The sequence below is a fragment of the Ruegeria sp. HKCCSP351 genome, assembly GCF_017872535.1.
GTDB lineage: Bacteria > Pseudomonadota > Alphaproteobacteria > Rhodobacterales > Rhodobacteraceae > Ruegeria.
The window spans coordinates 283,447-341,117 of sequence record NZ_JAEDOV010000003.1; the positions used below are offsets into that span (position 1 = coordinate 283,447).

51 protein-coding genes and 4 tRNA genes (1 of these 55 running past the window's edge) are annotated in these 57,671 nt (G+C 57.3%); 33 read left to right on the top strand and 22 right to left on the bottom strand.

Going from position 1 to position 57,671, the window contains the following annotated elements:
* Positions 1-106 precede the first annotated feature (106 nt).
* The 3 genes from I9182_RS08495 to I9182_RS08505 all read right to left on the bottom strand — a co-directional run bounded on the left by I9182_RS08495 (position 107) and on the right by I9182_RS08505 (position 3,104).
* Complete coding sequence (locus tag I9182_RS08495; RefSeq protein WP_209597927.1) at positions 107-1,927, bottom strand: ABC transporter transmembrane domain-containing protein; 1,821 nt, start codon at positions 1,925-1,927, stop codon at positions 107-109.
* Between the two features lie 127 nt (positions 1,928-2,054).
* A tRNA-Gly gene (locus tag I9182_RS08500) sits at positions 2,055-2,128 on the bottom strand.
* Positions 2,129-2,231: 103 nt separating this feature from the next.
* Positions 2,232-3,104 carry a MurR/RpiR family transcriptional regulator gene (locus I9182_RS08505; RefSeq protein WP_209597929.1) on the bottom strand — a complete coding sequence of 291 codons (873 nt, stop codon included), beginning with the start codon at positions 3,102-3,104 and terminating at the stop codon, positions 2,232-2,234.
* A 103-nt stretch (positions 3,105-3,207) separates the two neighbouring features.
* On the opposite strand from I9182_RS08505, the gene I9182_RS08510 reads away from it, so the two are divergent.
* The 7 genes from I9182_RS08510 (at position 3,208) to I9182_RS08540 (ending at position 11,060) form a co-directional block, all read left to right on the top strand.
* Positions 3,208-3,993, top strand: a complete 786-nt coding sequence (locus I9182_RS08510) for an N-formylglutamate amidohydrolase (RefSeq protein ID WP_245222551.1) — start codon at positions 3,208-3,210, stop codon at positions 3,991-3,993.
* A gap of 16 nt (positions 3,994-4,009) precedes the next feature.
* Positions 4,010-4,531: a TRAP transporter small permease subunit gene (locus I9182_RS08515; protein WP_209504650.1), complete on the top strand. Its 522-nt coding sequence runs from the start codon at positions 4,010-4,012 to the stop codon at positions 4,529-4,531.
* Positions 4,531-5,856, top strand: coding sequence for a TRAP transporter large permease subunit (locus tag I9182_RS08520; protein WP_209504651.1), 1,326 nt, complete (start codon positions 4,531-4,533; stop codon positions 5,854-5,856). Before I9182_RS08515 ends, I9182_RS08520 begins: the two co-directional genes overlap by 1 nt.
* Positions 5,857-5,913: 57 nt before the next feature.
* On the top strand, positions 5,914-6,951 hold the full coding sequence (locus tag I9182_RS08525) for a TRAP transporter substrate-binding protein (RefSeq protein WP_209504652.1): 1,038 nt from the start codon (positions 5,914-5,916) through the stop codon (positions 6,949-6,951).
* Between the two features lie 57 nt (positions 6,952-7,008).
* The gene (locus tag I9182_RS08530) at positions 7,009-8,370 is read left to right on the top strand and encodes a glutamine synthetase family protein (RefSeq protein ID WP_209597932.1); all 1,362 of its coding nucleotides are present in this window, start codon (positions 7,009-7,011) and stop codon (positions 8,368-8,370) included.
* Between the two features lie 94 nt (positions 8,371-8,464).
* Complete coding sequence (locus I9182_RS08535) at positions 8,465-9,847, top strand: aldehyde dehydrogenase family protein (RefSeq protein WP_209504654.1); 1,383 nt, start codon at positions 8,465-8,467, stop codon at positions 9,845-9,847.
* Between the two features lie 67 nt (positions 9,848-9,914).
* Positions 9,915-11,060: an iron-containing alcohol dehydrogenase gene (locus I9182_RS08540; protein ID WP_209597933.1), complete on the top strand. Its 1,146-nt coding sequence runs from the start codon at positions 9,915-9,917 to the stop codon at positions 11,058-11,060.
* A gap of 62 nt (positions 11,061-11,122) precedes the next feature.
* Here the strand turns inward: I9182_RS08540 and I9182_RS08545 are convergent, their stop codons facing one another.
* Both I9182_RS08545 and I9182_RS08550 read right to left on the bottom strand, forming a co-directional pair.
* On the bottom strand, positions 11,123-12,355 hold the full coding sequence (locus I9182_RS08545; RefSeq protein WP_209504656.1) for a biotin/lipoyl-binding protein: 1,233 nt from the start codon (positions 12,353-12,355) through the stop codon (positions 11,123-11,125).
* Complete coding sequence (locus I9182_RS08550; RefSeq protein WP_348540325.1) at positions 12,352-12,780, bottom strand: hypothetical protein; 429 nt, start codon at positions 12,778-12,780, stop codon at positions 12,352-12,354. The genes I9182_RS08545 and I9182_RS08550 overlap by 4 nt, the downstream gene beginning before the upstream one ends.
* 161 nt (positions 12,781-12,941) lie before the next feature.
* On the opposite strand from I9182_RS08550, the gene I9182_RS08555 reads away from it, so the two are divergent.
* The 3 genes from I9182_RS08555 to I9182_RS08565 all read left to right on the top strand — a co-directional run bounded on the left by I9182_RS08555 (position 12,942) and on the right by I9182_RS08565 (position 15,070).
* Entirely contained in the window at positions 12,942-14,015 is a 1,074-nt protein-coding gene (locus I9182_RS08555; RefSeq protein ID WP_209597935.1) for an FAD-dependent oxidoreductase, read from the top strand.
* Positions 14,012-14,665 (top strand): DUF938 domain-containing protein, encoded by a 654-nt coding sequence (locus tag I9182_RS08560; RefSeq protein WP_209597936.1) that lies wholly within the window; start codon positions 14,012-14,014, stop codon positions 14,663-14,665. The genes I9182_RS08555 and I9182_RS08560 overlap by 4 nt, the downstream gene beginning before the upstream one ends.
* A gap of 69 nt (positions 14,666-14,734) precedes the next feature.
* Entirely contained in the window at positions 14,735-15,070 is a 336-nt protein-coding gene (locus tag I9182_RS08565; RefSeq protein ID WP_209504659.1) for a carboxymuconolactone decarboxylase family protein, read from the top strand.
* Between the two features lie 41 nt (positions 15,071-15,111).
* On the opposite strand, the gene I9182_RS08570 is transcribed toward I9182_RS08565, so the two are convergent.
* The 6 genes from I9182_RS08570 to I9182_RS08595 all read right to left on the bottom strand — a co-directional run bounded on the left by I9182_RS08570 (position 15,112) and on the right by I9182_RS08595 (position 22,929).
* Entirely contained in the window at positions 15,112-17,619 is a 2,508-nt protein-coding gene (locus I9182_RS08570; protein WP_209597938.1) for an FAD-dependent oxidoreductase, read from the bottom strand.
* A 142-nt stretch (positions 17,620-17,761) separates the two neighbouring features.
* Complete coding sequence (locus I9182_RS08575) at positions 17,762-18,040, bottom strand: hypothetical protein (protein WP_209597940.1); 279 nt, start codon at positions 18,038-18,040, stop codon at positions 17,762-17,764.
* Positions 18,041-18,126: 86 nt separating this feature from the next.
* Positions 18,127-19,536, bottom strand: coding sequence for an FAD-linked oxidase C-terminal domain-containing protein (locus I9182_RS08580; RefSeq protein WP_209597941.1), 1,410 nt, complete (start codon positions 19,534-19,536; stop codon positions 18,127-18,129).
* 94 nt (positions 19,537-19,630) lie between these two features.
* Complete coding sequence (gene ggt, locus I9182_RS08585; protein WP_209597943.1) at positions 19,631-21,421, bottom strand: gamma-glutamyltransferase; 1,791 nt, start codon at positions 21,419-21,421, stop codon at positions 19,631-19,633.
* 111 nt (positions 21,422-21,532) lie between these two features.
* Positions 21,533-21,922 carry a GFA family protein gene (locus tag I9182_RS08590; RefSeq protein ID WP_209504664.1) on the bottom strand — a complete coding sequence of 130 codons (390 nt, stop codon included), beginning with the start codon at positions 21,920-21,922 and terminating at the stop codon, positions 21,533-21,535.
* Positions 21,923-21,942: 20 nt separating this feature from the next.
* Entirely contained in the window at positions 21,943-22,929 is a 987-nt protein-coding gene (locus I9182_RS08595) for a D-glycerate dehydrogenase (protein WP_209598093.1), read from the bottom strand.
* 198 nt (positions 22,930-23,127) lie between these two features.
* Here I9182_RS08595 and I9182_RS08600 point away from each other — a divergent pair, with 198 nt between their 5' ends.
* The 3 genes from I9182_RS08600 (at position 23,128) to I9182_RS08610 (ending at position 24,855) form a co-directional block, all read left to right on the top strand.
* Positions 23,128-23,589: an SH3 domain-containing protein gene (locus I9182_RS08600; protein ID WP_209504930.1), complete on the top strand. Its 462-nt coding sequence runs from the start codon at positions 23,128-23,130 to the stop codon at positions 23,587-23,589.
* 111 nt (positions 23,590-23,700) lie between these two features.
* Entirely contained in the window at positions 23,701-24,690 is a 990-nt protein-coding gene (locus tag I9182_RS08605) for an NADPH:quinone reductase (protein ID WP_209597945.1), read from the top strand.
* 90 nt (positions 24,691-24,780) lie between these two features.
* Positions 24,781-24,855 (top strand) — tRNA-Gln (locus I9182_RS08610).
* A gap of 326 nt (positions 24,856-25,181) precedes the next feature.
* On the opposite strand, the gene I9182_RS08615 is transcribed toward I9182_RS08610, so the two are convergent.
* The 4 genes from I9182_RS08615 to I9182_RS08630 all read right to left on the bottom strand — a co-directional run bounded on the left by I9182_RS08615 (position 25,182) and on the right by I9182_RS08630 (position 31,893).
* Entirely contained in the window at positions 25,182-26,603 is a 1,422-nt protein-coding gene (locus I9182_RS08615) for an FAD-binding oxidoreductase (RefSeq protein ID WP_209597946.1), read from the bottom strand.
* A 103-nt stretch (positions 26,604-26,706) separates the two neighbouring features.
* The gene (locus I9182_RS08620) at positions 26,707-26,964 is read right to left on the bottom strand and encodes a DUF4242 domain-containing protein (RefSeq protein ID WP_209504668.1); all 258 of its coding nucleotides are present in this window, start codon (positions 26,962-26,964) and stop codon (positions 26,707-26,709) included.
* 26 nt (positions 26,965-26,990) lie between these two features.
* Entirely contained in the window at positions 26,991-30,587 is a 3,597-nt protein-coding gene (locus I9182_RS08625) for an adenylate/guanylate cyclase domain-containing protein (protein ID WP_209597947.1), read from the bottom strand.
* A gap of 355 nt (positions 30,588-30,942) precedes the next feature.
* Positions 30,943-31,893 (bottom strand): GlxA family transcriptional regulator, encoded by a 951-nt coding sequence (locus I9182_RS08630; protein WP_209597949.1) that lies wholly within the window; start codon positions 31,891-31,893, stop codon positions 30,943-30,945.
* A gap of 166 nt (positions 31,894-32,059) precedes the next feature.
* Here I9182_RS08630 and I9182_RS08635 point away from each other — a divergent pair, with 166 nt between their 5' ends.
* The 4 genes from I9182_RS08635 to I9182_RS08650 are packed head-to-tail and all read left to right on the top strand — an operon-like array spanning position 32,060 to position 36,534.
* Complete coding sequence (locus tag I9182_RS08635) at positions 32,060-32,770, top strand: GntR family transcriptional regulator (RefSeq protein ID WP_209597951.1); 711 nt, start codon at positions 32,060-32,062, stop codon at positions 32,768-32,770.
* A gap of 7 nt (positions 32,771-32,777) precedes the next feature.
* The gene (locus tag I9182_RS08640; RefSeq protein ID WP_209597953.1) at positions 32,778-33,695 is read left to right on the top strand and encodes a dihydrodipicolinate synthase family protein; all 918 of its coding nucleotides are present in this window, start codon (positions 32,778-32,780) and stop codon (positions 33,693-33,695) included.
* 5 nt (positions 33,696-33,700) lie between these two features.
* Entirely contained in the window at positions 33,701-35,197 is a 1,497-nt protein-coding gene (locus I9182_RS08645) for an aldehyde dehydrogenase (RefSeq protein WP_209597955.1), read from the top strand.
* Positions 35,194-36,534 carry an FAD-binding oxidoreductase gene (locus I9182_RS08650; RefSeq protein ID WP_209597957.1) on the top strand — a complete coding sequence of 447 codons (1,341 nt, stop codon included), beginning with the start codon at positions 35,194-35,196 and terminating at the stop codon, positions 36,532-36,534. The genes I9182_RS08645 and I9182_RS08650 overlap by 4 nt, the downstream gene beginning before the upstream one ends.
* Positions 36,535-36,543: 9 nt before the next feature.
* Here I9182_RS08650 and I9182_RS08655 read toward each other — a convergent pair whose 3' ends face one another.
* Complete coding sequence (locus I9182_RS08655) at positions 36,544-38,091, bottom strand: trimethylamine methyltransferase family protein (RefSeq protein ID WP_209597959.1); 1,548 nt, start codon at positions 38,089-38,091, stop codon at positions 36,544-36,546.
* Between the two features lie 228 nt (positions 38,092-38,319).
* Between I9182_RS08655 and I9182_RS08660 the strand changes: the two genes are divergently transcribed.
* From I9182_RS08660 to I9182_RS08670, 3 genes are all read left to right on the top strand, one after another.
* Positions 38,320-39,786, top strand: a complete 1,467-nt coding sequence (locus I9182_RS08660) for an NAD(P)/FAD-dependent oxidoreductase (protein WP_209597961.1) — start codon at positions 38,320-38,322, stop codon at positions 39,784-39,786.
* Positions 39,787-40,788, top strand: a complete 1,002-nt coding sequence (locus tag I9182_RS08665) for an alpha/beta hydrolase (RefSeq protein WP_209597963.1) — start codon at positions 39,787-39,789, stop codon at positions 40,786-40,788.
* A gap of 55 nt (positions 40,789-40,843) precedes the next feature.
* Positions 40,844-40,920 (top strand) — tRNA-Met (locus tag I9182_RS08670).
* A 58-nt stretch (positions 40,921-40,978) separates the two neighbouring features.
* Here I9182_RS08670 and I9182_RS08675 read toward each other — a convergent pair.
* On the bottom strand, positions 40,979-41,536 hold the full coding sequence (locus I9182_RS08675; protein WP_209597965.1) for a DUF2796 domain-containing protein: 558 nt from the start codon (positions 41,534-41,536) through the stop codon (positions 40,979-40,981).
* Positions 41,537-41,784: 248 nt separating this feature from the next.
* Between I9182_RS08675 and I9182_RS08680 the strand changes: the two genes are divergently transcribed.
* From I9182_RS08680 to speB, 10 genes are all read left to right on the top strand, one after another.
* Positions 41,785-43,056 (top strand): imelysin family protein, encoded by a 1,272-nt coding sequence (locus I9182_RS08680; protein WP_209597967.1) that lies wholly within the window; start codon positions 41,785-41,787, stop codon positions 43,054-43,056.
* Positions 43,057-43,149: 93 nt separating this feature from the next.
* Entirely contained in the window at positions 43,150-43,443 is a 294-nt protein-coding gene (locus I9182_RS08685) for a (2Fe-2S)-binding protein (protein ID WP_209597968.1), read from the top strand.
* Positions 43,391-43,876 carry a bacterioferritin gene (gene bfr, locus I9182_RS08690; RefSeq protein ID WP_209597970.1) on the top strand — a complete coding sequence of 162 codons (486 nt, stop codon included), beginning with the start codon at positions 43,391-43,393 and terminating at the stop codon, positions 43,874-43,876. Before I9182_RS08685 ends, bfr begins: the two co-directional genes overlap by 53 nt.
* Positions 43,836-45,383, top strand: coding sequence for a di-heme oxidoredictase family protein (locus tag I9182_RS08695; protein WP_209597971.1), 1,548 nt, complete (start codon positions 43,836-43,838; stop codon positions 45,381-45,383). Before bfr ends, I9182_RS08695 begins: the two co-directional genes overlap by 41 nt.
* A 3-nt stretch (positions 45,384-45,386) precedes the next feature.
* Positions 45,387-46,397, top strand: a complete 1,011-nt coding sequence (locus I9182_RS08700; RefSeq protein WP_209597972.1) for an imelysin family protein — start codon at positions 45,387-45,389, stop codon at positions 46,395-46,397.
* A gap of 3 nt (positions 46,398-46,400) precedes the next feature.
* On the top strand, positions 46,401-47,486 hold the full coding sequence (locus I9182_RS08705) for a DUF1513 domain-containing protein (RefSeq protein WP_209597973.1): 1,086 nt from the start codon (positions 46,401-46,403) through the stop codon (positions 47,484-47,486).
* 100 nt (positions 47,487-47,586) lie between these two features.
* Entirely contained in the window at positions 47,587-49,476 is a 1,890-nt protein-coding gene (gene speA / locus I9182_RS08710; RefSeq protein ID WP_209597974.1) for a biosynthetic arginine decarboxylase, read from the top strand.
* A 22-nt stretch (positions 49,477-49,498) separates the two neighbouring features.
* Complete coding sequence (locus I9182_RS08715) at positions 49,499-50,722, top strand: saccharopine dehydrogenase family protein (RefSeq protein ID WP_209597975.1); 1,224 nt, start codon at positions 49,499-49,501, stop codon at positions 50,720-50,722.
* A gap of 85 nt (positions 50,723-50,807) precedes the next feature.
* Positions 50,808-51,977 carry a carboxynorspermidine decarboxylase gene (gene nspC / locus I9182_RS08720; protein WP_209597976.1) on the top strand — a complete coding sequence of 390 codons (1,170 nt, stop codon included), beginning with the start codon at positions 50,808-50,810 and terminating at the stop codon, positions 51,975-51,977.
* Complete coding sequence (speB, locus tag I9182_RS08725; protein WP_209597977.1) at positions 51,974-52,816, top strand: agmatinase; 843 nt, start codon at positions 51,974-51,976, stop codon at positions 52,814-52,816. Before nspC ends, speB begins: the two co-directional genes overlap by 4 nt.
* Here the strand turns inward: speB and I9182_RS08730 are convergent.
* On the bottom strand, positions 52,813-53,403 hold the full coding sequence (locus I9182_RS08730) for an HD domain-containing protein (RefSeq protein ID WP_209597978.1): 591 nt from the start codon (positions 53,401-53,403) through the stop codon (positions 52,813-52,815). The two genes, speB and I9182_RS08730, sit on opposite strands and share 4 nt — an antisense overlap.
* Positions 53,404-53,519: 116 nt before the next feature.
* Here I9182_RS08730 and I9182_RS08735 point away from each other — a divergent pair, with 116 nt between their 5' ends.
* The gene (locus I9182_RS08735) at positions 53,520-54,338 is read left to right on the top strand and encodes a LysR family transcriptional regulator (protein WP_209504689.1); all 819 of its coding nucleotides are present in this window, start codon (positions 53,520-53,522) and stop codon (positions 54,336-54,338) included.
* 2 nt (positions 54,339-54,340) lie between these two features.
* Here the strand turns inward: I9182_RS08735 and lptF are convergent, their stop codons facing one another.
* The gene (lptF, locus tag I9182_RS08740) at positions 54,341-55,480 is read right to left on the bottom strand and encodes an LPS export ABC transporter permease LptF (RefSeq protein ID WP_209504690.1); all 1,140 of its coding nucleotides are present in this window, start codon (positions 55,478-55,480) and stop codon (positions 54,341-54,343) included.
* Positions 55,481-55,917: 437 nt separating this feature from the next.
* Here lptF and I9182_RS08745 point away from each other — a divergent pair, with 437 nt between their 5' ends.
* Positions 55,918-56,136 carry a hypothetical protein gene (locus tag I9182_RS08745; RefSeq protein WP_209597979.1) on the top strand — a complete coding sequence of 73 codons (219 nt, stop codon included), beginning with the start codon at positions 55,918-55,920 and terminating at the stop codon, positions 56,134-56,136.
* 164 nt (positions 56,137-56,300) lie between these two features.
* Here the strand turns inward: I9182_RS08745 and I9182_RS08750 are convergent.
* Positions 56,301-56,376, bottom strand: a tRNA-Trp gene (locus I9182_RS08750).
* 141 nt (positions 56,377-56,517) lie between these two features.
* Here I9182_RS08750 and I9182_RS08755 point away from each other — a divergent pair.
* Complete coding sequence (locus I9182_RS08755) at positions 56,518-57,222, top strand: DUF374 domain-containing protein (protein WP_209597980.1); 705 nt, start codon at positions 56,518-56,520, stop codon at positions 57,220-57,222.
* On the opposite strand, the gene I9182_RS08760 is transcribed toward I9182_RS08755, so the two are convergent.
* Together I9182_RS08760 and I9182_RS08765 are read right to left on the bottom strand one after the other, a co-directional pair.
* A complete protein-coding gene (locus tag I9182_RS08760) occupies positions 57,219-57,464 on the bottom strand; it encodes a MoaD/ThiS family protein (protein ID WP_170346142.1) in 246 nt (81 codons plus the stop codon). The genes I9182_RS08755 and I9182_RS08760 overlap by 4 nt on opposite strands.
* On the bottom strand, positions 57,457-57,671 hold the 3' portion of the coding sequence (locus I9182_RS08765) for a xanthine dehydrogenase family protein molybdopterin-binding subunit (protein ID WP_209597981.1). It continues 2,041 nt past the right edge of the window; 215 of the gene's 2,256 nt are visible here — the last part of the coding sequence; the start codon falls outside the window, past its right edge — the gene reads right to left on this strand; the stop codon is at positions 57,457-57,459. The genes I9182_RS08760 and I9182_RS08765 overlap by 8 nt, the downstream gene beginning before the upstream one ends.

Sequence of the window (57,671 nt, forward strand, 5' to 3'; positions counted from 1 at the left end):
CAAGATGGAAGCAAAACAACCCTCGCGCAAGCGAGGCCTTAGCCTTCAAAGGGGGTAAAATGTAGAGTGACGCTACGGCGAATTCACTAATGCCCGAGCGTCACTCCTATTCTGCGGCTACGCCATCGGTGAACTGCAGTCGTGCGAGGCGCGCATATAGCCCATCTTGGGACACCAGATCATCATGGCTGCCCTGCGCCACGATACGGCCTTCTTCCAGCACAACAATGCGGTCGGCTTTCTTTACGGTGGCCAATCTGTGCGCAACAATCAGGGTCGTGCGACCGGCACGCATCTGATCCACAGCGCCCTGTACTGCGCGTTCACTTTCCGCATCAAGGGCCGAGGTTGCCTCGTCAAGCAGCAGCACGGGTGCGTCGCGCAATATGGCGCGGGCGATTGCGATACGCTGCTTCTGCCCACCCGACAGCATGACCCCCCGCTCGCCGACAAAACTGTCATACCCGTCGGGCAAGGACGCGATAAAGTCATGCGCAATAGCGGCACGGGCTGCGGCTTCTACTTCGGCATCTGTTGCGTCCAGGCGACCGAAGCGAATGTTTTCGCGGGCTGAGGCGGCAAAGATCACCGGATCCTGCGGCACCAAAGACATGTACTTCCGGAAATCTGTGCGATCCAGTTCCTGCAGATCATGGCCATCCAACATAACCCGGCCCGAATTTGGGTCATAGAACCGTTGAATCAATTGAATGATCGTCGTCTTGCCCGCCCCTGACGGCCCGACAAAGGCAACGGTCTCGCCCGGGTTTACCTGAAGCGACAAGTGATCCAGCGCGATTGCATCGGGGCGCGAGGGATAGCGAAAACTGACATCTTCGAACCGGATTTCGCCCCGGACGTCCTTTGGCAAAGGAGCCGAGTTAACGGGGTCCGAAACCGTATCTTCGGCATTCAGCAACTCGACAAGACGCTCGGTGGCTCCGGCGGCGCGCTGAAGCTCGCTCCATATTTCGGACAGGGCCGCGACAGAACCCGCCATGATGATCGAGTAGATCACGAATTGAATTAGAACGCCTTCGGTCATCACACCGTTGCGTACGTCATTTGCACCCATCCACAGAACGCCAACGATGCCTGAAAAAACCAGAAAGATCACAATCACCGTCAGCACCGCGCGCGTCTGAATCCGGCGCAGCGAAACGGTATAGGACATCTCGGTCATCTCATCGAATTGCTGGCGGCTGGCCTGTTCGTGGGTAAAGGCCTGCACCGTCTGTACCGCCCCCAATGCCTCGCCCGCGTTTCCGGAAGACGCCGCAATCCAATCCTGGTTTTCGCGGCTGATCACGCGCAAACGCCGCCCCAGAATCAATATCGGCACCACCACCACGGGGATAAGCAGCAAGACAAGCCCGGTCAGCTTAGCCGAGGTCAACAGCATCAGAACCAGCCCGCCGACAAACATCAGCATGTTGCGCAGCGCGATGGAAACCGATGAGCCAAGAACCGATTGGATGAGTGTGGTGTCAGTGGTGATCCTGCTCAGCACTTCACCGGTCATGATGCGTTCGTAGAATTCGGGGCTCATGCCGATCACACGATCAAATACAGCCTTGCGGATATCCGCAACCACACGTTCCCCCAACCGTGTGACCAACGCATATCGGACACCGGTTCCCGCAGCCAGAACAGCGGCAATGCCCAACGCTGCCAAAAAGTACCAGTCCAACAATTCACCGTCCTGAATGCGGAAATTGTCAACGACCCGCCGCACGGCCAATGGCAGGGTCAACGTCATACTGGCCGTCAGGATCAGCGCCAGTGTCGCCCCGATCATCAATAGCCTGTAGGGTTTCATGAAAGGCCAGAGCGACCCCAGCACCCCGATTTTCCTTGAGCGGGCCCGCTCTTCGCTAGCGCCAGGAGCCGCTGATTGTGCTGGTTTATTGGCGGTCTGTCTTGCCATGTCCGGCCCTTGTGAATTGAACGCTACAAAGTGAACGCTTTCTTGGCGCCAGTCGCCGTTCCGGTCAAGCATTCCTGCCAGAAACAGCCAACCATAAGGGCCATTTGACGCAGAAATCAGTGGGGATTGGAGCGGGTAGACGGAATCGAACCGACATAGCCTGCTTGGAAGGCAGGGGCTTTACCATTAAGCTATACCCGCACATGGTTTGCGCTGGTTAAGTCATGCGCCCGGGCGCGTCAAGCGGGAAGTGTGAAAATTAGCGCGGCCAAAAACGTGATATTTCCCGGTGGATGTACGGCCTTCAATCGTGACTGCGAAATATCCGCGTCGAGGAGAAAAACCGCTCGAGTTCCTCGATGCGTTCCTTGCTTTCTTCCCACCGGGCCTCTTGCACTTCAGCGATCAGGGTTTCCGAAATCAGCTGTAGCGCTATTGTTGAGTCCCAGCTGGAGGGCGCCTCGACCAGTGCATGAAACGTGTAATTGGCGGTCTTGCCAATCGGTGATCCCCACTGGTCGGTGAACAGGATAACCGTCACGCCGCGGCTAGATGCGACCTGCGCCAGTTTCTCGAGATAGGCCTCGTATCGGCGTATATCAAATATCACCAGAACCGAGGTTTCATCCATATCAAGCAGGTACTGCGGCCAAACGTTTGCCGAATTGCCCAGCATCGTCACATTGGGTCGAATAATCTGCATGTGATTGAACAGATAGTCCGCATTTGAACGCGTGATACGCCCGCCCACGACGTAAAGATGGCGATCCGTGTTGGCCAGAAGCTGGGCAACGGTGTCGAACATCTCTTTGTCCAGACGTTCCAGCGTGTGGCGCATATTTGTCCAAACGGCCTGTGCAAACCGCGTTGTGGGATGTTCCGCCTCGTCATCCACAACCCAGGCATCCCGTTTCGAGATCGGCTTTTTGATTTGTGCAGCCACCTCCTCTCGCAGGGCGTCCTGCAGAGCGGGAAAACCGTCAAAACCCAGCTTGCGTGCCATACGTATGACCGTCGGGGTCGAGACCTGCGCCGCAGCGGCCAGCTTGGTGATCGATTGCAAGCCGGTCATCGGATAATCTTGCAAGAGTACCGAGGCCAGCTGCCGTTCTGACCGTGTCAGATCGTCAAGCTCTTCCTGGATCCGCTGTTTGACAAGTTTCGCAACGGTGGCCATCGGCACCTTCGTATCTCAAATTTTTTACAGAATATGTTCGTTTGTAATTTTGTCTACAGTAATTTTCTTGACAGGCGTGAGGTTGCTGTAACAAATGCTACTTATGCGCCACGATTCCGAGACACCAATGCTTCTACCAACCGAAGCTCCGGCAGCCCGCGTGCAGAATGCCAGCAGTCGGGCACAGTGCGTTTTGGTATGCGAACATGCTAGCCGATTCATCCCAGCGTCACTGAACGGATTGGGCCTGACTGAGGACGCTGCATTGTCTCATGCAGCATGGGATATTGGCGCATTGGCGCTTTCCGTCGAACTGATGAAGGCTTTGGACGCGCCGCTGGTTCATTCCTGCATCAGCCGACTTGTTTACGACTGCAACCGCTCGCCTGAACGTGCAGATGCAATGCCGCAGGTAAGCGAAGTGTTTTCCATCCCCGGCAACGAAAACCTGACGGACGCTCAACGCGCACAAAGGGTCCGCGAGGTTTATGAGCCGTTCAAACAATTGTTGTCGTCTACTCTGGACGCGCGGGATCGGCCGCCTGTCGTTGTCACGATGCACAGTTTCACTCCCGTCTACAACGGTAGGACCCGATCAGTCGAATTGGGCATTCTTCATGACGAAGACGACCGGGCAGCCCAACTTATGCTGCGCTGCGCCAAGGACTCGGGTCTGAAAGCCGCGTTGAACGAACCTTACTCTGCCACGGATGGCGTCACGCATACGTTGCAGGAACATGCGATCAGTCGAGGGCTTCCGAATGTCATGGTCGAAGTTCGAAACGATCTTATTGACACACCAACGGGAGTAGACCGTATTGCCGGGATTCTGACGCCGATCCTGCAAACGGTCATTGATGCGTATTCGCACACAGAGGCGAAACAATGAGAGTTGAGGTATCGAGATGAAGTTCTTGCGGGGCTACGTGGCGGTCATTGATCGAACGAACCGCTGGATCGGGCGCGTCGTCATGTACGGCATATTCGTCATGATGGGTATTCTGTTCTGGTCTTCGGTCTCGAAAACCTTTTTCGTGCCGTCGCTCTGGACGCTCGAAATGGCTCAGTTCGCCATGGTGGCCTACTACATGCTTGGTGGCCCTTATTCGATCCAGATGGGGTCAAACGTGCGAATGGACCTGCTTTATGGCGAATGGTCTCATCGCCGCAAGGCCTGGACGGATGCCTTCACAGTCGTATTCCTGATCATCTATCTGGTCATCTTGCTGTGGGGGGGATGGGACAGCCTGATGTATTCCTTCCAATATGGTGGTGAGCGCAGCGCGACGATCTGGCGACCCTACCTTTGGCCGGTCAAGCTGATCATGGTTATCGGTATCTTCTTGATGCTGCTGCAAGCCATATCAGAATTGTTCAAAGATATTCTGCGCCTGTGCGGCGACGATATCCCGCGCGAGGTAATCTGATGTCATACGAGATGATTGCCTTACTGATGTTCGCATCAATGATGCTTATGATGCTGACCGGCCAGCGCGTCTTTGGTGCAATCGGCTGTGTCGCTGTGGTTTCGGCCTTGTTCCTATGGGGAGATCGGGGCGGCTACGATCTGGGTTTTGCCGCTGCGATCAAGGTCATGAAGTGGTACCCGCTGCTGACACTGCCCATGTTCATTTTCATGGGATACATCCTTTCCGAAAGTCGGATCGCAGATGACCTTTACAAGATGTTCCATGTCTGGATGGGCGGCTTGTCCGGTGGTCTGGCTGTCGGAACCATCGGGCTGATGGTTCTTATCTCGGCAATGAACGGTTTGTCCGTTGCAGGTATGGCAATCGGCGCTACGATCGCCTTGCCGGAATTGCTGCGCCGGAACTATGACAAGCGCATGGTGACCGGCGTCATTCAGGCCGGATCATCCCTTGGGATTCTGGTGCCACCATCCGTTGTTCTGGTTCTTTATGCGATGATCGCGCGGCAACCCGTCGGCCAGTTATGGCTCGCTGGAGTGATACCCGGGCTGATGATGGCGGCCATGTTCATCATCTACATTGTCATCCGTTGCCGCATCAACCCATCGCTCGGCCCGGTCCTGCCCGCGGAAGACCGCGACATTCCGTTGCGAGAAAAGCTGCTGCTGTTGCAAGCCGGATTGTTACCTTTGGGCATTTTCATGGTGATGATGGTTCCTTTTGTTAACGGCTGGACTTCGTTGGTGGAATCCTCCGCCATCGGAGCCACAACGGCCATGCTGGCGGCCTTTCTGAAAGGACGGCTGACACGCACGGTGTTCGAGAATTCTATTCGGCACACCCTGGGCATCTCGTGCATGTTCATGTGGATCATTCTAGCGGCTCTGGCTTTTGGCGCTGTCTTCGACGGGTTGGGCGCGGTCAAGGCAATCGAAAGCCTGTTCACCGAAAAGCTGGGTCTTTCCCCGTGGATGATTCTGATTCTTATGCAGCTCAGCTTTATCCTGATGGGTACGTTTCTGGACGATACTGCCATGCTGGTTATCGTCGCGCCGCTTTACGTTCCGCTGGTGGGTGCGCTTGGATTTGATCTTATCTGGTACGGCGTGCTTTATACGATCACCACGCAGATCGCATATATGACGCCGCCATTCGGCTATAACCTGTTCCTGATGCGCGCGATGGCCCCCCCGGAAATTTCGCTGCGCGATATCTACAGTTCGATCGTTCCTTTTGTTCTGGTGATGGTCTGCGCCTTGGCCATAATCATCATCTTTCCTGAAATCGCGCTATGGCTGCCGAATTATGTCTATGGAAATTAAGTCACAAGACCCCGGAAAGGGGCGAAGTTCAGCAAGACTAAACAGAGGAGAAAGACAATGACTACAAGACGCAGATTTCTAAGCTCCGCCGGTCTGGCGGGGGCCGCCACACTGGCCTCTCCTGCGATCGTCAAAGCGCAATCCGCCATCAAGTGGCGGTTCCAGACCTATGCCGGTGGCGCATTGGGCGAGCATGTGACCAAGCCAGCCATCGATTACATCAACGCCAATGCCAATGGCGAACTTGAGATCGAACTGTTCTATGCGGACCAGATCGTTCCGACAGGTGAACTGTTCCAGGCCCTGCAACGCGGCACGATTGACGGTGTGCATTCGGACGACGATTCCATGGCTTCGCCTACTCCGCTGCGTCAATTCGGTGGTTATTTCCCCTTCGCGACCAAGCATATTCTAGACGTTCCAGTGCTGTTCAACCAATACGGTCTGGCTGATATCTGGCGCTCGGAATATGAGAAGGTTGGTGTGACGTGGCTATCGGCAGCGGGTCAGGACCCCTGCAACTTCAACACCAAAAAGGAAATCAAAAGCCTTGGCGACCTGGATGGGCTGAAGCTCTATACCTTCCCGACGGCCGGGCGTTTTCTGGCCAAGTTTGGTGTCGTACCAGTCAATATCCCATACGAAGACGCGGAAGTGGCCGTGCAAACCGGTGAGTTGGACGGAATGGCCTGGTCGGGCATCACTGAAGATTACACTGTTGGCTGGGCCAATGTGACCGACTATTTCCTGACCAACAACATCTCAGGCGCGTGGATCGGGTCTTGGTTTGCAAACCAGGAACGCTGGGCCGAGTTGCCTGACCACCTGAAATCGGTTGTGATGGCAGGTGTCGAAGCAGGCCACACCTATCGTAACCAGTGGTACTGGGGCGGCGAAGCGGCCTTGCGCGCGAATGGCGACAAACTGCAGTTGCGACAGGTTCCGGCGGCAGAATGGAAAGAAGTGGAAAATGCCGCTATCGAATTCTGGGACGAGGTCGCACAGGAAGGCGAAATTCACCAGAAGATCGTTGGCATCTTCCGTGAGTATAACTCGGTCATTAACCAGGCCGGCGCACCTTACACATTCGATTGATATCAAAACAGGGGCGCTGTCATGCGGCGCCCCTACTCAACGCATGAGGTTTGTTTCATGACCGCAACTCTGACTTTCGAAACCCTGAAATCGCTTGTCGCAGACGGCGCGATCGACACAGTATTGGTTTGCATGGTTGACATGCAGGGTCGGTTGATGGGCAAGCGTTTTCATGCAAGTCATTTTGTGGCTGGCGCGTGGGAAGAGACGCATTGCTGTAACTACCTGCTGGCCACGGATCTCGAGATGGCGACGCCGGATGGGTATGCTTCGACCAGTTGGGAGCGTGGTTATGGCGACTATGTGATGAAGCCAGACCTTAGCACATTGCGCCCGGTGCCCTGGCTGGAAGGTACCGCGATGGTCATGTGCGATGTGCTGGATCACCACACCCATGAGGAAGTGCCACATGCGCCGCGCTCGATCCTGAAAAAGCAGGTGAACCGCCTGAAGGCGATGGGGTATGAGGCGATGTGCGCCACCGAGCTGGAATTCTTCCTGTTCGCGAAAAGTTTTGATGCAATCCGCAAGGAAGGGTTCCGCGATCTGGAACCGATCTCGGGTTATAACGAAGATTATCACATTCTGCAGACCACCAAGGAAGAGCATGTGATGCGCCCGATCCGGAACCACCTGTGGGATGCGGGCATTCCGGTCGAGAACACCAAAGGTGAGGCCGAGGCCGGGCAGGAAGAACTGAACATCAAATATGCGCCTGCGATGGACACGGCAGAGTATCACTCGATCGCCAAGAACGCGGTGAAAGAGATCGCCTGGCAGCACGGTCATGCGGCGACCTTCCTGCCAAAATGGCATCATGAAAGGGTGGGCAGCTCGTCTCATGTGCATCAGTCGCTTTGGAAGGATGGGCAACCGGCGTTCTATGACGCGGCGGATGAGCTGGGCATGTCGGCGTTGATGAAAAGCTATATGGCCGGCCTGCTGAAATACGCCGCTGATTACACGTATTTCATGGCACCGTACATCAACAGCTACAAGCGGTTCATGAAGGGCACCTTTGCACCGACGCGGATCATCTGGTCGGTAGACAACCGCACGGCCGGGTACCGCCTGTGCGGGGATGGAACCAAGGCGATACGGGTCGAGTGCCGTATTCCGGGATCGGATATGAACCCCTATCTGGCGATTGCAGGGATGTTGGCGGCCGGGATCGCAGGGATCGAAGAAGGGCTGGAGTTGCAGCCGCCGACAAAGGGCGATGTCTATCAGGGCGAGACGGGAATGATCCCCGGCACGCTGCGTGCAGCACGAAACGCCCTGCAAGGTTCGGCCATGTTACGCGCGGCCATGGGCGATGACGTTGTCGATCACTATACCCGCGCGGCTGAGGTTGAAATCGAGGAGTTCGAACGCGTGGTAACCGATTGGGAAATTGCCCGCGGCTTTGAGCGGGCTTGAGATGGAAGAAGCGAGGGGCCAGCCCCTCGCGCACCCCGGGATATTTATGGCCAGATGAAGCAGGGATCCTGCTCTCTTTAGAGATGGAGTGGATATGGCGCAGATGTTGCAATGTGTCTCGCCGATTGATGGATCGGTTTATGCGGAACGCGAGGTGCTGTCGCGGGAGGCTGCGTTTGAGGGCGCGGCGCGGGCGCGGGCGGCACAGGCCGGATGGGCAGCGCGGCCGTTGCAGGAGCGGATTGATCTGGTGATGGCGGGTGTCGCGGCTGTTGGCGCGATGAATGATGAGATTGTTCCGGAACTGGCCCATATGATGGGCCGCCCAGTGCGCTATGGCGGCGAGTTTGGGGGATTCAACGAACGCGCCAGCCATATGGCAGAGATCGCCGAGACGTCATTGGCCGATATTGCCGTGGGCGAAGACGAGACTTTCAAACGCTATATCAAGCGCATTCCGCATGGGGTGGTCTTTGTGGTTGCACCCTGGAACTATCCTTACATGACGGCAATCAACACGGTGGCGCCCGCGCTGATCGCGGGCAACACGGTTGTTCTGAAACACGCGACCCAGACCCTGTTGGTCGGTGAACGCATGGCGCAGGCGTTCCATTCGGCAGGGGTGCCCGAAGACGTGTTCCAGAATGTGTTCCTCAGCCACGACGTGACCAATGACCTCATCGCGGGCAACGCGTTCGACTTTGTGAACTTCACCGGTTCGGTCGGCGGCGGTCAGGCGATGGAGCGTGCGGCGGCGGGTACCTTTACTGGCGTGGGCACCGAACTGGGCGGCAAGGATCCGGGTTACGTTATGGACGACGCCGATCTGGACGCGGCGGTTGATACGCTGATCGACGGCGCGATGTTCAATTCGGGCCAGTGTTGCTGCGGGATCGAGCGGATTTACGTTCACGAAAGCCTTTACGATGACTTTGTCGCCAAGGCGGTAGAGATCGTGAAGGGTTATAAGCTGGGCAATCCGCTGGATGCCGAAACAACCATAGGTCCTATGGCCAATGTGCGTTTCGCTGACGAGGTGCGCGCGCAGATTGCCGAAGCGGTTGAGGCCGGCGCGGTCGCGGATATCGACCCCTTCCCCGAGGACGACGGTGGCGCATATCTCACGCCACAGATCCTGACCAACGTCACCCATGACATGCGGGTGATGCGGGACGAAAGCTTTGGCCCGGTTGTGGGCATCATGAAAGTGTCCTCGGATGCCGAGGCCATCGCGCTGATGAATGACAGCGAGTTTGGTCTGACAGCCAGCCTTTGGACCCGCGATGTGGACCGCGCGGCGCGTGTGGGCGACCAGATCGAGACCGGCACCGTCTTCATGAACCGGGCCGACTATCTGGACCCTGGCCTGTGCTGGACCGGTTGCAAGAATACCGGGCGCGGCGGTGGTCTTTCGGTCATCGGCTATCACAATCTCACCCGTCCAAAATCCTACCACCTGAAGAAGGTCACGGGCTAAGGACGACGGCCTGCTCGGGGCTGACCCCCTCACCCGCGCAGGTCTCAAATCACAAAGGAAACCTGACATGTCACTTGTTGGAAACTGGTCCTATCCGACCGCAATCAAATTTGGTGCCGAGCGCATCAAGGAACTGCCCGCAGCCTGTGCCACAGCCGGGATGAAGAAACCCCTGCTGGTCACGGACAAGGGGTTGGCCGATCTGCCGATCACCGCGGCGACGCTGGATATCATGGAGGCGGCTGGTCTGGGTCGCGGTGTATTCAGTGACGTGGACCCAAACCCGAATGAGAAGAACCTCGACGCAGGCGTTGCGGCATACAAGGCCGGTGGACATGATGGTGTGATTGCCTTTGGCGGCGGCTCGGGGCTGGATCTGGGCAAGATGGTCGCCTTCATGTGCAGCCAGACGCGCCCGGTATGGGACTTTGAGGATATCGGCGACTGGTGGACCCGCGCCGATGCGGATGCAATCGCGCCGATCATTGCGGTTCCAACGACTGCGGGGACCGGATCCGAAGTTGGCCGCGCCAGCGTCATCACAAATTCCGAGACCCACGCCAAGAAGATCATCTTCCACCCCAAAGTCCTGCCGACGGTGGTGATCTGCGATCCTGAACTGACGGTTGGAATGCCCAAATTCATCACCGCAGGCACCGGTCTGGACGCCTTCGCGCATTGCGTCGAAGCCTATTCGAGCCCGCATTATCACCCGATGAGCCAGGGTATTGCACTGGAAGGTATGCGTTTGGTGAAAGAATATCTGCCGCGCGCCTACGCAGATGGCAGCGACATTGAGGCCCGCGCCCAGATGATGAGCGCGGCGGCCATGGGCGCAACCGCCTTCCAGAAAGGTCTGGGTGCGATCCATGCCATGAGTCACCCGGTCGGCGCGCACTTCAACACCCATCACGGCACCACCAATGCGGTCTGCATGCCTGCTGTGCTGGATTTCAATGCTCCCGCCATAGCAGATCGTTTCCAGCAGGCTGCCGCCTATCTGGGCATCAACGGTGGCTTTGACGGCTTCCGCGCTTTTGTACAGGAATTCAACGACAGCCTTGGCATCCCGCGAAAGCTGGCAGAATTCGGCGTAACCGAGACCTCAATCCCAACCCTCGTCGAAGGCGCAATCATCGACCCTTCATGCGGCGGGAACCCGATTGAGTTGACCAAAGAAAACCTCACTCAGCTGTTCAAAGCAGCGCTATAAAAATGCAAGCGCCCGGCGGGGAACCTGCCGGGCGCGTTAAGAACTGTTCTGAAGAAACCGGATCAATGCCCGGTCAGCACCAGAGTGTTAACGGGCATCAGGATCAGGCGCAAACGCAAACCTGCCGCATGGACCACGCCAATTGTGTCGACCACGTGCAGGAAAGCAGCTTTCCAAAAGCCCAAATCCTCGTGTTCCAGACGGTCATGGTTGTCAGTGTAGACGTTGGCCAGGCAGTTGCTGCCCGGAGGAAGGTCATCGGCCATACCTTCATACAACGGCTCCATATAGACCAGAATCGAGCCGGGATTGGTGTTATTCTGCACATCCCGCAATTCATCTGATGGACGGATCTGACCGGACGGTATGACATCCTGAACCTCGACCACCACAGTTGGAATTACGGTGAATGGCTTGGTCATGCAGCCCAACTCACCGATCATACCTGGTTTGATCACCTGAGCAGACAGCTGGTTGAAAGCAGCCTGAAAACGGTCATGTCCGGTATGCGATGGAACGAGGATGCCAGCAGGACGCAACAACGGGCTCACGTAATCGCCAACCTGCAGGCTAAACTGCTCGACCCGTCCGGTAACACCGGCGACAATCAGCGTTTTGTCCAACTCGGTCTGAGCGGCGTCCAGCTGAGCAATGGCGCTGGCTAGTTGCGCAGGGATCAGCTCTTCGATCTGCTGTTCGACTGCCGCACGTCTGGATTCGGCCGCAACCACCTGCGCCTCACGCTCGGCAACAAGGTTTTCCAGCCGCTCGATCTCGGTCAGCCGGACAGCGCTTGAACCTTGGTCGCGCAGGGTCGTATTTCGTTCAAGATCGTCCAGGGACTGCGCCAAAGCCGCCTTGGCACCGGCAATACCGGCATCAGCCTCGGCCAGATCGGTTTCAGCCACTATCAGCGAGGCCTGAACCTGTGCGATCTGTGCATTCGCCGCCTGAACCTGCGCTGTCTGGCTGAAATCTTCGATCCTGAAAATAGGCTGGCCAGCAGTTACCAGTTCATTGTTCTTAACGAAAATTTCCGAAACACGGCCACCTAGCTGCGGCAGGATCGTCACGGTTCGAAAATAGGACGCTGCGGTTTTACTGGCTGGGTGAAAATAGAACAGCGTGGTGATTACCGTCAGCGCCAGAATGGCACAGGTCGTAAGACCCCAGCGCAACTCGTACCACATGGTGAAAAGGGTGATCTCGTGACCGATACGTTTGCCCTGAACAAACCGGCGGAACAGATAATCGGGCAGCACCGTGATCAGGGCGCAAAGCAGGGTTTCAATCATGTGTTTTGCTCCTGCACGTCGGTGGAGTCTGAAACGCCAGGGGTTGGCACAGGTGCCTCGGGGCCCGGTTCCGAAGCAATTGCACGTCCAAGAGAACGAATGGCATCGGCGATGCTTTTAAGCGGGGTTGCAAAATCCGGAAACTGAAACCCTGCGACCAGTACGGCGGCAACCCAGAATAACCCGTTGTGAGTAAACAGGGCCAGCAGCGCCAGAATACCCACCAACTGAAATTGCGGATGGTTGTTCTCGTGCGCCATTTTCTCCGGAACCGAATGGAGCGTCAGATACCCAACACCGATCAGCACCACGAGAACGACAAAGAAGACGACCATAGCCGAAAAAAGGTAATCGCTTCCGTCAGCTGCGACGATATATCGGGGAATGTGTCCAGTGGCCATTGGATGAAGATCTGCTGCAGTCACCTTGCCCTCCTGTTCGTTTTGATACTTCTTTGACCGGGTTGAAGCCCAAATTCAAGGCTGCTTATAGTTTGGAGATTCTTCGAAAAGCCAAATGCTTGACCCAAAGAACAACATGAAACCAGAAAACTTGTGGCGAACCTGCTGCGGAAGGAACACAAATAATGATCGATTTCCTCGTCATCGGGGGCGGAGTTGCCGGGTTAAGTGCAGGCGCGCGCTTGTCACAATATGGAACCGTGATGGTTTTAGAGGCCGAAGACGCCTTGGGGTATCACGCGTCGGGTCGCTCGGCGGCCCTGTTTGAAGAAAGCTATGGCCCGCAATCCGTGGTGGCGCTGAACAGGGCTGGGGCCACGTTCCTGCACACACAAAACGGTGGGTACCTAACCCAGCGCGGACTGATGTTGATCGGTTCGTTTGACCAAAGCGAAGTTTTCGAAGCCGACCGCAAAGACCTGAACATGGAAAGAATTCCCATCGATCAGGCGGTTTCGAGCGTTCCGATCCTGAACCCGGCCAAGGTGGGTTTTGCGGCTATCAGCCAAGCTGCTTTTGACATCGATACTGATCGCCTGTTGCAGGATTACGCGCGGACCATTCGCCAGAACGGAGGAACCGTTGCAACAAAAAGCAAAGTAACCGGCATTCGAAAAGAGCGGCATTGGCTGGTCGAGGCCGGGCAGATCTTCGAAGCCCGCAATTTGGTGAATGCGGCCGGTGCATGGGTGGACGAGATCGCCAAGCTTGCAGGGGTACCGCCCATCGGCATCTCTCCTCGCCGCCGTTCAATGGCGCGGCTGCCCGCCCCCGGGGGCCATGATGTATCCGGATGGCCCATGATGTTGGGCACGGGTGAAACATGGTACGCCAAACCGGACGCGGGCAAATTGCTTGTTTCGCCTTGCGAAGCCGATCCCGCACCACCTCAGGACGCCTATGCCGACGACATGGTGTTGGCCGAAGGTCTGGCGCGCTATGAAGAATTAATGACCGAACCAGTAACACGGGTCGAAACGAACTGGGCAGGATTGCGCAGTTTCGCACCGGACGGAACCTTGGTGCTTGGGCCTGACCCGATCGATCCGTCGTTTATCTGGTCTGCGGGTCAAGGCGGGTATGGTTTCCAAACAGCACCGGCAGCTTCGCAGTTGCTGTGTGATTTGGTGGTCGGAAACACGCCGGTGCTGGATCCAGACAGTGTTAAGTCGCTGACCCCAAACAGGTTGAACAGATGATCAAACGCAATCTACCGCCCTCTGCGAATGTCGCCAACGCAAGTGAGGATGGGAAACTGGTGGCCCCGGCAGCGACGCGAAACTCCGATGCGCTTTGCGCGTTGCTACAAGACTGGGCACCGCGCCGTGGGCACGCGCTGGAGATTGCAAGCGGAACCGGTCAGCATGTCTGTGCGTTTGCTGATTTGCTGCCCGATCTGACGTGGCATCCCACCGAACCTGACCCTGAACGCCGCGTTAGCATCGACGCCTATACCAGCGCCTTACCCAACGTGGCAAATGCCGAACATCTGGACGCAACGAATTCGGGCTGGCATGCGCGCTTTCCTTCGCAGGACCTGATCGTCTTGATTAACCTGATACATTTGATCAGTTGGCAGGACACCAGAGCCATTTTCGCCGAAGTCGCGCAGTCCCTAACTGAAAACGGGAGGTTCGTTTTGTACGGCCCATTCAAACGCTCGGGCCAATTGACAAGTGGCGGGGACAAAAAGTTTCACGAGGCTCTGATCGGACAAGATCCCGACATTGGCTACAAGAACGACGAAGATGTCCTTGGCTTGTTCCAGGACGTAGGGTTGCGCGTGCTGAAAACCATCGACATGCCCGCAAACAACCTTGCATTTGTTTCCCAACGCCCGGCCAACTGATCGAGATCAAGGTCAACTTACCACTGCCCGCACATATTCCCGTTATCTTATATGAAAAAGGCACTCAAAATGGCTTGGCAAGAAAAGCTCTCGGCAACACGAACCAGCTTGCGCAACCTCAACGGGGCCATTCCCGACACGTCGCGCGCATTCGGCGCACTTGGGAAGGCTGTGAAGGAAGGCGGAACGCTCGACTATAAAACAAAGGAATTTATTGCGCTGGGTATGTCGGTATCGCTCCGCTGCGAGCCCTGCATTACTCTGCACACCGATGCGTTGGTCAAAGCGGGTGCAACACGCGAAGAGGTGTCCGACGTTTTGGGTATGGCCATTCAGATGGGTGGTGGGCCAGCCATGATGTATGCCGCCAAGGCGTTGGAATGTTTCGACGAACTATCCGCGTAACCAACAGAAAAGGCCCCGGAATTTCCGGGGCCTTTGATTGATCAACCGTCCTTGCGGATGGTTTCGTTTTTCGGATCGTATGGGCTGTCGCAGGTGACAACCGCATCCCACAACTTGTCCTGCATCTTGACCTTCAGCTTGGTGCCTTCGACCGCCAGTTCAGGCTTCACATAGCCCATACCGATCGACTTCTCGAACGCGACCGAATAGCCGCCCGAGGTCAGGCGACCTACACGCTCGCCTTCCGGCGTATACAGCGCCTCGCGGCCCCACGGGTCAGCATCGGCCGGACCGTCGATCAGCAAGGTGCAGCACTTGACGCGCACACTGGTCTCTTCCAGCTTGGCTTTGCCGTGGAAGTCCTTGGACAGGTCGACAAAGCGCGGCAGGTCGGCTTCCAGCGGGGTCGCGTCGCGGCCCAGTTCGGTGCCAAAGGCGCGATAGGATTTCTCCTGACGCAGCCAGTTCTGGGCACGGGCACCGACCAGCTTCATGCCGTGCTTTTCACCGGCTTTTTCCAACAGGTCGAACAGGTAGTTCTGCATCTCGATCGGATGGTGCAGTTCCCAACCTAGCTCACCGGTATAGGCCACGCGGATCGCGTTGACCGGGCACATGCCCAACTCAATCTGACGCGCCGACAGCCAAGGGAAGCGTTTGTTGGACAGTGCAGTTTCCGGGTCGGCGTCCTTGATAACTTCTTTCAGAACGTCACGCGACTTGGGTCCGGCGATGGCGAAGACGCCCCATTGCGTGGTCACGTCCTGGATCTCGATGTAACCGAACTCCTCCATCTTGTCCTCGGCCGCTTTACGCAGGTAATCGGCGTCGTACTCGGTCCATGCACCGGCAGAGACGATGTAGTAGTTGTTCTCGCCATTGCGGACGATGGTGTATTCGGTACGAGTGGTGCCGTGCGCAGTCAGCGCGTAGGTCAGGTTGATGCGACCGACCTTGGGCAGTTTGTTGCAGGTGAACCAATCCAGGAACTGGGTGGCACCGGGGCCTTTGACGACATGCTTGGTGAAGGCCGATGCGTCGATCAGGCCAACGCCTTCGCGGATCGCCTTGGCCTCTTCGACGGCATACTGCCACCAGCCGCCACGACGGAACGAGCGTGCTTCCTTGTCGAAATTCTCGGGCGCGTCCAGCGGACCGAAATAGTTCGGACGTTCCCAGCCATTGACCCAGCCGAACTGAGCGCCACGCGCTTTCTGGCGGTCGTACGCCGGAACGGTACGCAGCGGACGGCAGGCTTCACGCTCTTCATCCGGGTGGTGCAGGATATAGACATGCTCGTAGCATTCTTCATTCTTGCGCGCCGCGAACTCGGTGGTCATCCAGTTGCTGGAATAGCGTTTGGGGTCCAGCGAGGCCATGTCGATCTCGGCTTCGCCATCGACCATCATCTGTGCCAGATAATAACCGGTGCCGCCCGCAGCGGTGATGCCAAAGCTGAAACCCTCGGCCAGCCACATGTTACGCAAACCCGGGGCCGGACCAACCAGCGGGTTACCATCCGGCGTATAACAGATCGGGCCGTTGAAATCATCCTTCAGGCCGGAATCGGCACAGGACGGCACGCGCTCGGCCATTGCCATGTACTGCTCGGCGATCCGGTCCAGATCCAGAGGAAACAGGTCGGCGCGGAAGCTGTCCGGAACGCCGAATTCGAACTGCGCAGGGGCGCCGTGTTCATAGATGCCCAGAATCCATCCACCGCGTTCTTCACGCGCGTAAGATTCGTTGTCGGCGTCGCGGACAACGGGGTGCTCGGGGTTGCCTGCTTCGCGCCATTTGACCAACTCGGGGTCTTTATCCATGACGATAAAGGTATGTTCCACCGGGATGGCAGGCATTTTGATGCCCAGCATCTTGGCGGTGCGCTGCGCGTGGTTGCCCGACGCGGTCACAACATGTTCGGCGGTGATCACGACCTGTTCGTCGGAAGGCACCAGGTTGCCTCCCTTTTCGACCATCTTGGTGCAAGTCACTTCCCAGTGCGTGCCGTTCCAGTGGAACGCGTCAGCCTGCATCTTGCGCACGATTTCGACGCCACGTTGACGGGCCCCCTTGGCCATTGCCTGAGTCACATCGGCAGGGTTAATATAACCGTCCTCGGTGTGATAGATCGCGCCCTTCAGATCCGATGTTTCGATCAGCGGCCAGCGTTCCTTGATCTGGTCCGGGGTCAGCCACTCGTATTTCACATCACAGGTTTCGGCGGTCGAGGCATAGAGCATGTATTCGTCCATACGCTCTTGCGTCTGTGCCATGCGCAGGTTGCCCACAACCGCGAAGCCCGCATTCAGGCCGGTTTCTTCCTCAAGCGTCTTGTAGAAATCCACGGAATACTTGTGGATATGGGTCGTCGCATAAGACATGTTGAACAGCGGCAACAGGCCCGCGGCGTGCCAGGTGGACCCGGACGTAAGTTCGTCCCGTTCGATCAACATCACATCGTCCCAGCCTGCTTTGGCCAGGTGATAGGCAATCGAGGTCCCAACGGCGCCGCCGCCTACGACCAATGCTTTGACTTGGGTTTTCATAACCGGGCGTCTCCCCTTGAAATCAGTTGACACCATATGGCGTACTTAAGGGGGATAGCGCGACATTCATCCGACCAGTGATATGAAAAAAACGACCCGAATATCGAAAGCGGGTCGCAATTCATTCGTCCGGCCGCTGCCCTCAACCACTGGAACGGCAGCGTTTGCTTGTTCCGACCGAGACGCAGACCAATTTGCCGCTTTCGTCCGAGGGACTTTTCACCGCCGGTTCCTGTGATGGCGAAGGCTGCGCCTCTGCCGTGAACCAGCCGTCAGAAAGACCGACACGCGAGGATACCGAGGCAAGATATTCTTTCATGCCAAAGCCATTTTCCGATGCTTTGGCTTGCTGAACATAGTCCAGCCCTGCAACGGCCAACCCGCAGATGGCTACAAACCCCGCCAGATATTTTGCGCTCATGTCGACCACCTGTCCGTTTTCGGCCCTGTAAGAACAATACTTGTGGGCGTTTTGAGGGCACAAAAAGGACTAGAGGGTGAATACAGCTATGTGTCGTCCGACAAGATCTTGCCGGGATTCATGATGTTGCCTGGGTCCAGCGCGGCCTTGATCGCAGCCATGTATCGCGTGGCGGCGCCCAGTTCCCTGGTCAGATACGGTCTCTTTCCCTGCCCGATGCCATGTTCACCGGTACATGTGCCTTCCATGGATATCGCCATGTCGTTCAGCCAGCCGACAAACGCCTCGGCCTTGGTAACTTCTTCCACGTTTTCCATGTCGATCAGCAGCAGCGTATGAAAATTGCCGTCCCCCACATGGCCCACGATGGGGGCCAACAAGCCGAGGCCGGCAGCCTTCTTCTGCGTCTCGGTCACACACTCGGCCAGGCGCGAGATCGGTACGCAGACATCGGTCGAAATACCCCGCGCACCGGGGCGCAATTGCAGACACGCCCAATACATATCGTGCCGCGCCTGCCACAGTTTGTTTCGTTCTTCAGTAGTCGACGTAGCCGCAAAGTCTGTGCCACCAAATTCTTCGGCGATCTGACCAAAGGTTTCAGCCTGCTCTACGGCACCACTTTCCGAGCCGTGAAATTCCAGCAACAACAATGGTGTATCCGGCAGACTCAGCCCGGAATAGGCGTTGGCGGCCTGAACCGACAACTCGTCCAGCAACTCGATCCGGGCAACCGGAATGCCGTACTGAATGGTCATCATCACCGCACGGCACGCGGCATCGACTGTCGGAAAGGAACACCGCGCCGAACTGATGGCTTCGGGGATACCCTGCAACCGCAATGTCAGCTCGGTGATGATTCCCAACGTGCCTTCCGCCCCGATCAGAAGACGGGCCAGATCATAGCCGGCCGAAGATTTCTTGGCCCGGTGCCCGGTTCGGATGATCTGACCGTCTGGCATCACGGCTTCAAGGCTGAGAACGTTGTCCTTCATCGTCCCATAGCGCACCGCATTGGTGCCCGACGCGCGAGTGGCAGCCATCCCACCCAGCGACGCATTCGCCCCGGGATCAATCGGAAAGAACAGGCCCAGATCGCGCAGATGGGTATTCAACGCTTCGCGCGTGACACCGGGCTGCACGACGCAATCCAGATCCTCGGCATGAACTGCAAGCACACGATCCATCTGCGTCAGATCGACCGAGATGCCCCCTGCCGGGGCATTTACATGCCCTTCCAGCGATGTTCCTGTACCGAACGGGATCACTGGCACCCGGTGCGCCGCACAGGTTTTGACGATGTCCGAAACATCCTGCGTCGAATGCGGGAAAACCACGGCATCGGGGACTTGGTTTTCGATCCAGGTCGTGGTGTGCCCATGTTGTTCACGGACAGCGGCACCCGTTTGCAACCTGTCGCCAAAGCGCTGCTTGAGAATGCTAATTACGGTTTCAATACCAGCTTCATTCCTTGGCAATGCGGTTGCCTGCACCATTGTCATCCTCCCCTGCCCCAAAAACGTTTCGGGCCTTTCAGCCTATGACTAAAAGGCCCGTTGAAAGCAGGCAATCCCCACTAATACCGAGGGTCTATTCGCCCAGCGCAATTCCTTCGCGGCGCGGGTCGGCTCCACCGCTAAGCCCGTCACCGATTTCGATTGCGTGCAGCCCAGAAGTCAGGTCGCGCGCGTTGACTTCGAAACCCAGCTGAGCAAGCGCGTCCGTAAATCCTTCTGCCGAAGTCGCAGCCTCGACATCATATGTTCCGAACCGGTTGACCAAATGAGGCAGGGAAACCGCCTGCTGCACGTCCATTCCCCAATCGGCCCAGGCGATGATGGACTTGGCGACATAGCCGATAATCCGGCTGCCGCCCGGAGACCCGATAGCCAGAACCGACTCGCCATCCTTTAACACGATAGTCGGGCTCATGGATGAGCGCGGACGCTTGCCCGGCTCCAGCCGGTTGGCAATCGGCACGCCGTCGCTGTGTGTCTTGAACGAGAAATCAGTAAGCTCGTTGTTCAGCAGGAACCCGTTTGTCATCAGGCGTGACCCAAAACCATTCTCGATTGTCGTCGTCATCGACAACACATTGCCATAGCTGTCCACGATCGAGATATGCGAGGTTGACGGCAGCTCCAGCGACACGTCGTCCGCCCAAATCAAAGCATGGTCAAATTCCGGTTTACCCGGTGCGACCTCGGACAAGGCCACTTCGCTTTCCAGCAACGCCGCCCGCTGGGACAAGTAACCCGGATCAACCAGCCCCTTGGTGGGCATGGGTATGAAATCGCTATCTGCCATGTACCGCCCACGGTCCGCAAAGGCGAGGCGCGAAGCATCGCCGATCAGGCGCCATGCCTCGGCACTTTCGGCGCCCATTGCTGCAAGATCATAGCTGTTCAACATCCCCAGAATCTGCCCGACGGTCAGGGCACCCGACGACGGCGGACCCATGCCGCAAACCTCGTAGGCGCGGTAATCGGCACAAACCGGTTCTCGTTCGATCACCTGGTAGAGCGCCAGATCCACCCCCGCAAGAACGCCGGGATTTCCGGGGGCGTTTCGGACTGTTCGCACGATATCCGCAGCGATCTCACCTCCGTAAAAACCGGCAGCGCCATCGCTGGCTAGCATGCGCAATGTTTCGGCATAATCCGGGTTCATCAAACGCTGTCCCTGCCGCAACGGCTGACCATCAGGCAGGAAATATGCAGCTGTTTCGGGAAAGCGGGACAGGCGGTCCGCATCGTTTTCGACAAGGCTGGCCAGACGCGGGGAAACAAGAAACCCTTCATCCGCCAATCGGATACCGTCGGCAAACAGTCTAGGCCAAGACGCGCGCCCCCATCTTCGATGCGCCTCTTCCAGCAGTGCAGGCGTACCCGGTGTACCTACCGACAATCCGCCCACCACCGCATCAAAGAATTTCAGCGGCTCACCGTTTTCGTCCTGAAAGAGCGTCGGGGTTGCGGCGAGGGGCGCTGTTTCGCGACCGTCCAGCGTTGTCATTTGCCCGCTGGCCGCGTCGTACCAAACCAGAAACGCTCCCCCGCCCAGACCAGAGGATTGCGGCTCAACCAGCCCCAGCACAACCTGCACGGCCACCATCGCATCCGCAGCAGACCCGCCCGCGCGTAGCACTTTGGCTCCGGCTTCCACCGCCAGCGGATTGGCCGCAGCTATCATCCAGTTTTCGGATGTGACCGGAACTCCTTCAAGCTTGGCTTCGAGGGCCGCAATAACCTCGTCGGTCATCGCCTGAACCTGCCCCTCTGTCGCGCCCTCAGGGGCGACGACGTCGGCTGTTTCCTGCGCGAACCCCGGTGTCGAAATAGTAAGTGCGGTCGAAAGCAGCAGTGCTGAAACATGTCTCATCTGATCTAACCCTCCAATACAATCTTTATTTTCAATCCTGTAAGGATTTTGCCCCCTCTGCAACGATCAGGCATGGCAGCGTGTTATCACAGCGAAGTTTCGCCATTTCCCCTATGGTTCGGTTTCTTCGGCGCGACGATCCTGATCATAGCGGGTTGTCTCGGCAAATTCGGGTAGCCACGCCTCGCGCCGTTTGGTCCAGCATTCATATGTCGGTGTGAATTGGTCTGGCGCGTCAAGACAGCCCAGATGCACTTCAACTTCGGTGCCGCTTCGGGCAAATACCGGAGATCCGCATTCGGGGCAAAAGTACCGGTCGGAATAACCTTTCACATTGCCGGTGATTTTAACCGCATCCGCCGGAAAAATGGCCGCCGCATAAAACAACGCGCCATGGTGTTTGCGGCAGTCCAGACAATGGCAAATCCCGACGCGAAGAGGACGACCCGAAGCTGAGACACGCAGATTCCCACAGCGGCATCCCCCTTCAAACACGTCCATACATGATCCTTTCCGACGCGTCAGAGCATCGCAGGCACAACCTGATCCGGTGGGCGATGGCCATCTTCGAAGGTTTTGATGTTGATGATGACCTTTTCGCCCATCTCAACCCGGCCCTCCAACGTGGCCGACCCCATATGCGGCAGTAGAACCACATTGGGCAACTGCCGCAAGCGCGGGTTTACACCGGTTCCCTGTTCGTACACATCCAGCCCCGCGCCCGCAATTTCACCCGCGCGGATCATCCGGGTCAAAGCGTTCTCGTCGAGAACCTCACCCCGCGAAGTATTCACGATCACTGCCGTGGGTTTCATCAGCTTCAGGCGGCGCGCGTTCATCAGGTGGAAGGTCGACGGCGTCGATGGGCAGTTGATAGATATCACATCCATACGTGCCACCATCTGATCCAGGCTTTCCCAATAGGTCGCCTCCAGCTCTTGCTCAATCTCTGGGCGCAATCTGCGGCGGTTGTGATAGTGGATCTGCATACCAAACGCCTTGGCGCGGCGGGCCACGGCCTGTCCGATCCGGCCCATGCCCAGAATACCCAAACGCCGCCCGCCAATGCGACCACCCAGAAACGCGGTGGGGGCCCACCCGGTCCAGTCGCCTTGCTGCATGACGCTCAACCCTTCGGGAATGCGCCGTGTGACAGCGAGAATCAGGGCCATGGTCATATCTGCCGTGTCGTCGGTCAGCACACCGGGCGTGTTGGACACCAATATGCCGCGCTGCCGCGCCGTCGCCACATCGATATTGTCGACACCGGCCCCGTAATTGGCGATCAGCCGCAGCTTTTCACCTGCCTGACCCAATAGCCCGCCATCAATGGTATCGGTCACCGTAGGCACCAGCACATCGGCATCCTGTACCGCTGCTACAAGTTCCTCACGCGTCATTGGCGTGTCCTCGTCGCGCAGGCGCACGTCGAACAATTCGCTTAACCGGGTTTCTACTGCCTCAGGCAACCGTCGCGTAACGACAACACTTAAACGTTCTCTTGGCACCTCGGCTCTCCCACTGCTTTGCAAACGGACGCGCGCCATGGCATCGTGGCGCAGGATAAGGCGGGGCACAAGAACCCCAATGGCATTGTGTCGACCTTTTTTCAAAACCGGATCAACAGGCATAAGAGCGGGCAGTCAGTGAGTGGTATTCGACCGGTAAAACGCCGATCTCTGGCGGTAGTTTCCGTATTTCTGGTCATGTTCGGTGTCTGTGCCGCTCAGGCCGAGGTCAAACGCGGATCGGTCACCAACCTGCCCCTGCCCCGCTATGTGTCGATGAAGGCAGCCGAAGGCAACGTGCGACGCGGACCGTCCCTGACCCATCGAATCGACTGGGTGTTCAAACGGCGCGGCATGCCGCTGCAGGTCACTGCCGAATATGGCAACTGGCGCAAGGTCCAGGACCGCGACGGCGCGGGTGGCTGGGTTCACTATGCCTTGTTGTCTGGCGTCCGGACGGTGCTGATCGAATCCGAGATGCTGCCTGTTTATGCCCGCCCCGATCCAGCCTCGCCCGTGAATGCCCATTTCGAGACCGGGGTGGTGGCGCGCCTTGGAACCTGTTCGCTGGACTGGTGCCGGATTACCGCCGGCGGATACCGTGGCTGGACATTGAAATCAAACCTTTGGGGCGTCGACCCTTCCGAAATTCGGGAATAGGCGGAAGACAATTTCCGGTATCCGCGGTTGCGCATCGCCCCGAAAAAGCGCCACAAGGTGTTTGAGTTACCAGCGCAATCGCCGCTTAACTCGACCTAAACGGAGGACCCTATGCGCGCAGTCACCTATTCAGCCTTCGGAGACGCTGTCGATGTCTTGCGTATACAGGATATACCCCCGAGTTCGCCTGGACCGGGTGAAGTCACGGTCGAGCTGTCCTTTTCCGGCGTAAACCCCTCGGACATCAAGGCCCGCGCGGGGGCCCGACCGGGTGTCACAGAACCTCCGTTTCCGCTGATCGTTCCGCACAGTGACGGGGCTGGAGTCATCACAGCAGTGGGCGATGGCGTACCCGCGACGCGGATTGGCCAGCGCGTGTGGATCTGGAACGGGCAATGGCAGCGCGCATTCGGTACAGCTGCCAGCCACATCACCCTGCCCGAATCCCAGGCTGTGGAACTGCCCGAGACGGTGTCACTTGAAACCGGGGCAATTCTTGGAATTCCGGGCCTAACCGCATGCCATGCGGTGTTTTCGGGCGGCACGCCGCGCGGGCAAACCGTTTTGATCCATGGCGGGGCGGGAACTGTCGGTTACCTAGCTGTGCAACTTGCCAAATGGGCCGGAGCCAAAGTGATCGCAACGGCCAGCGCCCGCAGCTTTGACCGGGTCAAGGCAGCTGGTGCAGATGTCGTTCTCGACTACACCGGTGAACACCTTTCGGATCAGATCCTCGACGCAAATGATGGACGTGCAATTGGTCGAATCGTCGATGTCGAATTTGGACAGAACCTTGACACCAACATTGCCGTCATCGCCGAGAACGGCCGTATCAACGCATATGGATCTGCCCGGAATATGACGCCCGTCTTTCCCTTTGGACCTATGATGTTCAAGGCCGTGACACTCGAGGCGGTCCTGATCTACCTGCTGCCTGCGAACTTGCGCGCCGTCGCAATAAAGACACTACACAAGGCACTGGCTGATGGCGCCTTGACCTGCCCAGTTCATAAGGTCTTTACGTTGGAAGAATGCGCTGCGGCCCATGTGATGGTACAGGAAGGCAACCGTACCGGAGCGGTGTTGATCGATACCAAATGAGGGGCCTTCAAAAAAATTTTACGGCGCTCGCTTTTTTTGCAAAACGCTCTTGAACCCTGCCATCAACAATCGTAGATAGCCGCTCACCGTTGGGGTGTAGCCAAGTGGTAAGGCAGCGGTTTTTGGTACCGTGTATCGTAGGTTCGAATCCTACCACCCCAGCCATGATTTTCCCTAAAACTGCGCACTCAACAGGAAGCCGCCAGTTCTGTCGAGTTTTCAATGATTTGGCTTTCAGCGGTTTAAGCCGAGACCCGAGCGTGAGCGCAACAATGGTCGATTTCCAGCCGCGGTCTCAGTTCGTGATTCCGACGCTAGGACTTTGACATCATCAGGAACAGAAAGAAAAGTGCGGGTTGCTTGGTATCGACTGAGAGCTGCCATGGGCTAGGATTGCGGGATTGAAAATATCCGTACAGCGTCGTTCTCTAGGCAAGACCATGAGGTGTCAGCAACACTCCCGAACCAAAGCTTTGATGTTGCAGTCTTACTTACCCCCGTGAAGGCAAGATATTGTGATTGATCCGGAACAGATTGCCCGGATCATAAATACCTTTGATCTTGGACAGCTTTTCGCCGTTCACACCATAGGCGCCGGTCATGTGATCTGCCTGATCTTCAGGCATGAAGTTCACATAAGCACTGCCTGTTGAGTACGGCTTCATCTGTTCGTACAGCCGGCGTGCCCACCCGATGCAGGAGTCATCCTTGTCAGGGTCCTCCCATCGTGTGTGAACATTCATAATGAAATGCGCAGATCTTTGCGGGTAGGCGGTAGAAGCGGGTTCAACGCGGGCCATCGCGCCACCGACATGAGCAATGAAAACCTCGCAAGCGGGATCAGGAAGGGTGGAAATCGCGTCCAGCAGGTCCGTGATGGCGGCCGGGGGCAACGTGTTGAAGTCATGACTTTTCCAATAGTTGCGGACGCCCGGCGACAACAGGGGATCAAAAGCCGCCTGCCAGTCCACGAACCTGTGCGGTGAAATGACATCCACAATCGGCTCACCCAGCGCACGTAAGGCCGACATTGCTTTTTCACCCTCATCCATCGGGCCGCTATAGCACGCTGCGAAAATCAGCACCTCGCGCCCGTGCCACTCTTCCGGCAGGAACGGGAGCGGCGGCGCTTTTCGCATCACGCTCCAGACGGTGAGCTCATCGGGGGACGTGTCCGCAATGGCCACAAATTCGGAAAGTAGTTCTGGTGCCTTTTCGATCGGGTGCACGATCAGGCCGGACAGGACATCCGGCCCAAGATCATGCAACTGGAATTCGAATGAGGTGACGACACCAAAGTTTCCGCCACCACCACGAATGGCCCAGAAAAGTTCCGGGTGACTCGTGGATGATGCGGTGACAATCGCGCCATCCGCGGTGACGACTTCTGCTGACAGAAGGTTGTCGATCGTCATGCCGAATTTCCGCGTCGTCCAGCCGAAACCTCCGCCCAGGGTCAACCCGGCGATGCCGGTGGTCGAATTGATGCCTGTGGGGACGACAAGACCATGGGCCTGTGTTTCGCGATCAACGTCGCCAAGCAACGCACCCGGTGCAACCCGGGCAGTTTTGCGGGCAGGATTCACATGAACTGAACGCATCTGGGACAGGTCCAGCATGACGGCCTTGTCCGCGACGGCGTGCCCTGCGATCTGGTGTCCACCTGATCGAACGGTCATCATGAGGCCTGCTTGTCGGACGAAATTAATTGCCTTCTGGACATCGCTCGCCCCCATCGCACGGATCACGAAGGCGGGGTAACGCTCGAACATGCTGTTCCAGGTAATCCTGGCTTCTTCATATTCCGGGGTCCCCGGCAGGTAGACCCCGCCGCGCAGTGAGGCATCAAGCGCGTCCAAATCGCCTTGATCCACAGACGCGATACGTCCGTCGAGTGCTTTCAGGTCAAACATGCGTAGGCCTCCCTTGGTTCAGGAAAGGTTTCGCGCACGGCTGCCTCGTGAGTTTGTTATTGCCCTGGGAAGGGGATATTTGGTTGTGGGAGAAAGCTGGTCGTCAGGCAAATATTCCCGGATCGATCCGATCTACCGGCGTGATGACATCGGCTGGAATGTTCAGACGTTCGGCCGCTTTTCGCAGGCTTTCTTCATCCGGGGCTTCGTAAAGGCAGTATGTCTTGCGCTTATCTGCGCTGAGGAAGGAAAATATCCATTCAATGCCGACTTCGTCGTTGATTTCTTTGATGTGAATTTTGTCGTTGTCGCTGATATTCAGCTGTTCCGCAAAATTTCGTTCAATGATGTATCGTGGCATTATGCCCCCCAAGCATTTTCCGGGCCTTAACTGGCTACCCCTTCGAGCTTTGACTTAAGGGAAACCATACTCAATTTCTGTGATATTGCCAACGCTTCCCCTTCCAGTTGAAACGCCAGTTCAAAATCACTGGGGCGGCCCTGTTGTCTGAGTGCGGATGCATACGCTGCCTTGGAATGCGCAATCCAGGGCGGGCAACTCATCCGCGTGTCAATCTCGATGGCTTTTTGGAACATCTTCCCGGCAATTTCCCAGTCTTTCAGCACTGTTGCCAGGTTCCCCAGGCGTCGGGCTGCGGCACCTGTGCAGACTGTGGTTGCCCCTGCGGTGATCGTCAGGTCTTCGTAAGGTTGCAGCATGCCGTAAAGCGTCTGGGCATGATCCGGATGCCCGACTGCCACGCAGATGTCGGCAAGATAGGACAGAGTTGTTGAATACATGGCATCTGGCGGTAGGTCGAAGCCGTTTTCCGCCATTTCATTCAGTATTTTTTCGGCCGGTTCCGTGTACCCCAGCTCGGCCGCGATAAGGCCGAAACCCGGCTTCCACGAGATGTCTTCGGGGCTGTCGGTCATCAGTTTCTTGATCACAGGCGCGACCTCGTGCAGACGGTTCTGCTCGCGCCGGATGGTAAACATCTGAACGCCGAAAACACCCTCGACATGTTCCCCGTGCGTTTTTCGACCGATCTTGACTGCTTCGGTGGCGTGCTTTTCAGCCTGAACAAAGTCGCCTTCCATGATTGCAACCATGGCGCGTGCGTGTTTCTGAACCCAATAGAGTTGCAGATGATTGTCCTTTTCTGAAATCGCTGTCAGCAACTCGAGCGAGTTGTCCATCAGGTCACGGTCGGCCATTTCAGCGCCGACAAACAGGCTGAGCGTCCGGTCGCGGCCTTGGTCTATGGTGCCAAGCTTTTCTGCCACCCGATGCATGGCGTCCAGATTTTCACGCCAATGGCGCGCCTCTCGCCCGTTGCGCGCAACGAAGGGCGCCCCAAAATGCATCATCATTACCGAAAACTGGGATTTATGATCCCCAAGTTTCGCCGCCAGTTCCATGGATTGCTGACCAAAGCGGGTACCCTCGGAAAACTGGCCGACAAACATATACGCCCGTGCAAGTTGGCTCATCAACCGGCACCGCCTGACTTCGTCATTGTCTGACAGGTCTTTCAGTGCCTTGTCACAAAGGTCTATGGCCTCGTGATGTCGCGTGCTTGTCATCATGCACGAGTCAGCAAAATGATTGGCTGCATCGGCTGCCAGCTCCACGTCATGGAGTTTCCGGGCAGCTTTAGATGCACTTTTCAGAACTTCCATCGCCTCAGGCAACTGGCCCTGGCTGTCATGGCTGCGTCCGACAAGAATTTTGCCCCTGACCATCTCCGCACTGATTTCAGAGCCAAGTTTTTCCGCAGCCCTGAGTGTTTCCAGTGCATTGGCCATCGCTTCCTGGCTGGCTGACCGGGCCAACGCCATTTCCGCCGCAGCTTCCCATTTGTCGAATGCGGCGCGCCATTCTTCTGCTTCTGACAGATGGCGGGCCACCAGCTCGGGTCGGCGTTCGATTTCAGCTGATCGCATCGCGATCAGTGCTCGGGCAACGTCCGAATGTTGCTGCCTGCGGGTGGAACTTAACATGGATTGATACGCCGTATCGCGGATAAGGGCATGGCGAAACACGAAATGCCCGCGGTTGTTTCCGCTTTCAAAGATCAGTCCCGTTCGCGACAGTTCTTCAAGGCGAAGTTTGATATCCGCGCGTTCCAGCCCCATTGCGGCCTTTACCAAGTCTGGTTCAAATTCCCGCCCAATGACGGACCCCGTCAACGCAACCTGTTTGGCCTCGGGCGAAACTGCATCAAGCCGCGCCATCAAGGCGCCCTTCAGCGACGATGGTATGTGGACTTGTCCCTGCTCATCAGCATTTACGATTGCTTGGGTCAATTCTTCGACAAACAGGGGCACGCCGTCCGTTTTTTCGATGATCGTCGCGATCAAGGCATCGTCAGGGTCCTTGCCGGTGATATTGCGGACCAGATCCGAGACATCAGCAGAACCGAACCGGCGCAACAGGAGTGTTTGAACATGCGTGTCCCCGTCATCGCGGGCCAGGTCCCACCCAGGTCTGTGGGTCATCAGGATCATCAGGGGAAGATCGGTGCAAATCGCCTTGAACCGCTCCAGCAGGGCTTGCGTCGAGGGATCGATCCAATGTGCATCCTCAACACACAGAATAACCGGGCGCACGCCTGCCCGGACCTGCACCGTATGGATAAGGGTTTGGATCGTTATGTCGCGTTGCTCCTGCGGCGACATCTCGAGAACTTCACGAGCCGGCGCACTGCGCGGCGCAACCAGCGCTGCAAAGACAGGCAGAACCTGTTCCCAGTCCAGACCTTCCCGGCCTTCCAGCAGCTTCCTGACATGTTCCAGAATTTGATTGTCATCAAAATCCGGTTCAACGCCCGCATCCTGTGAAATTCGCTGGGTGACGGGATGAAAGGGGCTGCTGGTCAGATAAGGAGAGCAGTTCAGCCTTATCACGTCGGCCTGCCCGGTTGCCGTGACATCTGCAAGAAACCCCTCAGTCAGGCGCGATTTTCCTATTCCCGCCTCACCCGACAGCAGAACGACCTCACCATGACCGCTTTGGGCACGCTGCCACGATTGCAACAGGATCCCCTTTTCGTAATCCCGGCCGATCATGGTGCTGCTGGCGTCATCCTTATACGACGCGCGAAACCGGCTTTCCGCGCTGCGTTCCGATACGACCTTCAACAAGGTCCGAGGGTCTTTGAACCCTTTCAGCTGAGTTGGTCCAAGGGTCTCGAACTCGAATATCCGGTGCAAGGCGGCTTCGGTTTCTTCCGCAGACAAAACCACCGAGTTCGGCTGAGCGTGTTCCTGTATCCGCGCCGCAAGATTGACGGTCGGCCCGGTCATGGCACCTTCTTCATAAGAGTTTTCGCCGATAGTGTCGCCGACCACGACATCACCGCTGGCAATACCCAGCCTGGCCGACAAACGCTCGCCGTCAGGGGTGTTAAGCTCTTCAACGCGGCGGACGCACTCAAGCCCCGCCTTAATGGCGCGAATGGCGTGATCTTCATAGGCTGTTGGCCAACCGAAAAACACAAGAAGACCGTCGCCAAGGTATTTCGAGACATAGCCACCGTATCTGCTCACTGCCCCCGCGACGGTATCTTGATAGTTCTGTAGCAGATCCCGCATGTCTTCGGGATCAAAACGGTTGGTCAGCTCTGTCGAGCCGACCAGATCAGCGAACAACACTGTCAGATGACGCCGCTCAGCCGCAGGTGCGATGGGCTTTTTCGTTGGTGCAGCTTCACCATGCACATCATCAGCGGCGGATGGCTGAGTGTTCTCGCTGGTGGGCTCCCCTGCGGCAGGTGCTGATGAAGACAGGTGCCCAGAGCCAACCAAATCTTGAACCGCCGCAAGGATGATCTTCCGGTGACCAAAACTCACTCCTAGCTCTTTCAAGTCGTCACCCGTCAGCAGCGGCAGAACGCGCGCATCAATGTCGTTTTCCGCAAAAACATCTGCGTACTGACCCAGTCCGAGGTCGTTCAGCCACGTGTCCATTTCAACCGACATATCCGGATCATGCTGAGATACATCCGACTAATCAAGGAAGCGCTTTCAGCACGAACCGATTATCGTGACCGGATGTCGGCGTTTTGGCTGACGGAACATCCAGAGGCTTCAACCTGAGCTTTAAGTTAACAATAGATTAACGAAACAGGGCACAACAAACCTGTCGATGACAAGTTCTTGATATACTTATGCCAATATCGAGATTTATTGGTGGGTAATCCTGCCGATCTGTTGACTAGTCCAGTTTTAACGAGGGGGTATCTCGGCGGGATCAGGGGGTGCCAGGTCGGACCTGTTCAAGGTCAGCGGATCGCGGCACCCCCGTCGGCAGGTAGAAGCAGCAATCTATCCGATTTCAGTTGATCTTGTTGCGCTGCGCGTGCGGTGTGATGCCAAAACTGGACCGGTATACCCGAGAGAAATGTCCCGGATTTTCAAAACCACAGGCCACGGCGACCTCGGTGACCGACGCTTCGGTTTGCAAAAGCAGCTTCCGGGCCCGTTCCAGCCGCATTTCCATAAAGTACCGTTTGGGCGAAGTGTTGAGGTACTTGCCAAACAACCGTTCAAGTTGACGGGTGGAGATACCCAAATTGTCTGCAATGAAGGATGGTGAAACTGGAGTTTCCAGACTGTCCTGCATAATATCTATCGCCTTTGCCAGGTGAGCATTGCGCATTCCATTGCGCGATTGCAGCGAAACGCGCTGCTTGGCAGTCGCATTACGTACAGTGTTATAGACCATTTGATCCGCGACATCGGTGGCCAGCTCTTCGCCATGGTCTCGTTCGATCAGATGCAGCATCAGGTCTGCGGTCGCGGTTCCACCTGATGCCGTAATGTGTTTTTCGTCGGCGACAAAGACACTGCGCACAAGATTGACATCCGGAAACGCCTCCATGAACGCGTCGTGGTATTCCCAATGGATCGCTGCCTGCATACCATTGAGGAACCCGGCCTCGGCCAGCAGCCACGCCCCGGAACACAAGGCCCCGATCCGCGTTCCACGCGCGCGTTCGCGCCGCAGTGCGGCCAGAAGGGAACGGGTCACATGGTCACGCATGTGAATGCCCGACAAAACAAAGAGCTGATCGCACTTGGACAGTTCCTCAAGTCCGGAATGCACAAGGGTGACGGATCCATTGGAAGACACGGCCTGCTCGCCCTGTTCGGATACAAATGACCAACGATACAGCTCTTCGCCACTCACAAGGTTGGCGATTCTCAGCGGCTCGACCGCACAGGAAAAGGCGAGGTGCGAAAACTCCTCGACCAGGATGAAGGCGAAGTGCTGCGTCTGAGGCATGAGCAGAACCATTTCCAAACTGGGCCGACGCCCGAACGTGAGTCTATTTAGCAGACACTCATGCTGCACGAGATTTTTTTGTATACAAGTTGTATTTTTTCGAAATACAAAACTGTGACCTCCGCGATTCGAACGCGGCGGCCACAGGATATAGTGAGGCCAGAGGATGAAAGACGAAGCCAAGTCGCGCAAAACCGCGCTCAGAGAACACCTGAAGATGTCCATCCTGACTCTGCGCCTTCGTCCGGGCGACGATCTGGATGAGGCGCATCTGTCCGATGAATTCGGCTTGTCGCGCACGCCGCTGCGCGAGGTATTTCGACAGTTGGCTGGCGAAGGTTATCTGGATCTTCGGAAGAACCGCAGCGCTCGTGTTTCGGAAATGTCCTACACTACGCTGCGCGATTTCTTCCTTGCCGCACCGATGGTCTACGGGGCCATCCTGCGTCTGGCGGCAGTGAACGCGACTAACGTGCAAATCAGTGACCTGAAAGCGGCTCAGCACGCGTTCAAAGCTGCCCTTCATTCAGGGTCGGCCGAGGATCGCGCACTTGCCAACAACCGCTTTCATGACGTTACCGGAGAGATGTCCGGCAATGTCTACCTGCTTCCGTCATTCAACCGGCTGCTGATCGATCATGCACGGATTGGCATGACGTTTTATCGGCCGCAGACAGTTGAAATGTCCGAAAACCTGTCGCTGGCCAGCCAACAGCATGACGCGATCATCGCAGCCATCGAGGCACGCGATGAAGTTGAGGCGGCGAAACTGGCCGAGGATCACTGGAACCTGTCCCGGGATCAGATCGGGATGTTTGTGATGCCTGACGCACTGGATGTCCCAATGGGTATCCCGCCACTTTCGAAACCCGCATGAGGACGGAATGAACCCGATTTTCAAGTTCGAAGGGATATATACCCCTGTGATCACCCCCTATCACGACGATGGAAGCGTGAACTGGGACGCCCTGTCCGACGTGATCGAATACCTGATCGAAAATGGTGTGCACGGCCTGATTTCCGGCGGATCCACAGGTGAGAATTATGCCCAGACCGTGCCGGAGCGGCTGGAACTCGCCAAATTCACGCATAAACACCTGAAAGGGCGGTTGCCCTTGGTGGTTGGCACGGGCGCGATGCTGACTTCGGACTCGATAGCGCTGGCCGCGGGCGCGCGCGATATCGGCGCGGACGCCATCCTGTTGGCCAGCCCGCCCTACTCGGTACCGACGGATCGCGAAAACGCGCTGAATGCGCTGGCCATCGACAAAGCCGCCGACTTGCCGGTGATGCTCTACAACTATCCGCACCGTACCGGCACAATGATGGGGGAAGAGTTCCTTGACCGCGTGGGTCGCAGCCGAAATTTCTGCGGCATCAAGGAAAGCTCGGGCGATATCAACCGGGTGCATCTGTTGGCGCGGGATTATCCGCATATCCAGCTGGGCTGTGGAATGGACGACCAAGCACTCGAGTTCTTTGCCTGGGGCGCGCCGTTCTGGGTGTGTGGCGGGTCGAACTTCCTACCTGCCGAACATGTGGCTCTTTATCAGGCCTGCGTGGTCGAAGGGAATTTCACCAAGGGCCGCCGGATCATGTCTGCGATGATGCCGCTGATGCGGGTACTGGAACAGGGTGGCAAGTTCATCCAGACCATCAAGCATGGCGTCACGATGAACGGGATCGACGCAGGTATCATGCGGCCTCCGCTGAAGGGTCTGAACAAGGATGACAAGCGCGCGCTGGAACAGGTCACGTGCGTGCTGAAAAAGACAATCGCCGACATCGTGGCAGAGGGGTAAGAGACATGGATCTGTTGACACAGGACGAATACAAATCCATCGCCGCAGGCCTGACCCTGCCGACAGGTGCCTTTATCGACGGCGCATTCCGTCCGGCGATCTCAGGCCGGACCTTTGCGACAGTGAACCCTGCAACCGGTGAAAATCTGGCCGATATTGCATCTTGCGATGGGGCAGATGTGGATTTTGCGGTCGCGAAAGCTCGTGAGGCGTTTGACGATGGCCGATGGAGCAAACTGCATCCGTCTGATCGCAAGGATGTATTGATCAGGTTGTGCAAACTGATAACCCGCAACGCCCGTGAACTGGCCGTGATGGAAAGCATCGACAGCGGCAAGACGATCTTTGACTGCGAAACTGTTGATGTGCCCGAGACGATCCACTGCCTGAAGTGGCACGCCGAGGCGATTGACAAGATTTACGATCAGGTTTCGCCCGCCAGCGACGATCACATCGCCATGGTGGTGCGCGAGCCAATAGGCGTTGTGGGTTTGGTGCTGCCGTGGAACTTTCCGCTGCTGATGCTGGCATGGAAGATCGGGCCAGCGCTGGCGGCAGGCTGTTCTGTTGTTGTGAAACCGGCGATGGAAACCACTTTGACGGCCCTGCGCCTTGCCGAATTGGCGATGGAGGCCGGTTTGCCACGCGGTGTATTGAACATCGTTCCCGGTGGCGGGACCGAGGTGGGCGAACCCATTGGGCGGCACATGGATATCGACATGGTGTCCTTCACAGGCTCGACCGTGACCGGCAAACGCTTTCTGACCTATTCGGCGGAAAGCAACGCCAAAGAGGTGGTGCTTGAGATGGGTGGCAAGAACCCTGCCATCGTGATGAAGGATGCCGAAAACCTCGACCGGGTGGCGGCGCATATCGTCAATGGCGCATTCTGGAACATGGGGGAGAACTGCTCGGCCTCGTCACGCCTGATCGTGCATAAGAAAGTGAAGGCCGAGCTGCTGGAGCGCATCGCGCATCACGTCAAACAATGGAACACCGGCGACCCGCTCGACCCCGAAACCCGCATGGGCGCACTGGTGAGCGAAGACCACTACACCAAGGTTTGTGGCTATCTGGATCAGGCCGAGAACGTGGTGATCGGTGGCAAAGCGGACAACGGGTTTGTCGAGGCCACCGTGGTCGAAGTGCCCGGCAACGACGCTGCATTGGCGCGCGAGGAGATCTTTGGCCCTGTCTTGTCGGTAATTGAAGTCTCGGGCTTCGATGAAGCGATCCAGATCGCGAACGACACCGACTATGGCTTATGCGCCTCAATCTTCACGGCCAATGTCAAACGCGCCATACGTGGTGCGCGGATGATCCGCGCAGGCACCGTGACGGTGAACAGCTTCGGCGAAGGTGACATCACGACACCTTTCGGTGGTTACAAGCAGTCGGGTTTTGGGGGTCGCGATAACTCGATCCACGCGCATGACCAGTACACCCAGTTGAAAACCATCTGGATCGATCTGGCCGATGACGCGGATGAGGCCGTCGATTGAGTCGACATGACGCAAAAAGGCTACCCCGGCAGACAGGCCCGTCGGGTTGGAATGCGATTCTGCCGCCCCAAACACCTCTGGCGGTGCTGGAACGGAACCTGACCGCAGATATCACAATAGTTGGCGGCGGGTTTGCCGGGCTCAGCGCGGCGCGGCGGCTGCATCAATTGGATCCTTCCCTGAAAATCGTTCTGCTGGAAGCCGGCCGCTTCGCGGACAGCTCGGCAGGCCGAAATTCCGGGTTCATGATCGACCTGCCCCATGACTTGGCCTCGGACAACTACGCAGGCAAGGGATCGGACGCAGATCGCGCCACCATTGCGCTGAACCGCAAGGCGATTGCCTTTGCGACCGAAGTGGCCTTCGATTGCGGGCTGTCAAAGGAAATGTTCGACCCTTGCGGCAAATACAATGCCGCCGCCACCAAAGCGGGCGACGCGCATAACCGCGCCTTTGCCGCGCACCTGACCAAACTCGGCGAGCCGCATACGCTTTATGATCAGCAGCAGATGCAAGAGATCACGGGCAGCCCACACTATACCTCGGGGCTTTATGCGCCGGGGACAGTGATGATCCAGCCTGCGGCATATGTGCGAGCGCTGTCTGCCCGTCTGGCCGGGCAGATTGATGTGTTCGAGCGTTCACCCGTCACCGGTTTTGAGCATCAGGGCGCAGGCTGGGTGGTCTGCACCAACAAGGCCAAAGTCAGCACCGGGCGGATCATTCTGGCCAATAACGGTCATCTGGAAAGCTTTGGGTTCTACCAGCGGCAGTTGATGCACATATGCCTCTATGCCTCGCTCACAGCGCCGCTGACCGACGCACAGATCAAGACACTGGGCGGGCAGTCGCGCTGGTCGGTGACGCCAGCGAACCCGATGGGGACGTCAGTACGGCGCACTTCCGGCAGCTACGGGGATCGCATCCTGATCCGCACCTGCTCCAGCTTTCATCCAAAAATCGAGACCAGTCCAATGCGACTGCGCAATGCAGGCTGGGTGCATGACAGAAAGTTCAGGGAACGCTTTCCGCATCTGCCGGATGTGCAGATGGAACATCGCTGGGCCGGGATGCTTTGCCTCAGTCGCAATGGATCGGCTGCGTTCGGCGAGCTTAAGGACGGTGTCTACTCAGCCTGTTGCCAGAACGGTCTGGGCATTGCACGGGGAACACTGCAAGGCATGGGCGTCGCTGAACTGTTGTTGGACCAGCAGTCTGACATCGCCGATCATTTTCTGGCGCAACCGGACTTGCCGCGTTTGCCGCCCGAGCCATTCGCCTCGCTTGCCGCCAACAGCTATCTGATCTGGAAAGAGTGGCGGTCCGGTAAGGAATGAACTTGACCGTCAGTAAGTCTGGTTCAACTCATCCGCGGCCGGGATTTCCCTCTCGCGACGGGCGATATAGTCCAGAAGGGCGTCGTTCTTTGCCTCATCCAGCTTGGGTTCCTGATACTCGGCCAAAAGCTTCCTCGCGTAGTTAAGGGCTCGTTCGGTGATTTCAACTTCGCCTTCCGCCACCCATTGTTCGATCGAGTTGTTGTCAAACAGTTCGGGCATGAAGAAAGCCGTCTGAAAATTCTCCTGGGTGTGCGGATGCCCCAAATAGTGCCCGCCGGGACCCACATCCGGAATTGCGGCCAAGGCTTCGTCAAAATCATTCCATTTTGGCCCCTCTGCCATCCGATAGGCCATTGCGCATTGCTCTGCGTCCACAACAAACTTGGCGACCGAACAATGCATCCCCGCCTCGTTCCAGCCTGCCGAATGCCAGATGTAATGGGCCCCTGCATGCAGAACAGCGCCCAGAGTTGTGGCGGATTCGTACCCGGCCTGCGCGTCAAACGTCTTGGCCCCGCCCAGCGTGTTCGAAGTGCGCCATGGCACATCGTAATAGCGCGCCATCTGACCGATCATGAAATTCATCAGACTGATTTCAGGCGTCCCTGCCATCGGTGCACCGGATTTCATCGAAACGGTTGACAGGTAGTGCCCCCAGATCGCCGGACAGCCTTTGCGGATCACCTGCGTATAGGCCAGTGCCGAAAGCGCCTCGGCGGTCAGCTGTGCCACGGTAGCGGGAACCGATGCGGGCGTATTGGCACCGCCCAGAACGAAGGGCGAGCACAAAACCGGCTGGTTCCTGCGGCAGAAGGCACGCATTGCACCCAGCATGGTTTCATCCCAGACCAATGGGCTGTTGCCGTTGCAGTTGCCCGTTGTAACCGGGTGGTCATCAATGAACCCTTCGCCGAAAAGGATATCGCACATGTCCATCACGTCTTCGGCATTCCTGGGCGAGGTGGTCATGCCCATGAATGTTTTGTCCGAGTATTTCATCGACGAATAAGTGATGCGCAAGTGCCGCTGGCTGATCGGGTGGTCGTAAGGTTCGACGATATGATGGGCCGAGCTGTGCAGTGCGGGCATCATGTGCGACAGTTTGTGAAACATCGCCAGATCGTCCAGCGTCGGGTTACGGCGCACATCGTCCAGATCACGCAGAAACGGTGCTCCGGTCATCGGCACGAAGATCGAGTGCTTGCCGCCGAGAGCGAGGTTCTTTTGTGGATCGCGCGCGTGATAGGTGAATCGCGCCGGAATGGTCGTGATCAACTCGCGCACCATGTGGCGATCCAGAAAGACCAGCTCTCCGTCAACCTTCGCGCCCGCTTTCTTCCAGTCTTCCACTGCGGTCGGGTCGCGGAACTGGACACCGACGTTCTCCAGAATATCCATGGCGGCCTTGTCGATAAGCTCAACCTGGCTTCCGTTCATAACTTCGCAATGCGGGATGCCGCGGGTCAGACCCGGCAGCATGTCAAAGTTCGGCGCAGTGCGAAGAGCGCGGCGCGCGGAACGACCGCCGGCGCGTGCAAGCGTACGGGTCGACAAGGGGCAATCCTCCTGTTTTGAATCAGACTGAGGGAATTACTCCGCGTTTACCTCTCTGATTGCGATATGTGCTTGCAGGAAGCGACACTGCCCTGATGACGGAATTTCGCCACGCCTGTTCACGTAAGGTCGTTCGGTCATTTTATCTTGTGTGACCTACTTCACTGCCAATCACGTGCAGACATCTGCAACAAATATCCATAAAGTTGTTTCAGGAGGGCCGCTTCAATGCACCACACGACAGAGATGCTGATCATCGGTGCCGGGTTCTCAGGGCTGACGATGGCGCTTGAGGCGCGCAAACGCGGCATCAAAGATATCGCCATTCTGGAAAAGGCCGAAGATATCGGTGGCACGTGGCGCGAGAATACCTATCCTGGCGTCGCCTGTGATGTGCCGTCGCATCTGTATTCCATGGCGACTCACCCTAATCCGCACTGGAGCCGCGCCTATGCCGGTGGCGCAGAGATACAGGCATACCTGCAAAATGTCGCGCATCAGGAGGGGTTATATGATCTTTGCCACTTTGGGCAGGCGCTGAAATCGGCGAAATGGGATGGCACGCTTTGGCAGGTTGAAACCGTGGATGGCCAATTCTGGTCGGCCCGGTTTTTGGTCTCGGCCATCGGCGCCCTGCATCATCCCAGCATTCCGGATATTTCCGGCACCGAGAGCTTTCCCGGCCCCTGTTTTCATTCGGCCGAATGGGATCACACCGTCGATCTGACCGGAAAGCATGTGGCTGTTGTCGGCACCGGAGCGTCAGCCGTTCAGTTCGTGCCCGAGATTGCCAAGGTTGCGCGCCACGTCACCGTTTTTCAGCGCAGCGCGCCTTACGTCATGCCGCGCCCTGACGGCCCGATCGCGCCTTGGGTGCGCAAACTATATGCCTACCTTCCCCTGCTTCCGCGCATCCGGCGCAAACTGATTTTCATGTTCTTCGAGTTCCGCCACCGCGTGTTCAGGGGCGAGGAACGCGCGATGAACTTTGCTCTGAAGATGTGGCGAAAATCGCTGGAAGGCGCGATTTCCGACCCCGAAGAACGGCGCATTCTGACACCGGACTATCGAATTGGGTGCAAGCGCATTCTCAGTTCAAATGACTGGTACCCGGCGCTGGCCCGCGACAATGTCAGCGTCATTCCACACGGCGTGGCCAGTATCGATGGCAACTGCATCGTCGCGACAGATGGCTCCAGAACAGAGGCAGACGCGCTGATCTGGGGCACCGGGTTTCAGGTCACCAATGTCGTGGAAAGGTTGGATATCACCGGCACAGATGGGCTAACGCTGCGATCGGCTTGGGCAAACGGGATGTCTGCTCATCTGGGCACGGCGATAGCCGGTTTTCCCAACTTTTTCATCCTTCTGGGGCCTCATACCGGGCTTGGGCATAATTCGGTCGTATTGATGATCGAAGCCCAGGTCAGGCATATCGGCCGGGTTCTGAGCGAGATGCAGCACAAGGAACTGTCGGTAATCACCCCCGATGCGGTGAAACAGGCAGCCTTTACGCAGGAAATGCAGAACCGCCACGCGGACAGTGTCTGGCAGACCGGAGGCTGCACATCCTGGTACATTGATGCGGACGGGCAAAACACGACACTTTGGCCCGGAACAGTTGCCGAGTTTCAGAAACGCATGTCACAATCGGGATTGGAGCAATACAACCCCGTTAGGACCGGAGACAGCTAGATGACATTTTTTCTTAGCCTGATTGCGGCCTTTGCCGTCTTTCTTCTGGCCATGGCCCTGTGGACCCGGCGGATAACCCGTCAGGGGCTAAAAACCGTGCCGCAGATGGGCCAAATCGTGCCCGTACGGGGCGGCAGCATCCACTATGTGGAAAAGGGCAATCCGGACGCGCAGACGGTCGTTCTGATTCACGGTCTGGCTGGGCAGTTACAGCATTTTACCTACGCGTTGGTGGATCAACTGGCCGAGGATTTCCACGTCATCGCGCTGGATCGCCCCGGTTGCGGATATTCAACCCGGGATACGGCAGAGCTCGCACAATTGCCGCAGCAGGCCGCGATGATTGCTGAGTTTCTTGAAACCAAGGGTGTGGATCAGGTTGTGCTGGTGGGGCATTCTTTGGGAGGTGCGGTGTCGCTGGCGCTGGCTTTAGACCACCCCGAGCGGGTATCCGGCCTCGCTCTGTTGGCACCACTAACGCACAGGGTGCCCGAAACACCGGTGATCTTCAAACCTCTCGAGATCCGGACCAAATGGCTGCGCAGCCTGATTGCCAACACGATTGCGGTGCCCATGGCCTCAATAACGGCGCCGCACAGTCTGGGCGTGGCATTTGATCCTGAAACCCCACCAAATGACTTTCTGGACCGTGCGGGTGGTGCACTCGGGCTGCGCCCGTCGGCCTTTGTCACGGCCTCGCAGGACGTTATCGGGTTGGATGCCAGTTGCGATGCGCTGGTGGCCAGATACCCCGAGCTGTCGGTCCCCGGCGGGATATTGTATGGAAGTCAAGACGCGCTTCTGTCCCCTGCCCTTCACGGGCCGCCGATGGCCGAATATGGCCTGAGCTATGAAGAGCTTGACGGTCTGGGTCATATGATCCTGATCACAGAGCCGGAGATATGCGCCGCGTTTATCCGCAGAACGGTGGACACCACGATATTCCGTCAGACGCCCTTGCAGGACCCGGTGAAAGAGCCCGTGAAAGAATTCCCCGGTTAGGGCGATTTCCCTCTTGACCCTCCCCGGCCCCTCGCTTACATCGCCTCTCACTCACGGCGGAGTAGCTCAGTTGGTTAGAGCAGCGGAATCATAATCCGCGTGTCGGGGGTTCAAGTCCCTCCTCCGCTACCAAAATCCCCAGAGCATCAAACCGAAACACCACTTGTGGTTTTTCTTTTGATTTCAGCGCTCATCGATCCGGCGGAAGATCGAGATATGGTGCCGCACGTGTGATTTCGACAGCGTCCTGTACCCCGCCCGTATTCAAGTGGAGTTTCAGCTGGCCAGTCCCACTGAACCGCGCGAAATAGGCAAACTCGATCATGTTCAGCGCATTCATATCCTGACACTGAATGACATAGTCTGCCTGAAACTCCGAGTGACTCTCCGCCGTTGTGGAGCCTGTGACTGCGTTCGCCTCGCCACTCTGCCGTGTGGTCCCATATGTCAGAACCACATGGGCGGTCACCGTTGAGCACCCAGCTTCCGGCGGGGTTACGAACAGGTCCAGCGGGTCGGAAAGCTCTGACATTGCTATGGCCACACGCGTGCGGTTGTCATCGTTTTCAACCGGGGATTCGAACCCGACGATATCCATGCTGGGCACCCGGAGTGCCAACGAAAACCCGGTTTCAGAAAACACGATATCGATCTGGCCCGAACCGTGGTGATGAGGCGTGGAAACCTGCGTTGCTTGCGCTGCTAGTGCCGCAGGAAACAGGAATAAGGCCAGAACCACGCGCTTCATGAACAACAAACCACCTACCAAGAATCACTGGGATGATTTTAGCCCGAAACATGTACCGCGCAATGTGATCCGCCGAATCATACCCCCGCCAGATATGGGGATGGCGACCATCAGGTCAGCAGCTCCTTTTTCCGACAAAAAAACTCAGGTTGACAATGTTGACTTTTTAACTCAGTTATTTCAACAAAAGCCGCCGCGGTAACAAACCCGCCTGATTTGACAGTTCAGACAAGAAAGTAACGACCCCTATGACCAAGTTGTTTGCAACAGCCAGCGCTTTGACATTTGCGACAGCCACTTTTGCTTTTGCCGGTGATGTGCCGACAAAAGCGGATATTCTGGAAACCTATGCCGATATTGCCGAAGCCAAGTATGACGACAGCCTGACTGCGGCAAAGGTTTTGCGGGACGCAGTCGGTGCGCTGATTGCCGAACCCTCGGACGCGACCCTGACTGCGGCACGGGCAGCATGGGTTGCAGCGCGTGTGCCTTATCAACAGACCGAAGTTTATCGTTTTGGCAATGCAATCGTTGATGACTGGGAAGGCAAAGTAAACGGTTGGCCGCTGGATGAAGGTCTGATTGATTACGTCGACGCGGCCTATGGTGGTGCGACGGATGAGAACGAATTTGCGGTTCTGAATGTCATCGCCAACCCCAGCTTCGAACTGTCGGGCGAAACCATTGACGCCAGCGAGATTACTCCGGAACTGCTGAGCGAAACCCTGCACGAAGCTGATGGTATCGAAGCCAACGTCGCGACAGGATATCACGCTATCGAGTTCCTGCTGTGGGGGCAGGACATGAATGGACACGGGGCAGGTGCAGGCAACCGTCCGGCAACCGATTATGCAAACGGCGATGCCTGCACCGGTGGCAATTGCGACCGTCGTACCCAGTATCTGAGCGCCGCAACCGACCTGCTGGTCAGCGACCTGAGCTGGATGGCGGACCAGTGGAAGCAAGGCGGCGCGGCGCGCGCGGCGCTGATGGAAAACGAAACTGGGGGTGTCAGTGCGATCCTGACCGGTATGGGTTCACTGTCCTACGGTGAACAAGCGGGTGAGCGGATGCGTCTGGGCCTGATGCTGAACGACCCGGAAGAAGAACATGATTGCTTTTCGGACAACACCCACAACAGCCATTACTACGACGGGCTGGGCGTTCAGAACGTCTATCTGGGCAGCTATACCCGTATCGATGGCGCACCTGTATCGGGCGCATCGCTGGCCGATCTGGTAATCGCAACCGACCCGGCACTGGACGCCGAGATGAAGGCGAAACTGGCCGTCACGATGCAAGCCCTTGGCAGGATCAAATCGACCGCGGAAGCAGGATTTGCCTATGACCAGATGCTGGAACGCGGCAACGAAGGCGGTGAAACCCTGATCATGGCCGGCGTCAACGGCCTGATCGACCAGACCAAAACAATCGAGCGCATCGTGACCGCACTGGAACTGGACCAGATTGAATTTGAAGGATCAGACAGTCTGGATAACCCCGACGCGGTATTCCACTAAACAAGAACGCGCGCCGGGGGCTAGCCTGCCCCCGGCACACTCAACACGCTGACCCGCCAGCCCTTTGAACCACACAAACCCAAGCCAACATTCATGATTGTCTGCCACTGCACCAACATCTCGGACCACGACATCCGCTCCGCCATCGACTGGATGCGAAAAGCCGACCCCCGAACCATCATCACTCCCGGCAAGGTTTACCGTGCTCTTGGAAAATCAGCGGATTGCGGCGGATGCATGCCTCTGTTTCTGGACATGATGCGGTCAAGCGATAATCTCGAAGTACCCATGCAACTCCGCGCCCTGCGCGCGGCAGTATCACAGGAGAGTGCAGATGAAGGGCGATCCAAAAGTCATCGAATATCTCAACAAATCTCTGCGGCATGAACTGACTGCTGTCAGCCAATACTGGCTGCATTACCGGTTGCAGGAAGACTGGGGGCTTGGCCACATGGCCAAGAAAAGCCGCGAGGAAAGCATCGAAGAGATGGGCCACGCGGACAAGCTGATCGAACGGATCATCTTTCTGGAAGGCCACCCCAACCTTCAGAAGCTTGACCCGCTTCGGATCGGTCAAACACCAAAGGAAACGCTGGAATGTGACCTTGCGGCCGAGATCGATGCACGGGCCCTGTACAAGGAAGCGCGCGAATACTGTCGGGATGCCGGCGACTATGTCTCGATGTCGCTGTTCGAAACGTTGATGTCCGATGAAGAGGGCCATATCGACTTTCTCGAAACGCAGCTCGACCTCTATGAAAGGATCGGCGAGGCCAATTATGCGCAACTCAACGCATCGAAAATGGACGAAGGCGAGTAGCCTTGTCGCCCTGTCGGTGGTGGCCTTCGCGGCTACCCCTTCCCTGTCAGCCGAACTGCAGGATCTGCATCTGAACGTCACCCCCCGCACTGACGATGAACGCGCCCGGATTGCCGTTGTCACAGCACCCCCTCAGGATTTCAGCGCACCGCAGCAGTTTGAAGAACTGCCCGCCGGGGCCGCGACTGTTCGGGTCCGTACGGACGCGGATGCGTTCTCGCAACCGTTAGACAACCTGAGCTTTGAACAGGAGCTGAACTTCAAAGTCGGAAACGGACTGTTCAAGAAGGTCTGGGTTTCGTCGCCCTCATCAACGCTCGCCTCTGACGGGTTGGGGCCGCTCTATAACGCGCGGTCGTGCCAGCGCTGCCACATCAAGGATGGGCGCGGACACACGCCAAACGGGCTCGATGACAACGCAGTTTCGATGTTTCTGCGGGTCTCGATCCCAGGCACGTCGGAAGACGGTTATGCAGCGATCGAAGATTACATCGCCACTGTGCCCGAGCCCACCTATGGTGGACAGATGCAGGATTTCGCACTGGCAGGTCATCCAGCGGAATACCGGCTGGACATCTCGTACGAAGAAATCCCGGTAGAGCTTTCTGACGGTGAAACCGCCTCACTACGCCGCCCGACTTATCAGGCAGCCGATCTGGGTTATGGCCCGCTGCACCCGGACGCGATGCTAAGCCCACGGGTCGCGCCGCAGATGATCGGGCTTGGCCTTTTGGAAGCGATCCCGGTCGAAGACCTGCTTGCCAGGGCCGACCCGGACGATTTGGATGGGGACGGCATATCGGGCCGCCCGAATATCGTCTGGTCGGTCGAGTTTGACACGCCGATGATGGGCCGGTTCGGTCACAAGGCGGGGATGCCGACAGTTATGGAACAATCGGCTGCTGCTTTTGCCGGGGATATCGGCATATCGAACCCGCTCTACCCTGTTCCGCACGGGGATTGCACCAATGTGCAGGTGAACTGCATCAAAGCCCCGCACGGCGACAATGATGAGCGCGGCTTTGAGATCGATCATCAGGGTATGGACCTGGTCGCTTTCTACAGCCGCAATCTGGGGGTGCCGGGTCGCCGCGACGTGGATAGCCCCAAGGTGTTGCGCGGGAAAGAGGTATTTCATGCGACCGGCTGCGCGTCATGCCACACACCGTCACATGTCACTCATCGGATGGAAGATCGGCCCGAGCACAGTTTTCAGCTGATTTGGCCCTACACCGACCTGTTGCTGCATGACCTGGGCGAAGGTCTGGCCGACAATCGCCCCGAGGCCCGAGCGACAGGCCGGGAATGGCGCACGCCGCCTTTGTGGGGCGTTGGCCTGACGAAACGCGTCTCGGGCCACACAGAATTTCTGCATGACGGGCGGGCGGGCACCTTGCTTGAAGCAATCCTGTGGCATGGCGGTGAAGCGCAGGCTACCCGCGACACCGTTGTCTCGATGCCCAAGGCAGACCGTGACGCCCTGATCCAATTTCTGGAGAGCCTCTGACCCATGCGAGTTTTTACCCTTGTTGCAGCGTTGATCATGCCACTTGCCGCGCAGGCACAGGATCGCGCGCCGATCCTGATGGATGTGACTGAAACCCATATCGTGCCCCGGTTCGACACGCTCCCGGAAACGACGGGCGCGCTGGTCAGCGCATCACTGATTGAGTGCGATCCGACCTCACCGGCGCTGCGCGCGGCCTACGATGCGGCTTTCGATAGCTGGATATCCGCCAGCCACCTGCGGTTTGGTCCGACCGAGATCGATGACCGCGCTTTCGCCATGGCTTTTTGGCCCGACACGAAAGGGTTCACATCCAAAGCGCTATCCCTGCATATCGAAGCTCAGGATGATGCCGTGCAAAGCCCGGAGGCCTATGCCGAAACGTCCATAGCAGGGCGCGGGTTCTTTGCCCTCGAACGGATGTTGTTCGATCCCAATTACGCGGAACAGGGCAATGCCGAATATCGCTGCGCGCTGATCAGGGCGATCACGGCGGATATCGATGCCAATGCCCGCGCGATGGCGCAGGACTGGCACAGCTATGCCCCAAGCCTTACCCTGCCCGGAGAGAACAGCCGTTACCGGACCCAGGACGAAGCGATGCAGGAGTTGTTCAAGGCCCTGTCTACCGGTCTTGAGTTCACGGCGGACACTCGGCTGGGTCGCCCCATGGGGACATTCGACCGCCCCCGTCCGAACCGGGCCGAAGCGTGGCGGTCCGGGCGGTCTTTGCGCCATGTGGAACTTTCGCTGATATCCTTGCGGGATTTAGCCGCACGGCTGTCTTTTGATCACGCCGAAATCGCGTCGGAACTGGATGCAGCGTTTGCACGTGCCATCCAGAACGCTCAATCCATTGACGATCCCTCGCTGGCCGGGGTTTCAGATCCCCAGGCCCGGTTCCGGATCGAGGCCCTTCAACAGTCGATCCACGATATCCGCACCATCGCCGTGACCAAGCTGGGTCCGACATTGGGGATCAGCGCAGGATTCAACGCGCTGGACGGAGATTAACCCATGACGTCGCGCCGCCATTTTCTTGCCGGTCTTGCCGCAGCCGCGATTTCCCCGGTCCGCGGGTGGGCCTCGGTAGGAGCGCCCGATTTTCTAGCCGCGGGGCTGTTCCCCGACGGGTCCTTTCGACTTGTCGGTTTAAGCACGTCGGGCGAGCTCGTGTTCTCCGTGCCTCTACCCGGACGCGGACATGCGGCCGCTGCCCACCCGCACAAGGCCTTAGCGGTCGCGTTTGCCAGGCGTCCGGGCACTTTTGCCATCGTCGTCGATTGCGCAACCGGCGCGCAGATTGCGCAGCTAAAGGCCACTGAAAGCCGCCACTTCTATGGGCACGGCACATTCTCGGCGGATGGCGCCTATCTTTATGTCACCGAAAACGACTACGAAGCCGGGACAGGTATTATCAGTGTCTGGGACGCTAAAAGCTTTTCGCGTCTGGGTGAGTTTTCATCTGGTGGAATAGGCCCGCATGACGTGCGCCTGATGCCCGACGGGGAAACGCTGGTGATTGCCAATGGCGGGATCGAAACCCACCCCGAAACCGGGCGCACAAAGCTGAACCTGCCGACGATGGCACCCAACCTGAGCTATCTCACCCTGTCGGGCAGTATCCAAGAGCAGGTGTCGTTACCTCACGAGCTTCACAAGAACTCGATCCGCCATCTGGCCGTGCGGCGTGACGGTCTGGTTGGTTTTGCCATGCAATGGCAGGGCAGCAAGTCCGACCATCCGCCCCTGCTGGGCCTGCATCGTCATGGTGAAGCCCCGCGCCTGCTTGCGGCACCGGATCACGAACAAAGCATGTTGCAGGGATACGCTGGCAGCATCGCGTTTTCAGCCGACGCCGAGACGATCGCAATAACCTGTCCGCGCGGCAATGCGCTGCACCAGTTTGACACAACCAGCGGCACATTCACCGGCGCCTTCACGGTTGAGGATGTCTGCGGGCTTGGAGCCGGAGCGGCCGGGTTGGTCTTTACCACAGGAACAGGCGCTTTCGGGACATTGACGGGCGCGCGCCCAGCTGTTCGAACCCGCGCCGAATGCCAATGGGACAATCATCTGATACCGACCCACCCGTCCGCGTAAAATTCGGAATCCCCAATCAGATAGTTTACACTTGGAAGAATCAAACTGCTGCCGTATTGGCGGGCGCGAAACTGGCACCCTATGTTAAGGACTGACTTGATTGAAACAGACGCCCGACGCACCGCATTCCATATACGGAGTTGAGAAATGGGGCAAAGGCCTCATCGAGGTGACCGAACAGGGCGAGATCGGTCTGCGCAATCCCATGGCCCCCGAGGCAGCGGCGATCAGCCTGCCCGGTATCCTCAGTGATCTGGACGACCGCGGCATCAAGGCACCGATGGTCCTGCGCGTCGCGTCTTATCTAGAGCACGAAATCGCCCACCTGAATGAGAGCTTTCATGATGCGATTGCGCGCGTGGGCTACAAAGGCAGCTATCGCGGTGTATTCCCGATCAAGGTGAACCAGCAGGCGCAGGTTGTTGACCGGATCGTCGAGTTTGGAAAGAAATACAATTATGGGCTCGAGGCCGGATCCAAACCCGAACTGGTGATTGCGCTGGCGCATCGTCTGGCCCCCGAAGCACTGATCGTGTGTAACGGTGTCAAGGATGCCGAATTCATCCAACTGGCGATTCTAAGCCGCAAGATCGGGTTCAACACGGTCATCGTTCTGGAAAGCCCGAAAGAGGCCGACACGGTAATCGAAGTTTACAACGAACTGGGCATCGAGCCCCTGATCGGTGTTCGGGTGAAACTGACCAACCAGATCAGCGGCAAATGGGAAGAAAGCTCGGGCGACCGCTCGGCTTTTGGGATGAACACCGATCAGCTTATCGCCACGGTAGACAAGCTGAAAGACGCAGGCTTGCTGCACTGCCTCAAGCTGCAGCACTCGCATCTGGGCAGCCAGGTTCAGGATGTCAACGATGTGCGCCGTGCTGTCGGCGAAGCCTGTCGCTATTACACCGAGCTTACACGCGAAGGCGTGCCATTGACCCACCTGGATCTTGGCGGCGGCATGGGGGTTGATTACACCGGCGAAAAGAAAGCCGCAGAAAACTCGATCAACTACACGGTCGAAGAATACTGTGCCAATGTCGTCGAAACCGTGGCCTACGCCATGGACGAAGCAGAGGTGGGCCACCCGACACTGGTCACGGAAAGTGGGCGTGCGGTGGTAGCAACGTCCTCGATGCTGGTCTTCAACGTGCTCGAAAGCACGCTTTACGATGCGCCCAATGGCCCCGAGGTTGAAGCCGACGATCACCACATGGTTTCAGACCTTGCTGCGGTGCATGGCTATCTCAGCAAAGACCGTCTTCAGGAATGCTGGAACGACGCCACCTTTTATCGTAACGAGCTACGCGCCCTGTTTCGTCGCGGCTACGTCGACCTGCGTCAGATGGCCCGGGCCGAACGGATATACCTGTCGCTGATGGCGCGGCTCAAGGCCTTGGCCGCGTCAGAGGATCTGGAAACGGACCTGAATGACCAGCTTGAAAAGGTTGCTGACATCTATCACTGCAACTTCTCGCTGTTCCAGTCGCTGCCAGATGTCTGGGCCATCGACCAGCTGCACCCGATCGTGCCACTGCAATCTCTGAACCAGATCCCCGACCGTCGCGCCGTGCTGTCCGACATCACCTGCGACAGCGACGGCAAGATCGACCGGTTCATTCTGGCCGACGGTGTTTCCCCCAGCCTGCCGGTGCATTCCCTGCCCGAAGACGACGAATACTTCATGGGTGTCTTTTTCGTTGGCGCCTATCAGGAAACGCTGGGCGATCTACACAATCTCTTTGGTGACACCAACGTGGTCACCATTGACCTGCGTCGGGACGGTGGCTTTGACCTGCTACACGAACAAGAGGGCGACACGATCAGCCAGGTTCTGTCATATGTCGAATTCGACCCTCAGGATTGCGTCGCCGCCTTCCGCAAAATGGTGGATGAGGCGATTTCGACCGGCACCCTGAATGCCAAAGACCGCAAAACCCTGATGAGCGCTTACCGCGAGTCGATCAACGGTTACACCTATTACGAATAACCCCTGAGAGGAGATCACCCCCATGGGAACTTTGAGTGGCAAAACACTGGTTGTCGGCGCGGGCGGCGTATCCCACGCTGCTGTGCACAAGATGGCGATGAATTCGGATATCTTCACCGAAATCACGCTGGCCAGCCGCACGAAATCTAAATGCGACGCCATCGCCAGATCGGTGAAAAACCGTGTGGGCGTTGATATCGCGACCGCCGAACTGGACGCCTACAAGGTCGAAGACACAGTAAAGCTGATCAAGGAAACCGGTGCTGAAATCCTCGTAAACCTCGCCCTGCCCTATCAGGATCTGGTGCTGATGGACGCATGCCTTGAGGCGGGCATTCATTACCTTGACACCGCGAACTATGAGCCCGAGGACGAGGCGAAGTTCGAATACCACTGGCAGTGGGCCTACAAGGAGCGGTTCAAGGCGGCCGGCCTGACCGCCATCCTTGGTTCGGGCTTCGATCCCGGTGTTACATCGGTCTTTGCCAAATGGTTGAAAAAGCACAAGCTGGACACCATCCGCCAGATCGACGTGCTTGATGCCAATGGTGGTTCGAACGATCAGGAATTTGCCACCAACTTCAACCCCGAAATCAACCTGCGCGAAGTGCTGGCCGAAGTGCGCCACTGGGAAGGTGGCGAATGGAAGCACTCTCCCGCCATGACCCACAAGGTCGAATTCGACTTCCCCGCCATCGGCCCCAAGAACATGTACCTGATGTATCACGAGGAACTGGAGTCTCTCAGCACTCACTTCCCCGAGATCGAGCGCGCCCGCTTCTGGATGACCTTCGGTGACGCCTACATCACCCACGCCAAGGTTCTGGAAAATGTCGGCATGACCCGCATCGACCCGGTGATGCATGACGGCAAGGAAATCATCCCGATCCAGTTCCTGAAAACCCTCCTGCCCGATCCCGGTGATCTGGGCGCGGAAACCAAGGGTAAGGCCTGCATCGGCGATATCGCCACAGGTCAGGCCAAGGATGGCTCGGGCGAAAAGACCTATTACATCTACAATATCTGCGATCATCAGGAGTGCTACGCGGAAGTCGGCAGCCAGGCTGTCAGCTACACCACCGGTGTCCCCGCCATGATCGGCGCGGCGCAGGTGCTGAAAGGCAACTGGACCGAGCCCGGCGTTTGGAACATGGAACAACTCGACCCGGACGACTTCATGGCCATGCTGAACGAACATGGCCTGCCGTGGCAGGTCCATGAACTCGATGGCCCGGTCACCTTCTGATCCGCTTCAGCTTCATCTGGCCCTAAATATCCCGGGGGTCCGGGGGCAGCGCCCCCGGCCTCTCCACCAAACGGAGACGCCGGTTATGTCCGACATGATGACCACACAGGCCGGAGACGCCGGTGCCTTCCGCAATTTCAACCTCTCCCGTGTACCCAGCCCTTGCTTTGTGGTCGACGAAAAGGCGGTTGAACGGAACCTGAAAATCCTCGCTGATGTCGGGACCCGTTCCGGCGCGCATGTTCTCAGCGCGCTCAAGGCGTTTTCAATGTTCTCACTGGCCCCACTGGTGCGCCAACACCTCGGCGGCACCTGCGCCTCAGGTATCTATGAAGCGCGGCTGGGACGCGAGGAATATGGCGGTGAGGTCGCAACCTTCTGCGCCGGGTACAAAGACGCGGATATCGACGAAATCCTGTCGCTGTCCGATCACGTCATCTTCAACTCCCCTGCCCAAAAGGACCGGTTTCTCGCCAAAGCCCAAGCCGCCGAAGTACAAGTTGGCCTGCGCATCAATCCGGAACATTCCGAAGGCGAGGTTCCGAAATACGATCCCTGCGCCCCGTGCTCGCGCCTTGGCACGCCGGTCAACCAACTGACCGCCGACACCTTGCGTGGCGTTGACGGGCTGCACATGCATACGCTTTGTGAACAAGGGTTCGAACCGCTGCAACGCACGTGGACCGCCATCGAACCGAAGATCAAACCCTACCTTGATCAACTCAAGTGGGTGAACTTTGGCGGTGGCCACCACATCACCCGCGACGATTATGACCGCGACGGGCTGGTGGCCTTCCTCAAGGACATTCGCGAAACCTATGGCATTGAAGTTTACCTCGAACCCGGCGAAGCAGTGGCACTAGACGCAGGTATTCTGATCGGTGAAATCCTCGACCTGCCGACCAACGGCATGAACCTCGCGATCACTGATATCTCGGCCACATGTCACATGCCCGATGTGATTGAGGCCCCTTATCGCCCCGCCCTGATGGATGAGGCCGAAACAGGCCATACCTATCGCCTTGGCGGCCCGTCCTGTCTGGCGGGTGACATTATTGGCGACTACACCTGGGACAAGCCGCTGGAGATCGGACAGCGTTTTGCCTTCCTCGATCAGGCACATTACTCGATGGTCAAGACAAACACCTTCAATGGCGTCCCCCTGCCCACAATCGCCCTGTGGAACAGCGAAACGGACGAGCTGAAGATCATCCGGCAGTTCGGATATGACGACTTCAAGGACAGACTCTCATGAGCATTTTTCTCGACAGCGAATTGACCGCATCCGAACGCACCGAAGATGCCCGCTTTCGCGTGATCCCGGTGCCTTTGGAGCGCACGGTCTCTTACGGGTCCGGCACGGCCAAAGGCCCCGAAGCAATTATCGAGGCCAGTAATGAACTGGAACGCATCACCGGTCACGCTGAGCCCTGTGTCGAAGGGATTTTCACCGAAGAACCGCTGAATTGTGACGGCCCGTTGCCCGAGGTAATGGAACGCCTTGCGCAACGCACCGAGACTGCAATTCGGGCCGGAAAGGTGCCGGTCACTTTGGGCGGCGAGCATTCCCTCAGCTATGGCGCAGTGATAGGTGTAGCCCGTGCGCTAAACCAACCCATCGGCATCGTCCAGATCGACGCCCATGCCGACCTGCGCAGCGCTTATCAGGGCGAAAAACATTCCCACGCCTCAGTGATGCACCTGCTTGCCGAAGAAGGCGTGCGGCTCGCTCAGTTCGGTGTCCGCGCTTTTTCAACTGAAGAGGCCCAAAGCCGTCTGAGAAACCACGTCTTTCACGTGGATGCCGAGGAACTGGTGACAGGTAACATCCATTCGGTTGACCTGCCTGCTGACTTCCCAAAGCTGGTCTATGTCAGTTTCGACGTTGATGGGCTGGATCCATCACTGATGCCCGCCACCGGAACACCGGTGCCCGGAGGGTTGGGCTATTATCAGGCACTGCGGCTGGTCGAACACGCGCTCAAGGGGCGCAGATGCGTGGGCTTCGACGTGGTCGAACTGGCCCCGGACGGTAATGCCGCCTGGGATTTCACCACAGCTCAGATTGTCTATCGCCTGATGGCCGCCTGTTAATCCTCGGCAGTTTCGTTCAGCTCCATATGGCCTTCGCCCTTGCTCAGGATGCGGCGCAGCATGGGTTCAAAAAACTCCAGCGGTTTCGTCGGGTAGTCTGGGTCAAACGCCTTCTGATCGTATTCATGGCAGAAATAGCGGCAGTCTTCCCAATGGGGGCTATCGCGATACTTGTCGCGCGCGTTGCGGTCGCCGCCAAGGTGGTGGTTGTAGTAGTAGCCCTGAAACACGCAATGGTGTTTGAGTATCCAATAGGTTTTCTCACTGACATAGGGCTTCATCATCGCCGCTGACAGCTCTCCATGGTTGTAGGGTGACAGAATATCGCCGGTATCGTGGATCAGAGCGGCGACCACCAATTCTTCATCCGCGCCATCCTCATAAGCCCGGGTCGCGGCCTGAAGGCTATGCTGATACCGGTTGATGGGATAGGGTGTCCATTCCTCGTCCAGCGACCGAATAGCGTCGAGGATGCGATCCGGCAAGGCAGCATTGTACGCCTCTTCATAATCCATAACGGCGTCCCAGTCGGCCTTGGTGGCATTCTCAAAACTGGTCCAGGTCGGTTTGTGGCGTTTGTCCAGCATTGTTGATCCTTTGGTGTGCTTCCTGAAGTCGACAGTACTACGGGTTCTTCCTTCAAAAAAATAAATTGATTTTATCAGAATGATCAAAAAATACTCTCAACATGCGGACCAAAGCCTTGGAAACTTTTCTATGTGTGGCTGAAACAGGTGGTTTTCATGCCGCTGCCCGTAAACTGAATGTGACTCAAACGGCCGTCAGCGCGCGCATTCATCTGATCGAAGAAGAAACCGGCAGACCACTATTCACCCGCGGAGCCGGTGGCACTTCGCTGACCGAGTTTGGCCAACAATTCAAACCGTATGCAGAACAAATACTGTCTCTTTGGGCCTTCGCGTCGCGCGATTTACCATTGCAGACACAAAACCGCCCAGCACTTCGGTTGGGTGGTCAGCTTAGTATCTGGGACCCTCTGCTTGTGGATCTGGCTGTTCGGTTCGAACAGCGCTTTGACAAACTGCTGCTGACACTGAATTACGACCACGATCTGAACATGGTTGAAGCTGTGGCGACCCATGTGCTGGACGTGGCGATTACGCATGAAACGCCATCGGACCGACGTGTCACCTATCACGAGCTGGAACCGGAGCTTCTAACCCTCGTCAGAACCCCACAAACAGCAACAGCAGAAAAAGATCTGGTCTTCGTCAACCTTGAACTTGGTGAGATCTACCAGGATCACGTCAGATCGGCTGTACGACGCGCCTCAGGGCAGACCTTGTTTCTTGGCAATTGCATGATGGCGCTACGGTATGTCCTGCAAAGAGGCGGATGTGGCTACTTCCCCGATTACGTCATTTCCCAACATCTGGCTTCGGGGGCTCTCGAACCGGTCGAAGACAGTGTTAGCCTGCCGCTGCCGATGTATCTGGTCGCCCGCGGTGATCACAAGGAATTTGACGACATTCGGTGTTGTCTGGAAGAACTTCGAGCCTGAAATCAAGCGGGTGTTGGGATGACCTCGGACCCGCGCGCACGTTTCCGTAAAAGCGGGCGACCTGCGACAAGCAGAAAGCAACACGAAATCAGCACACCCATTATGGCGGGAAGGTAAAGCAGCGCCCAAAGCCTCGGGTCATCAATCACAACCGGGGACACAAACCCGCGAACGCCTTCAAGCAGTACAAGTATGGTAAATGCACCCAAAATCTGAGGCCACAATCCAAACCGTGAAAAGCTGCCCAGCATCAGGGTCGAATACCCCGCCAGCGACACCGCAATGCAAATAACTATCCAGGAAAAACGCTGGTGCAATTCTTCGATCAACTTACCCTGGCTGAACCCTTCGGTTTTTGAGATCGCATCACGGTCGAAGATCAGATCAGAGGTCGGAATGGCTTCGAGGCTGCGATGCGCCATTGGGCTTGTGTTCGTCAGCTCAGAGATGTCGTATGATGCGTCCTGAAACAGGGTCGAGGACAGAACCCTGCCCACCTTGTTCAGGCGCAGCGCTACCCCGTCGACCATCACCAGATGAATTCCTGCGTCGTTGTTGACCAGATAGGCGGTCACGCTGGAATAGCTGACTGCGTTTTCCGGGTCGCGGCGATCCGATACGAAAACCTCGTGCAACGTACCGTCCAGATCGATGCCCCCGATGTAAACCGTAACATCTTCGGCGGGGTGCAGAAACTCACCTTCATTCAACAACTGCGCTGTCACATCTCCTGCAACTTCGGCTTGTCGGGTCTCCAGTTGTTCGACCGATGCAGGGCGCAGGAACACGCTGATGGCGGCCATCATCAGACCAGTGATCAAACCGAACAAAACAACGGCCCGCGCCAGTCGCCACGGGCTTGACCCGGTTGCCAGCATCACTGTCATCTCGCTTTCGCGACTCAATCTGTTGGTCGCATAGACAGCAGCCGCAAATACAGCCATCGGCATAACCGTACGAACAAGTGTTGGCAGGGTAAGCGCGGTGAATTCAAGAAACACCATAGCGGACTGGCCACCGCTGATGACTTTGTCAAACAGGCTGACGGAACGGGTGATCCAGAACACACCCACCAGGACAAGGGTGAAGAAGCCGAATAAAACCAGCAATTGCCGCAGGAAATATCCATCAAAACGCGACATGTATCCTCATCCGGCTGATTGCGTCGTGGCCGGACAATAAGTCAATCGCCCACCCAAGGAAACCTCGATTACCGCCTCAGAACCGACATCGGCGACAACCTAGTTACCCGGAAATGGGAAAGGCGCGCTCAACGACAAGCGCGCCCCATCCACAAAGAGAAGAACAAAAAAAGCGTCATGTGCCGAACGTGAGCGCCAACACGTAACAATTGTAAGTAAAACAGGATTCTAGTGATTGGTCTGTGACCAAGTTCACCGATGGACCGGTCACACGAACACTCTTTTGGACAAGCACCCGAGCAAAAAGTTAACGACATGTTAACGTCTTGTTTCCAACCCATTCACTGTTCTACTCACATAATGATGCCTGTTGGTTATCGTGAATGTCCGTGACAGGACGATTGCGAAAACCAGCATCAGTTGGCAAAAAGGGTCCGATGGCAATGCATAAACCTTCGACATCAGAAGCCGCTGCACTGAATGCGCAATTATTGAAAAAGAGCGACTCGGATTACGATGTCGCTATGTGGGCCGCGTGTGCATTGATGGCGCTTCACTCAAACAAGCCGGCGGTGTTTCGAGAATATCAGCATATGTGGGCTAAAAAACTGGATGCCGTAGGTCCGCACGAAAATACAGGTGCCACCAAAAGATAATAACAGGGCACGATGGCCTCGCGCCATTGTAGCAGAGTTGTCGAAGCCAATACTGCGACCAGTAATGACCCAGGCGCGAAATGGCTGAATACAGGCAAAGCGAACTCAAAGGCTGAAACCCGTTCACCCTTGGATATCTCAACTTAGTATTCGGACAATTTTAGTGGCAGGGGCAGCAGGGTTCGAACCCGCGACCTACGGTTTTGGAGACCGTCGCTCTACCAACTGAGCTATACCCCTGTAGTGAGCCCCAGATATGCCAGCCACGCGGCGGACTCAAGAGGCTTTTTCAGATTCCCATCCACGAAATGCCCGGACAAACAAGTTGCGTAAAACGCATGGTGCGCTAAGACAAGGACCGGTTAGCAGAAGGAACCCGGCGTGAACCTCCGTAAGAAGATTGCAGACAGCGAAGCTGTGCTAAACTGGGTGGCGCGTCGGATTGCAAACTATATTCGGCTGGTACACCGCAACACACGATGGCAGCGCATCGGCTATGACGAACTGGACCAATTGGCCGAACAGGGTGAGCCGGTCATCGTTGTTCTCTGGCACCAACGGCTGGCGCAGTCGCCCTATTTCTTCCCGCTGGACAAGGGGCGCATCTGTTCGATTACATCTTCTGCGCGGGCTGGCAGCATGGTGGGTCGCGTGCAGAAGCTGTTCGGAATGGACACGATTGCCATGTCCAGTCATCAACGCCACGTGGCATTGTCGCGCGAAGTGCTTGGCAAAATGAAACAGGGAATATCCATTGGCATAGCGGCAGACGGCCCCCGTGGGCCAGAGCGGGTTTTGTCGACGGTTCCGCTGGTTTGGGCGCGCGCATCGGGTAAACGTGTGTTTGGTATTACCTTTTCGGCGACACATGGGCGCGAAGCAGGAACATGGGATCATCTTTTGATGCCCCGCCCATGGGGTAACGACGGAGTGTTTCTGTGCCGGGAATGGACGGAAACAGTTCCGCGCAAAGCCAGTGAAGACGAAATCGAAACGCTGCGCCAAAGCCTTGAGCAGCATATGAACGATATCACGGCCGAGGCAGACCGAATGGTCGGGCGCGAGCCTTGGTCGCCTGACGCTTAACCGCCCCTCAGCCTTTGCATCAGATAGACTTCACTGCCCTCGGGAATTGGTTCGGTCAGTCCGGTCGCGATCACGCGCCCGTCGACAGCGATAGAAACGCCAGCGTCGATGGGTGCCTGAAGCTGCGGATGTGCACGCACGAGCGCGCGCAGCAACTCGCCAGTGGTTTTGGCCTCGACCTCAACCACCTGTTGGCCCCCGGTCAGTGACCGGAGGCCGGACCAAAGGTGAACCTCAACCATTGTCCTTGAGAGCGGCCAGAATACGTGGCGGCGACATCGGCAATCGCTTCATCCGCACGCCAGCCGCGTTGGACACAGCGTTGGCAATGGCGGCCAGTGGCGGCACGATACCCGTCTCACCCACACCGCGGACGCCAAACGGGTGGCCCGGATTCGGAACCTCGACGATCACGGTGTCGATCATCGGCAAGTCGCTGGCCACCGGGA

Bases quoted from the DNA above. Each gene is read 5' to 3' on its own strand.
- I9182_RS08495 (WP_209597927.1), bottom strand. From the start codon at position 1,927: ATGGCAAGACAGACCGCCAATAAACCAGCACAATCAGCGGCTCCTGGC.
- I9182_RS08505 (WP_209597929.1), bottom strand. From the start codon at position 3,104: ATGGCCACCGTTGCGAAACTTGTCAAACAGCGGATCCAGGAAGAGCTT.
- I9182_RS08510 (WP_245222551.1), top strand. From the start codon at position 3,208: ATGCGCCACGATTCCGAGACACCAATGCTTCTACCAACCGAAGCTCCG.
- I9182_RS08515 (WP_209504650.1), top strand. From the start codon at position 4,010: ATGAAGTTCTTGCGGGGCTACGTGGCGGTCATTGATCGAACGAACCGC.
- I9182_RS08520 (WP_209504651.1), top strand. From the start codon at position 4,531: ATGTCATACGAGATGATTGCCTTACTGATGTTCGCATCAATGATGCTT.
- I9182_RS08525 (WP_209504652.1), top strand. From the start codon at position 5,914: ATGACTACAAGACGCAGATTTCTAAGCTCCGCCGGTCTGGCGGGGGCC.
- I9182_RS08530 (WP_209597932.1), top strand. From the start codon at position 7,009: ATGACCGCAACTCTGACTTTCGAAACCCTGAAATCGCTTGTCGCAGAC.
- I9182_RS08535 (WP_209504654.1), top strand. From the start codon at position 8,465: ATGGCGCAGATGTTGCAATGTGTCTCGCCGATTGATGGATCGGTTTAT.
- I9182_RS08540 (WP_209597933.1), top strand. From the start codon at position 9,915: ATGTCACTTGTTGGAAACTGGTCCTATCCGACCGCAATCAAATTTGGT.
- I9182_RS08545 (WP_209504656.1), bottom strand. From the start codon at position 12,355: ATGATTGAAACCCTGCTTTGCGCCCTGATCACGGTGCTGCCCGATTAT.
- I9182_RS08555 (WP_209597935.1), top strand. From the start codon at position 12,942: ATGATCGATTTCCTCGTCATCGGGGGCGGAGTTGCCGGGTTAAGTGCA.
- I9182_RS08560 (WP_209597936.1), top strand. From the start codon at position 14,012: ATGATCAAACGCAATCTACCGCCCTCTGCGAATGTCGCCAACGCAAGT.
- I9182_RS08565 (WP_209504659.1), top strand. From the start codon at position 14,735: ATGGCTTGGCAAGAAAAGCTCTCGGCAACACGAACCAGCTTGCGCAAC.
- I9182_RS08570 (WP_209597938.1), bottom strand. From the start codon at position 17,619: ATGAAAACCCAAGTCAAAGCATTGGTCGTAGGCGGCGGCGCCGTTGGG.
- I9182_RS08575 (WP_209597940.1), bottom strand. From the start codon at position 18,040: ATGAGCGCAAAATATCTGGCGGGGTTTGTAGCCATCTGCGGGTTGGCC.
- I9182_RS08580 (WP_209597941.1), bottom strand. From the start codon at position 19,536: ATGGTGCAGGCAACCGCATTGCCAAGGAATGAAGCTGGTATTGAAACC.
- ggt (WP_209597943.1), bottom strand. From the start codon at position 21,421: ATGAGACATGTTTCAGCACTGCTGCTTTCGACCGCACTTACTATTTCG.
- I9182_RS08590 (WP_209504664.1), bottom strand. From the start codon at position 21,922: ATGGACGTGTTTGAAGGGGGATGCCGCTGTGGGAATCTGCGTGTCTCA.
- I9182_RS08600 (WP_209504930.1), top strand. From the start codon at position 23,128: ATGTTCGGTGTCTGTGCCGCTCAGGCCGAGGTCAAACGCGGATCGGTC.
- I9182_RS08605 (WP_209597945.1), top strand. From the start codon at position 23,701: ATGCGCGCAGTCACCTATTCAGCCTTCGGAGACGCTGTCGATGTCTTG.
- I9182_RS08615 (WP_209597946.1), bottom strand. From the start codon at position 26,603: ATGTTTGACCTGAAAGCACTCGACGGACGTATCGCGTCTGTGGATCAA.
- I9182_RS08620 (WP_209504668.1), bottom strand. From the start codon at position 26,964: ATGCCACGATACATCATTGAACGAAATTTTGCGGAACAGCTGAATATC.
- I9182_RS08625 (WP_209597947.1), bottom strand. From the start codon at position 30,587: ATGTCGGTTGAAATGGACACGTGGCTGAACGACCTCGGACTGGGTCAG.
- I9182_RS08630 (WP_209597949.1), bottom strand. From the start codon at position 31,893: ATGCCTCAGACGCAGCACTTCGCCTTCATCCTGGTCGAGGAGTTTTCG.
- I9182_RS08635 (WP_209597951.1), top strand. From the start codon at position 32,060: ATGAAAGACGAAGCCAAGTCGCGCAAAACCGCGCTCAGAGAACACCTG.
- I9182_RS08640 (WP_209597953.1), top strand. From the start codon at position 32,778: ATGAACCCGATTTTCAAGTTCGAAGGGATATATACCCCTGTGATCACC.
- I9182_RS08645 (WP_209597955.1), top strand. From the start codon at position 33,701: ATGGATCTGTTGACACAGGACGAATACAAATCCATCGCCGCAGGCCTG.
- I9182_RS08660 (WP_209597961.1), top strand. From the start codon at position 38,320: ATGCACCACACGACAGAGATGCTGATCATCGGTGCCGGGTTCTCAGGG.
- I9182_RS08665 (WP_209597963.1), top strand. From the start codon at position 39,787: ATGACATTTTTTCTTAGCCTGATTGCGGCCTTTGCCGTCTTTCTTCTG.
- I9182_RS08675 (WP_209597965.1), bottom strand. From the start codon at position 41,536: ATGAAGCGCGTGGTTCTGGCCTTATTCCTGTTTCCTGCGGCACTAGCA.
- I9182_RS08680 (WP_209597967.1), top strand. From the start codon at position 41,785: ATGACCAAGTTGTTTGCAACAGCCAGCGCTTTGACATTTGCGACAGCC.
- I9182_RS08685 (WP_209597968.1), top strand. From the start codon at position 43,150: ATGATTGTCTGCCACTGCACCAACATCTCGGACCACGACATCCGCTCC.
- bfr (WP_209597970.1), top strand. From the start codon at position 43,391: ATGAAGGGCGATCCAAAAGTCATCGAATATCTCAACAAATCTCTGCGG.
- I9182_RS08695 (WP_209597971.1), top strand. From the start codon at position 43,836: ATGCGCAACTCAACGCATCGAAAATGGACGAAGGCGAGTAGCCTTGTC.
- I9182_RS08700 (WP_209597972.1), top strand. From the start codon at position 45,387: ATGCGAGTTTTTACCCTTGTTGCAGCGTTGATCATGCCACTTGCCGCG.
- I9182_RS08705 (WP_209597973.1), top strand. From the start codon at position 46,401: ATGACGTCGCGCCGCCATTTTCTTGCCGGTCTTGCCGCAGCCGCGATT.
- I9182_RS08715 (WP_209597975.1), top strand. From the start codon at position 49,499: ATGGGAACTTTGAGTGGCAAAACACTGGTTGTCGGCGCGGGCGGCGTA.
- nspC (WP_209597976.1), top strand. From the start codon at position 50,808: ATGTCCGACATGATGACCACACAGGCCGGAGACGCCGGTGCCTTCCGC.
- speB (WP_209597977.1), top strand. From the start codon at position 51,974: ATGAGCATTTTTCTCGACAGCGAATTGACCGCATCCGAACGCACCGAA.
- I9182_RS08730 (WP_209597978.1), bottom strand. From the start codon at position 53,403: ATGCTGGACAAACGCCACAAACCGACCTGGACCAGTTTTGAGAATGCC.
- lptF (WP_209504690.1), bottom strand. From the start codon at position 55,480: ATGTCGCGTTTTGATGGATATTTCCTGCGGCAATTGCTGGTTTTATTC.
- I9182_RS08745 (WP_209597979.1), top strand. From the start codon at position 55,918: ATGGCAATGCATAAACCTTCGACATCAGAAGCCGCTGCACTGAATGCG.
- I9182_RS08760 (WP_170346142.1), bottom strand. From the start codon at position 57,464: ATGGTTGAGGTTCACCTTTGGTCCGGCCTCCGGTCACTGACCGGGGGC.